Genomic DNA, 57,671 nt, shown 5'->3' with positions numbered 1-57,671 from the left:
GATATAAACCAATATAGTCAATCCACAATAAAACTGGAACAGCCCATATCATGAAACAGTTTAGGTAGATTATTCTCCATCCAACCTTGGCGTAGAAACTTAGCTTGAGCCCACTTCTTTTCGATAGGGTTCAGCTCAGGGCTATGAGGTGGTAGAAATAACAAACGGTGACCATGCCTATTAAGCAATCTTTGAACACGTTTGTGAAAGCTGGCGTTATCCATGACAATGACGCATTTGGTTTTAAGGCATGGAATCAGTGTATTTTTGCACCAGTCATAGAATATATTGCCGTTAATATTCTGCTCAAAGTAATCAAGTGCAAACAGCATCTTTTCATACAGAGCCCCAATAACGTTGGTACGCTTTTTAGCTTGCCAGTTGTAGCGATCGATGCAAGGTTTACCTATCGGCGCATAGCCGTAAGGGCGAATAGTCTCAGCCTCAAAGCCGCTTTCATCCATATAAACGATGGGATAGCCTTGAGTCATATAATTATTTAAATGATTGAGATACTTAGCTCTTTTTATCAAACAGGCTTTTGGATGTTCTAAGATCTTTTTTTTGACTGATGCTAAGACGTTTTAATGCAGCTTCAATACCTGACTTACTACAGCCTAAACGCTGTGCTCGCTCGTACATATAATCGTCTGGATGCTGCTCAACATCTTTCAATAAGGCTTCATTTGATATTTTAGTCGGTGCTTTATTTCTGGTGGTTTTAGGAGCTAAGCTCTGCTGCCAGCTGTGAATCGAGCTTGTGCTAAGCTGATAAAAGTTAGCTGCTTCTCGAATGGTCATGCCGTCTTTAATGCTACGCAGTACTTGTTTGCGAAAGTCGATTGAATAGGTCATCGTTTATTTCATTAAATGAATTGGTTATAAATATTGTATCGGTTTTATCTAAGATTGACTATATTTTAATAATTAGTTTTAGAAAAATTATTTAATTTAATTGATGTAGAATTAAACAAATGTACTTACCGTACTATAATTTCTATTTTCTGTACTGGCTCCTTATTAAAAAAGGAATTTTTATGAAAAAGCTTGCGGCTTGTCTTTGTTTTGCCTTGGCTTGTATCTCTACCTCTCATGCTGAAACCATCGCTGGTTACAGCTTTGAAAAATACCCTGCTAAAATTTATAACGGTAAACAAGCGCCCTTAAAATTAGGTGACTGGAGATCTTTTCGTACTCGTCTAAAAGCAGCTCATAAAGATGGTGAAATTAACTTCGCCGGTAACTATATCGTAACGACCTGGGGCTGTGGTACAAGCTGTGTGTCAGGGGCTATGATTGATAAACGTACTGGCAAAGTATACGATATCCCACTGGGTGAAACTGAGGATAGTGTCACCCCTTATGAAAGTGGCACAGAATGCTTCGCAGACGGAGCGGAACTCGATGACAACGAGCGTTTGGCTTTCTATCCTAATAGCCGCTTATTTATCAGCCGCAATTGTGAAGGCGAGAAAGTGAACGAAACCACCGGTAAACAACTTATCACCTATTATGTCAACATTTGGAATGAAAAGACCAAGACATTCAAGCTAAAAAAGGTTCAGCAATCTAAACTCGTTAAAGTGGACTACAGTCAATTTTAAACTAACTTTTCTCCTGTATTTACCTTTTAAAGCCAAGTTTTTAGCCTAAACCTCTGGCGAATCAGTAATCTTCTTTCACTAGTCCGGTTCCCTAGTGAGGACTTGAATACTAGGCTGTAGGGTAATGGTATCAACGTTTTAACTCGCTGAAATAGTCACAGTGTACTTCATGGTGTACAAAGCGTTAGATTATTAAGATCAGCTATCACCAATAATCCTGCTCAGCTTTAGCAAGCCATTCATTAAAATTTTTAAATATCATATGAAAAGGCAAATCAGTAATATCAACTACCATTACTTTTGGATCACCTGAACAATCATCACCATCAAAATAAGCCATCCATTCACTGTTTTGAGCGAATGGAACTAAGTTAAAATCCTTAATTTTATTGTTTCTAAGACTATATGATAGTTTGGATCCTTCAGTTGTAGAGTCTAAGAACCACCATTGAAAATATTCATCAGACTTGACTGCTTCTGTATTTTTTGTCAATTGGATGTAAGCAGCAGGATAAACGAATCCAACTGGTAATATTTTTGATGAATAAGGTTTAAAACTTTTTTGTTTGATCATTACTTTATTATCTCTGGATCATGTTAATCGATGCGCTATACAGGCATCGAACTACCAGCCGTGACCACTATCATTCAAGTTATAGAGCAGCTAAAAATGAAACTTAATACTCTCGAGAAAACATCATTGCTAAGTAATTTTGACATTGATTTTGAATATGATGAAGTTAGATGTCTTGATAATTTCGATTATATTTTGGTCTTTAGTAAAGAAAGGCTATCTATTAAAACAAATTTTGTGGCAAAAGCATACGATAGAGAAGGTAGCTTTAAGTTCGTCATACCGTTTCCTTATGTAGAAATTGATCATAAAAAAATAAATCTTATATATGGTTGGTCTTGGGAAATTGATGAAGATGTAAGAATAGTATTTAATACTAATGATAAAGCTATGCGTGACTTTTGGTATGCATTCGATTTGGTGCAACGCAAGTATACAAGTCATGGTAAGGCTTATTAAAGATAAGAAAATACGAGTTTCTTATGAAAGTGTTATATCATTCAAAAATCAGGTTATTGTAAAATATGAAAACATTAATTTGGCCGATCTATGGTGAAGTACCACCATATTGAATTATTGGAGATAGATTCTGACGCTTAAACAAAAATAGGTATACCTCAAGGGAACCACATATTTCACCCTTCAAACCTATTAATAGACCACTTAAAACAGACTGGCATAATGGAACCACTTATATTGAACCAATGACATTGATCATAGCTTATTTAATAAAGCCTGAAGATAGTTAGCGTTGATCCATAAATAAGAGCTGACTGATCCAGATCTCAATCTGCCTATCGTTTAGCACAAACTCCCATATCCATATTAAACACCCCATAAATCATAAAGTATTAACCAGCCCTATTAACAATAAACGCTCGGTGAAGCTAATTGAACAGCGCTATAATAAAAAATCAGTGCAACCAAGGAAGGTGAGCACAGTGTATGGATCTCGTTTAATCGATAAATAAGATGTGGACGTATAACCCCACAAAAGCATTATAGGGAGATAGGCGATGTTAAAGCTTCGATCGAAATACCAATATATCACTTTTAAAAGATATCTAAGCTGCTTAATATTGCCAGCACTACTAGCGAGTGCTGTGACTAGTACACAAGCAGCCACGTCTACAAAAACTCCTTCTACCAATAAATCTGCTATGAAAAAACCCGTCAAACCAATCAAGGACGTCATTACTTATGCCGAGCGTGATTGGCGCTCAGATGATGGAAAGTTCTTATTAACGATATATTCAGGGGTATGGAACCCTCATGGCACTTTATTTTATTTAAACAAAGATGACGGCGTATCAGTTGAAGGTTTTCAGAAAGGATTAAACATCACCTTAAAATCATATGATCCAGAGATTGGTTTAGAAGCGCCACCAGAATATGCCATCGATGGCACGCTAAATCTGCGTAACAATACATTAATAGGGACAGTGACTCATTATCCAGAGGGCGAAGCGACAATCAAAAAAACCACTTTTTCCCCAGCAATTCCTGTTAAAACCTATCCACAGTTTATTTTTAAATATTATGGCGTTGACGATGAACGTTGGTATCGCTCTGCCATCACCCAAGTGGATGTCATTAATAAAGATACGAATAAAGTTGTGCAGAAGTTAACAGGTTTTAAAGCAGCGGCGCACAGTACCAGGTATGTGGACATTAACTACGATGGCTATTTTGATCTGGTATTGAACGTCGCAGAAGGCGATCACAGTGAAAAATATATTTACTGGCTTTATGATCCACAAAGTAAAAAGTTTGTGCGTAATAAAACGTTGGAGGCAGTTTTAGGCTACGCGACACGTTATCCGCATAAGCAACTGGCACGCTTTAAAGACGACACTCTAAAACGAGTAGATGGTCAGTGGAAAAGAGTACCCTGCTGCTAGACAAGCTAGATATATACTGCTGCAGATGTCTGTTAGCTATTTTGGACGGGATGTATCTTGATTAAAAAACCTTAATGACGGCGCAGCTCTTTCGCATTTAGCCTATCATAGGCTTTGCAGCCTTTTGCATAATCGTTATTACAAGCGATTTGATACCACTCTTGTGCTTCGATTTTATCCTTAGGCACGCCTTTTCCCGCTTCATACATCATTCCAAGGCGATACTGAGAATCGGCATCATCTTGATCTGCAGCGTCTCGGTACCACTTCAGCGCTATATTATAATCTTGACTGACCCGTTCTCCTTCCTCAAACATAAGACCTAGATTATATTGTGCGTCTGACAGACCTTGATCCGCAGCTTTTTGATACCATTCGACAGCCTTTTAGTGGTTGCCAAGTCTGCAGCTAAGACTGGCACGCTTAGCCCAAGCAATAAAACTAAAATCATCATTGTATGGATAAAAATCGTTTTCATTATAGAGAGCTCCATGGCTTATCTTTAATAACGTCAAGACCTTTATAGTAATGAATTTTTATCTACTTAAGGCTGATTTATGAATACTTTATCAATGATAATCTATAAAACAACGGTTACTGATTGCAGCTCATTTCTACTCCATTCCCACAAGCTTTATTTAGCCATATATCGGCTTGAGATTTATCTTGCGCTACCCCTCTGCCATAGTTGTACATGGTGCCGATGACATATGCTGACATGGCATCACCCTGCTTAGCGGCTTTGAGATACCAGTTGAACGCTTGCTTATAGTCTTGCTTTACACCATAGCCATTCTCAAACATCCATGCTAGATTATACTGGGCTTCAGTTAATCCTTGATCTGCTGACTTCTGATACCACTTCACTGCTTTCACATAATCCTTAGCAATGCCGCTGCCATTCTCATACATGACCCCAAGATTATTTTGCGCATCAACTTGTCCTTGTTTGGCCGCTTTTTGATACCACTCAAACGCTTTGCTATCGCTTTGAGCAACGCCTTCGCCATGACTGTACATAACCCCAAGGTTGTACTGAGCTTCGTCATAACCTTGCTCAGCGGATTGCTGCCACCACTGCCTAGCTTTGCTATAATCTTGCTTAACCCCTCTGCCAAAGTAGTACATCGCTCCTAGAACGTACTGGGCTTTTACTTGTCCCTGATTAGCCGCTTTGGTGAGCCATTCAACCGCTTTGCTATAATCTTGTGTTACTCCATCGCCTTCGTGATACAGAACGCCAAGTTCAAACTGAGCATTGGCGTCACCTTCGTTGGCGGCTTTGTTGAGCCATTCAATTGTTTTAGCTGGGTTTTGAGGTCTGTTTTCTTTATTAAGGTTTAGGAGGTGTAAGTTATTCTTAGCACCATTATTTCCTTGAGAGGCAGATTTTAAGTACCACTCTCTGGCTTTGCTATCACTCTGCTCGATCCCTTCCCCTTTGTGATAAAGAGCTCCAACATTGAACTGTCCCTTAGCATCGCCTTGTTCTGCTGCTTTTAGATACCACTCAAACGCTTTAGCCGAATCCTGCTCGACACCTTTGCCTTTATCATATAATTCGCCAAGATTATTTTGAGCCTCAGCATTACCTTGAGTAGCAGCCTTTAAATACCATTCCAATGCCTTGGCATAATCTTGCTTAACGCCTCTGCCTATATAATGTTTAAAACCAAGCTCATATTGAGCATCCGCATCATCTTGCTCTGCCAACGCTTGAGTCGTTGCAAAGTCTGCACTAACAGCTGGTAACGTTAATCCAAACGATAAGCTCAGCATTAACACGTTATAAATAACAGACGTTTTAAATTTAGTCATGAATACCACTCTCCTTACGAAAAGCAAATATCTAAGCGATTAAAAGCAACAGCGACTTCTTAATTCTAGCTATATTTAGCTTGATTGGATATTGATATTATATATCTTGTAAAAGTACCATTCTGTAAGCTGCTATTAGCAACAGCTTAAAAGGCTAGCAGCAATTTAGGCAAGATTTCTGAACCACTCCGGTATTGTCGTAATCTCTCAGAATGGTCAGTCTCTGCCAATACTTGAGCGGTTCAGTTAGAGAGTACTTAATCCAATTTTAATTAGGTCTACCATATTTAAAATATCTAGTCCTAGAGACTGGATGTTTCATTAATCAAACATAAAAATCAATTTACGTGACTTTTGACAAATACCAAACAGCTTGTTATGATAAAAAACATCGTGGGTTTACGGCTACTTCCAGCGCGATGAAAAACAAAGACTGGTAAAACGCACAACTCCTTTTCGCTCTGTAAGGTGACTGTGTCGTTTCAATTTGGCACAGACAGAGCAACAGGAGATTTCTTTATGACTACTTCTAGTCAATTGATTCCAAACTTTATACTTCTTAATCATTTTCCTCATACTCAGCGACTGAGTCTTATGAGCGCTTTCTGCTATCCCGCTTTTTTAAGCAAGCCCTCCAAACAGCGTCATAAACCTTTATCAGTCTCAGTCACTGATAGGCCAAGCTATGTCAAAAATATGGCTTACCTTGGTTTTATTACTGTGCCAAGCGACTCTCAAGTTTGACGCACAGCAATAAGACCCACTAAGAATTTGAGTGCATTCACCTCATTTAACAATTATTAAAAGGTAACCTTATGACAGTATATAGCGATACAACCAACCAAGATGACCACACTACTCGCAATCAAGATATGGGCGTTGAAGACTGGATGGTAGAGATATGGGACTGGATGGATAACCATAATATAGAAGGCAGCTCTGACAGTATTGTTCCTCGTGATCCTGAAGCGTTACGCCAGTTAGAGCGACTTGATTTAGGATATGGAAAATTGACGAGTTATAGCTATATTGATAATAGATCAGTATTACAAAGCGAAAGTGAGTCCACTAAGCCATTACCTGGCGCTATCGGCAATTTAAAGAACCTAAAGTACCTTAGACTGATCGGTTTTAAGGAGCTGCCGGAAGAGATTGCTGAATTAGACAGCTTAGAGACGCTGGTTTATATGAAGTGCGCTTTCACTGTGTTCCCAAAAGTACTGTGTAAATTAAAGAATCTTAAATCTCTTAATATCTTTTCAAAAAGCTTGGAGAGGTTTCCTGATGAGCTCGGAAATCTATCATCACTTACCCATTTTGATATGAGAGGAACGCAGGTTCAGGAGTTACCAGACGCTATTGGCAAACTAAGTAAGCTCACAAGTATTGAGCTGTACGCTAACGAAAAATTGAAAGCCCTGCCTGAGAGTATCGGAAATTTAACAAACCTTGAAAAAATAGACATACGTGCTTCTAATCTCAAAACCCTGCCAAGCTCGATAGGCAATTTGAATAAACTGAAAAGTCTTGGACTCTATCACAATAGCCTACAAAATCTGCCTGATAGTATTACCAATCTCAAAACATTGGAACAAGTCGATGTTAAGGGAAACCCTCTCTCGACTGTATCCAGAGCTGTCAGTCAGTTTTTAGGTAATGTGGGGTAATAAGACGACTTAGTAAGAAATAATACCAAACATAAGAAAAGCCAAACAGCTTAAGTTGTTTGGCTTTTCTTATGTACATTACCTATTAAAAACAGTCCGAAGCTTCTATGCAATTACAGTCTCTAACTCCTAAGTTCTATACAGCACTTTAACCACATGCCAGCCAAACTTGGTTTTTACTAAATGTGGGGTAAAGAGTTCACCGTTGAAGCAGACCTTATCAAATGCTGGTACCATGTCGCCTTTTTTAAACTCACCTAAGCTGCCGCCTTTTTTAGCTGATGGACAGTTGGAGTGTTTCTTAGCCAGCACATCAAACTGCGCGCCTTTTTTAAGCTTGGCAATAAGATCATCAGCCAGCTCTTTATCTTTTACTAAAATGTGTAATGCGCTAGCGGTACGAGCCATAATGTAAAGCCTTTATAAAATATCGATTATCGTGGCATTATATCACTACTTAGTTTGGTTACTAACCTAACTTGACTGCCCTACTAGATCAAAATCATTCTCTACACAGGGACTACAATTTAGATGAGAATCGATACTTTTGAGTGTCGTTGCCACTACCTATCAGTCTATCGTTTTGATGACCGCGAAGAACCTCGACCTTTCGCAGGACGCTTGCCACGGGCAGCAGGTTTTCCATTGCCAGCAGACTTCTTACCATCACCAAAGGGACGCCTATCTTTACCTTTAGAACCCGCTGGTTTTCTAGCATCATCTTTAGGATGTTTAGCATTGCCCTTTGCTGCACCCGCTGGTTTTGAAGATACTTTTGCTTTTGACGAATCATCAGTACGAGGTTTTTTTCGTGGCGTATTACGCGATTTCTTAGCCGCAGTATTGTCTTCCGAAGAAGAACTTTCTATAGATTTAAGTAAAACCGATAACTCTTTTGGGGTTAAATCTCGCCAGTCTCCAACCGGAATACCCTTAAGGCTCACATTCATAATCCGTGTACGTTCAAGCTTCACGACTTCATAGCCAAAATGCTCACACATACGACGAATTTGGCGGTTTAAACCCTGTACTAGCGTGATATTAAACACGGTAGGCGCTACCTTAGTCACCGGGCATTTTTTCGTCATTCTCCCCAAAATAGGCACACCACCTGCTAAACCTTCAATAAAATTATCCGTTATCGTCTTATTTACCGTCACCACATAATCTTTTTCATGATTATTACCCGCACGTAAAACCTTATTAACCAAATCGCCATTGCTCGTTAAAAAGATTAAACCTTGGGAATCCTTATCCAAACGCCCAATCGGGAAAATACGTACGCTATGTCCAACAAAATCAACAATATTGTTTTTCTCGGAGCTTTCTGTGGTACTCACGATGCCCACTGGCTTATTCAACGCAATAAAAATAAAATCATCTGCTTCTCGTGGCTCAATAAGCTGGCCGTTGACTTTTACTACATCTCCAGCAACCACTTGCGCGCCTACTTGAGCACGCTTGCCATTGACGTACACGTTACCTTGTTCAATAAAACGGTCAGCGTCGCGCCGAGAGCAAATACCGCTTTCGCTAATGTATTTATTTAAACGAGTCGAGGAAGTGTTAAACATAAAGTGCCATTTTCACCTAATAAAAAGCTTTTTGCGCTAAGAAAAAGACTGAATTGAATGTGTTATCAACAACGAGATAGCCCACATTATATAGGAAATTTAATACATATTTTAGAAGGGATTTCCAAAAACCTATTTCTGATCACCGAAAGTAACTTAGCTACTCGTTGAGAAATTAATATTATGTAAAATATATCCTTAAACACATCTCAAATTTAGTATGACAGCGCCCTATCACTTGCAATAATAATCATCTAAAATGGATGCCATTTATATAGATAATACATTTATTACAGGGCCGCTTACTGCAAATAGTTACTGCGCAATGAGTATTAATTACATAACTATGCTACTTGATACATGCCACATCAGCAGTAAGTGACTGTCCGTTCCACCAACGTAAGGCTAATCATCATGAAACCAGTAATTAGAGTCGCAATCGCCGGTTACGGTAACCTCGGCCGCGGTGCCCAAGCTGCCATCAAGCAAAGCCCAGACATGCAATTAATCTGTGTATTCAGCCGCCGAGACCCCGTATCTGTCACTTTAATTGACCCTAGCGTGCCCGTGTACGCGATGGACGATGTCGCTCAATACAAAGATGATATAGACGTGCTGATCTTATGTGGTGGCTCCAAGTCTGATTTGCCTGAGCAAGGCCCAAAGTTGGCTGCTTTATTCAATATTGTCGACAGCTTCGATACGCACGCAAAAATTCCTGAGTACTTTACCGCGCTTGATACGCCTGCCAAAAAAGCTAACAAAGTTGCCATGTTGTCTGTCGGCTGGGATCCCGGTTTATTCTCTATCAACCGTTTATACGGTGAAGCCATTTTACCGGTTGGTGAAACCTACACCTTTTGGGGCAAGGGCTTAAGCCAAGGACATTCAGATGCCGTACGCCGCGTGGCTGGCGTGAAATCTGGCGTACAATATACCCTTCCTTCAGAATCTGCCATGGCACGGGTACGGAATGGTGAGCAGCCAACGCTGAGCACCCGTGAGAAGCACACCCGCGAATGCTATATTGTGTTAGCAGATGGCGCCGATGCCGATAAGGTACGCAACACCATCGTCACTATGCCGGACTACTTTGCCGACTACGATACCAAGGTACACTTTATCGACCAATCAACGTTTGAGCGTGAGCACCAAAAGATGCCTCATGGTGGTTTTGTCATTCGTAGTGGCGTGAGCGGCATGGATAATGAGCAGAATAATCAAGTGTTGGAGTTTTCATTAAAGCTCGGTAGTAACCCTGAGTTTACCGCAAGCGTGCTCGTGGCTTATGCCCGCGCCGCCTATAAAATGAACTTAGTAGGTGAAACTGGAGCGAAAACCGTACTCGACGTCGCACCTAGTTTATTGTCGCCTAAGACTCCAGCTCAACTGCGTAAAGAACTACTGTAAATGTCTGCTCTAAACTAGAGATAAAGATTGAACCACAAAAAAGCACCAAACCCATTAAGGTTCGGTGCTTTTTTTATACTCTGGTTTTTGGTGAGCTATGCTAAATAAACAGTTGAAACCTTTCTATATAATTTCTACGTGATTTAAAGCCCATTGATGATATATAAGAATTTTGCTTTATAAATCATTTAGACCCAACCCTCTTCCAAAAGCTGCTCGGTGTTACTCACTTTAAAATCATGATATAAGTTAAAAAACACCGTTGGATCTTCAATATTATCGAGCAACCCACGTTTATTAAGCGCGACAAACAGCGCCAGTGCATAAGCCGCACAATGGATAGATTTCTTAGGATTAAATTCACGATCGGTAAAAGCTTGATATTGCATAACTGCCTCATGCAGCTGAGGATTTTGCTTTAGGGCATTGACATATAGCCAGTCATAAAATGTAGTCAATGGCTCTACACTCCATTCCATGCCAAAATAATTATAGCCAACCAGTTCACCTGAGGTTATTAAACGCTCATCCTTTTTGGCTTGTCTTGGCGGCACTGTCAGCAAGTCAGTATAAGGGCCACCATCCTCAAAAATCATGCTGCTCTGAAAGGCGTTTTCGACACTATACGCTTGACCATCATGTTCATTGGTGAGCTTTAAGCTCAATGGACTGAGCGGAAAGCTCAATTTATTGCCAGATTTACTAGATAGCTCCAAGACATGACTAAAGCCATATTTTTTGCGAATGACTTGATGCATATCATTGATAGATTTTTTCTTTTGTCTACTTGCAAACCCCACGTGCCGCTCAAATCGCACCATGTCCGTTTTGACCAAATTTTCGCTATTGACCCTAGGCATAAATACCGGTCTGTGCTCTACCCCGCTTTGCGTTTGTTCCATAGGGTTCTGTGTTTGTTGCATTACGATTTGCCTTATCTCTCAATTATCAATGGTCTGGTATAAATGTGTTTTCATAACTAGTATTCTATAGCTAGTTTTTTTCAATATAGTCAGTTTAATATAAAAAAGGTCGTTCAAAATAGCATTCTAATATAAGTTTTCTGCGCTATTCTATTGGATAGAACTGTCTACAGTCTCTTAAAAGCTTTATGATTAGTTTTAGGATGATTATGATACCCCATTAGCGGCAGTATTTCATAAAGGGATATTATTTTTTGCTTAACACGCTTTATAATAATGGCTTGCAGTGGTGTTATTAAGAGATAAGTGCTTGAACGTTATTATGATTAAGCCATAAAAAAGGTAGTTAGCGCTATTTTTACTATAACGTCAACCACCTTTTTATTGACCAATTTACGGAATTGCTTAAGCAAAAATGACTGCTTAGAATTGTCTAACATTGTTTAACTGGGCTTACGTGCCAACATGGTCGCAAACTGTAATTGCGCGCCGTTGTGCATGGTACCGACATCTTCATTATATTTAATCAACTCCCAACCCTGATACATGTCGCGCAATTGACCTTCGTTTAAGGTAAATGGAAAATTAACGGGACATGGATACGCGGGCGTGCTCATGGCACAAACAATCAGATTATAACCACCAGCCAGCGTACGCGCTTGCATATCGGCAATAACCGCAGCAACACGAATGGCGTCAAGGAACATAAGAGTAACCGTGCAGCTGATAAAACCATAGTCTGCATCAAGGCTAGCGCGATTAATATCGTACACTTCAGCCTTGATGTTTGTCAGCGCTTCTTGTTTAATAATATCTTGCAGCATATTTACAGCGCTGGGATTGGCATCTATCGCCGTCACATTAAACCCAAGTTGGCTAAGATACAAAGCATTGCGCCCATTTGAGCAGCCCATGTCCAGCGCATCGCACGGTTCAACAGTTTGGCACGCTTCTACGACTTCACTGTGAGCAGCATTCAAGCCGTAGCGGCTATTGAGATCAATGGTCATGGCAACCTCTTATATTTAATTGAGAGATTTTATCATAGCACTAATGACGGTTGATGAAAGCGGCAGGAAAAACCACCACGTCATCTTTTTCTTGCCAAGGCTGAAACTTAGTCATCGCTTGTAAAAAAAGGGGATGAGAGAGCCAGTCTTGTAGCCAGTGCTGTAAATTTGGATAAGGCAAATCGTAAAAAACATCGCGATTCACATGAGCAAATTGACGGACAAAAGGCACAATTCCAATATCAGCGATGGTTATGCTTTCACCTAACAAATAAGAATTTTTAGTTAATAACTCCTCTAAAAGCTGTAAAAATACTTCACCTTGTTGTCGATACTCTGTCTGGCTCATATCGATATGACGGTCGGCGTATTTGTAGCGATCAAGCCAATATTTAAACTCATTGTCGTTTTTATCAATCAGCGCATGCGCCTGATGCAAAACCTCTGCATTAAGCAACCCTTGCGAATCTCGCTGCGCAAGCGCCCATGTCATTATCTCTCTACTCTCTTCAATCACTGTCCCGTCTAAAAGCTGCAACACAGGCACCGTACCTTTGGGACTAATCGCTAACATTTGCGGCGGCTTATTTTTTAATGTTATCTCGCGCAGCTCCACCTGCAGCTCTGCAAACATTATGCCAAGTCGGGCACGCATGGCATAAGGGCAACGACGAAAAGAGTAAAGACAAGGATAAGAGGAGATCATGAGTATGGTTCGCAGTTTGATTAAAGTTAATAGCATTATAGGTAAAAGCTATTATTTATTATGAAGGCACGTTTCGATTTTAAAAATGATTGTATCAGCCCCTTTGCTTGCTCATGATAGCAATGCCAGTAGTTGCCTTCAATGGTAGGTTTGATGCTTAAAAAGATAGTGCGTTAAGATCAGTGATGTTAATTAAGCTCACACCATACAAAAAGCCTCACTATCATAAAAAGTAGTAAGGCTTGTATTTAATCTAAAACATTGTAAAGGCGATTTTTTAGAATTATAAGATTATAGAATTAATATTGCTTAGGCTATTAAACACTTTTAGATTTTGGTAAGTCGTACTCGAATCTCTCGACTTCTTTATCTTGCAGTTCAATAATCAAGCGATAGCCTTTTATAGTGCCATCGTACGGTACATTAGCCCCACGCTCTTGATAATGCGTGCGGATACGCTCTTTAATAATGCTTTTACGCGCAGCTTCCTCTAGTTTGGCAAATCCGCTCGGCAAATCCACATGAGTCCAAAGTGAAGCGCCCCAACGAGACAACCAATTTGAGTTGCCATCAAACTTAAAATCAACATCGGCGTGTAAACGATATCGGGGTTGCGGCTTAGAACCCTGTGCTATCTCATCCTTAATCTGGGCGATATCTTCTGCAAATGGCTCATAAGGCAAATCGAGCACCAAAAATAGCTTGGCTAAAAACTCATCGGCGGTAAAGTATTTATCTCTATAGCTGCCATCAAGGCCAAGATGTTTATTAGACAACACATGGCGTAAGCGTTCACAAGCAGGCATGGTATGTTTTAAAGGGTAATCCATGGCTTTGACAATATCTTTCGCACGATATTCTAACGTATCTATTTGAGCGATGACGTATTGTGCGAGAGGATGACACGGCTGATAACGGCGAGTATATTTGGATGGATTGCTAGATTGGCTCATGATAGTGAAGACCTTAGATTCCTATAACTCCGACGAAAAATTATAAAATCAGGCACAAATGAGGATGTCGGAGTACAGGCTCATGCGCTTTACCAGGATTGTTTTATATCGTGCTGGAAGTTGCAAGGTTTGTACGCCACCACCCATTGCAATTATGATAATTTGCAATAGCGAATGGCAATGACAAAACTGTTAAACCCACGATGAAGGACTCAATGATGATAGCACATCAGCTGATAGAAAATAAATACTGATATGTTTACTTATTCTTTAACAGGGCTTTTTGTTTACCCTTAAATACCTGCTTTTTCAGCTTGTCTACTCTTTTAGGTTGAGCACGCGCTTCAGTCTTCACCATGATACGTCGCCTCATCCATCCAAACGATAGGGTCTTCACACAAATGTACCAAGTGATACCAAATATCACTGCTACGGGCGATACGGTGATGACCGCCGTCAAAATAATCGACTTCCCAGCTATCAGGCAGATTGACTAAGGTTCGTTTGGCGACCGCCACATCCAAACTTTCATCATCGACTTCCACCATGACTCGTACCATCTCAGAGTTTGACGTTGGAAAAGACAATTTCATATCTGCCACTGCTGGAATACGATCTGCTAAAACCTCACTTGGATAAATACAAGGCGCAATCAATAGCGCCCGCAAGTTATATTTGTGGGCAAAATGATTGGCAAACCAACCACCAAGCGAGTGCCCTGCCAATACTACGCGTGGATACTCATGCATCTTCTCTTGAATTAAAGCGTCATAAATCTCAAATATTTCTACAAAATCATCTCGATAATTGACCGTTTGACAATATTTCGGCTCACGCGTAATACAAGTATATTTACTAGTCTCGCAACTAGAATCGAGACCATGGAAAAACAGTAAAAACGTGCCGTTATTTTCGATAGGAAACATCATAACCTTCTCCTTTCATCATTATTCTTTAGAGTTATTCTTATCAATTTGGTCTATTATTTAAACCGCTTTTTGATTAGCAATCTGCGCTTGGTATAAACTCAAAATCTCTGCACAAGCTTGCATTGAGATATTTTTTGCAAAACCTTTATCAAACCAAAAATCATAAACGACTTGGACAATGGCTTTTACCGCCTCAGCATTTTTTGGCTTTTGCTCTTTTAATTTACGCGCAATATCTTTTGCCTGAATATCAGACTCATTATAGGGCGCACTCCAGCCCACACAATAGCGATAGAGCACATCATTAATGGCCAATATAAATATGGCGTCAGCCACGCCATACTGACCGATAAATTGCTCTAACACCCAACAGCGCTCCTCATAAAGTAAAGGCTCTATCGGCATCTCATCACGCTCAGTCACACAATCACTGCTCACTACGTGCGAGGGCTTACTAAAATCCTCCCAAAGTAGTGGATAAGACCCGCCAATACCGCCCTTCTCTACTATGTTAAAACGCCATATACCATAATGCGTATCAACGCCCTTATAAGGTACACTGATAAACCACTGCATCAGCGCATCGCTATCATAAATGATATGAATACTGCCAATACGCACCCCTTGCTTGGGTAAAACGTCCGTATATAAGCAATCCATGTCATCGCTATAAAGTTTTACTTTTTCCACGTTTTCAACACTGACATCACCAAGCTTAGCCCTCGCTTCATCTATGTTCCGGCACAGCCTAAACGGCGCGACAAAACTCAGTGTGTCATCAGTATTATTGACAAAATAGACATCATTTTCATAATTATTTATCGAAATCGTCTCAAGATAAAACAATGCGCTTTTACGTACGCGCCCTTTCTCATCACTCGCCAGTGCCGTTATTCCAGACAGTTTTGCGCCATGCGACCACTGCATATTGTCTATCCGTTTTTGCTCAAATTGATACGTTAACTTTGTCATCGTCATATCCTTATTATTTTGACTTTAGTTTGCTCGTTGCAGTATTTTTCATATCTTTTTCGTGTTTTGTTAAGCGCAATTTTAAGCCAGCCGAGTCTGTTCGCCATCTGGTTAAATGACGTCATTAGCTATGAAGTTAAGTAAATCAATCGGTTTAGCGGCTTGGTAATTTATTAATTTGGTTGCGTATGATTTTTATGCTTAGCTGGTTTTTTAGCCGCAGTTTTGCATTATCGTAAAGCTACTTTTTATCGTTATTACTCTTAAAAAACTGAAATTAACGAGCGTTTTTCCTGTTCAGTCTTTCTGATTATCAATATGGTTTTTAGAGCTTAGGTTTGGATTTGTGCAGGCGAAGTTGTTTAGAAGTAAACGAAAATAACATTGCTAAAAAAGACACTGTTAAAAGTGTTTGTTAAAGACAACTCAGTTAAAAAGTGAAGCATTGCGCCCCGAGGGTTAACTGTGTTTGTCATGTTATTTTTGCCTGACTCAATAACTATAATATAAAACCTGATAAAAATAAAGAGGCTAAAATAAGCCGCGCGACAACTGCTGTCGCTTAGTCATTTATCATTAGATTTCTCATTAAATTCACTATTCATTGAACCAGTTTATATAAAAAACCCCATAAGCTGTATGCAACTTATGGGGTTATCTTTTGCCGAATTGTTAATCAAATATCTAAAATCTAGCAAGCCATATACTAGCGCTTAATGAATGATTTGATAAATGAATTAACGTTCTAAATGAAGATACTGCATATGACACTCGTACTGATGCAAGATATCAACCAGCACTTGCTCTTTGGTGTAACCAACCAAGTCATACTCTTGCGAGCCATCACTTAAAAATACCTCAGCACGGTAATAAAACTCGGCCTGCTTGCTTGAAGTATTGAGTGTAAAGTTCGGTCGCTCAGCTTTGATTAGATTGACTTCATAAATAAAGTCATCTTCATCACCATGACCGACGCGCAGTTTTACCCCATCTATCTGACCGTCATCTTCATCCATCCCAGCATTTATATCTTTACCGATACTCGCCAGATTTCGGATATCCAATGCCGTCTGAAGACCACCCGCTTTTAGCTCGCTTTCAACCTCAATCATCGCAGGCTTAACCACCGTCTGTAAAAAGCGTTCGACCTGTTTATGGCTTGGGAAACTGACAATACGTTGCAAGCGCGCTTTCCAACCTTTACCACTATCGAGCACGTTTGCCGTGCCAACGGTACTAGCTTTGCGCTTATTGCCCTCTTCTTTTAATGACTTCCACATAGCCATCATGTAAAGCACTAAAATAAGAGAGAACGGCAAACCGGCAATCACAGAGACGGATTGTAGCGAGGCAAAACCACCCGCAAATAATAGACCCAGAGTAATCAAACCTGTAGCTGCCGCCCAAAATAAACGTAACCAAACAGGTGCGTCGGTATCATTGGTCATACCTCTTGAGCTCAGATTAGCAAGGACTAAGGCGCCTGAGTCAGCAGACGTCACAAAAAATATCAGTCCAATAATCACGCCTGCTAATGAGAAAATATCACTGTAAGGAAAATATTCAAACAAGGCAAACATGCCCATAGCGGCGTCATTGACGGCAATTTCACCAAGTTCAGTTGCACCATTAGCGACCAAATCTATCGCTGAATTACCAAAGATAGAGAACCATGCAAAGATAAAACCAAGTGGGATAAACATCACACCAAAGACAAACTCCCGCAGGGTGCGACCACGGCTAATACGCGCGATAAACAAACCTACAAAGGGTGCCCAAGCGACCCACCATGCCCAGAAAAATATCGTCCAACCTGACTTCCAATCGGCACCAGCCGTACCATCATAAGCATAGACATCAAAGGTCTTAAAAATAATGGTTTGAAAGTACTGACCAATATTTTGGGTAAAAGTATTGAGCAAGTAAACGGTATTACCCAGCACCAATATCGCCAATAGTAGCAATATTGATGACAGCATATTAAATTCGGATAAACGGCGTACGCCTTTTTCAACACCCGTCATCGCAGAGATAGCCGCAGCAACAACAACCCCTAAGATAATCAGGCTCTGTACCATTTTGCTAGACTCGATACCGAAAACATGAGTCAAGCCCGCATTAGCCTGCAATACCCCAATACCTAAGCTGGTCGCAATTCCCATTAAGGTACAGACAACGCCAAAGGTATCAATGCCATCACCAAGCCAGCCCTTTATTAAGCGCTCGCCAAAGATAGGTGTCAGCGGAGAACGTAGCGCCAATGGCATGTTTTTACGATAAGCAAAGTACGCCAATGCCATACCGATTAGTGCGTAAATACCCCAACCATGCAGGCCCCAATGTAAAAATGTCTGCGACAGTGCTTCACGCATCGCTTCTGCACTGGCAGGCTCTAAACCAGTATGCGGCGTTAAATAGTGCATCAAAGGCTCAGATGCACCAAAGAATAATAAATCAATCCCGATACCCGCGGAGAATAGCATCGCCGCCCATGCTAAAAATGGAAACTGGGCTTTTTCGTGATCTTGCCCAAGCTTGATATCGCCGTATTTAGAAAAACCAACAAACAAGGCGAAAATACTATAAGCAGCTACTACCAGCATGTAATACCAGCCAAAGCTTTCTGATACCCATGCCATACTAGCGCTTAATAATGTCTGACTATAATCTGGAAATACAATCGTCCAGATGATCAATAAAATAGAAATAATAGCTGAACCTAAAAAAACCGTTTTATTTAGAGTCAGGGGTTTCGTCGCATCTTCTGATGGCGAGCTGTACATAAAAGACCTCAATAGGTAAATTAAATAGGGTCTGATATTGCTTTGTCCGCCATAGTTATATGACTGATAGCCAGATGAGATATGTATCACCGCATGACGCACAAAGCAGTACCAATAAATGAAATTTGCTAGATATAAACTGTTATCAACATAGCAAAGCAAACGCTAAACAGAGGCCGCCTTAAAGGCTCGACCTGCTTAACATAAGCGCTGATAAAAAAGACCTTTACTGTGAAAGGTCGTCTTCTTGAAATGGTCTTATATTATTTATTGTCCAATAGCTTATACCGTTGTTTAGACAGTCTTTTAAACAACAGATTTATAAACGCGCAAAGGCTCGGCTCTGAGCGGTGCGCCATTTGCAACGTAATAATCTACCGTCGAGCGTGGTAGCTGTATGCCACACATCTTATCGACGATTTTTTCGGCGAGCATAATGGTGGTCGCGTTCAGGTTACCACTGATGATATTTGGCATAATCGATGCATCGACGACGCGCAAGCCATCGATACCGTGTACCAGCCCTTCTCCATCAACTACCGAATCATTGCCTTTTCCCATCGCACAGGTACATGACGGATGGTAAGCTGTTTCGCTATGGTTACGGACATACTCGTCTAACTGCGCATCGGTCACCAAGTCATCGGTTGGCGCAATGGCGCGCCCACGATAAGGGTCAAGCGCTGGCTGATGCATAATCTCACGCGTGATACGCATGGCAGCGCGGAACTCTTGCCAGTCCTGCTCATGCGACATATAGTTAAATAAGATACTCGGATGCACACTTGGGTCTTTCGAGGTCAGTTTGACGCGACCGCGACTTGGAGAGCGCAATGAGCCCACATGTGCTTGGAAGCTATGAGATTTCACCGCACTGCGACCATCGTAACGCACTGCTAACGGTAGAAAATGATACTGAATATTAGGATGGGTAAACTTTTCATCGGTACGAATAAAGCCGCCGCCTTCGAACTGATTTGACGCGCCAAGCCCTGTGCCATTAAATAGCCATTCAGCACCAATCGCCGGCTTATTCCACCATTTATTGGCGGGCGCAATCGAGACCGGCAGCTTACATTCATACTGCATATACAGCTCTAAATGGTCTTGTAGATTATTACCGACCCCTGGTAAATCTAGAATCTCATTGACTCCCAAATCTTTAAGCCATTGACCAGGACCAATGCCTGAGCGTTGCAATAATTGCGGCGAGGCAATCGCGCCCGATGAAACAATCACTTCACGCCCTGCATAGAACTTTTTGGTTTGACCTTGGTGCGCGACTTTGACACCGACCGCACGTTTGCCGTCGAATAAGATGACATCGGTCAATGCAGCCGTTAAAATGGTGATATTGCTACGCGGTTTGGCACGGTCAAGATAACCGCGCGCGGTGGAGGCACGGCGACCATTAGGCGTGACAAAACGATCCATTGGCCCAAAGCCTTCTTGCTGATAGCCGTTTAGGTCATCTGTACGTGGATAGCCAGCTTGCACGCCCGCTTCAATCATCGCTTCAAATAGCGGATTAACCCCTGGTTTTGAAGTGGTAATTTCAACCGGACCGCCGACGCCATGATAGTCGTTTTCACCAGCATCGAAGTTTTCTGACTTTTTAAAATACGGTAGGCAGTCGAGATACGTCCAGTCTTCTAAACCTTTGATTTTGGACCAATCATCAAAATCCAACGCATTGCCACGGATATAGCACATACCATTAATCAGAGACGAGCCACCTAACCCTTTACCGCGACCACAATCCATGACTCGGTTATTCATATACGGCTCAGGATCGGTTTTGTAGCCCCAGTTATAAGTGGTGCCTTGTAGTGGCATTGCGAGCGCCGCTGGCATCTGGGTGCGAAAGTCTAAGCGATGGTCTGGACGACCTGCCTCTAACAGCAACACCTTAATGTTGGCATCTTCGGTCAAGCGCGTGGCCAGCACGTTTCCGGCTGAGCCTGCGCCGACGATGATGTAGTCATATTCAGGTGTGGTTGATGTCATAAAACGCTCCATAATATTAAAAAATCCATCATTTCATATCAGTAATGCGGTGTAAAAGGACAAATTCTTCCTAATACGCCAACCTTACTGTTTTAAAACTCTTACCATGCAACTGATTAAAATACCGATTCAAACTTACCCAGCTCTACTTGGATAGATTTAGTCTGCGTATAATGCTCAAGGGCTTCAATGCCATTTTCGCGGCCAATACCTGAATGTTTATAACCGCCAACTGGCATTTGCGCGGGTGACTCACCCCAAGTATTTAACCAGCAAATACCGGCTTCAATCTGCGCAATCACGCGATGCGCGCGGGTTAGGTCTGTAGTCACGACCCCTGCCGCCAAGCCGTATTCGGTATCATTGGCACGGCGAATGACCTCTTCTTCGGTCTCATAAGTCAATATTGACATCACTGGACCAAAGATTTCCTCACGTACGATAGTCATATCATCGCTGCAATCTGTAAACACGGTCGGCGCGACAAATGCACCGTTGGCAAGCTCGCCTATCGTGATACGTTCACCACCCGTTAATAAACGCGCGCCGCCCTCCTTTCCTTGCTGCATATAGCCAAGCACTCTGTCCATATGCGGGAAGCTAACCAATGGACCCATATTAATATTTTCATCCATCGGATCGCCAAGCTTGATACGCTCGACACGCGCTAAGATAGCTTCTTCAAACTTGGCTTGTAGCGCTTTCGGGATAAAGACGCGCGTGCCATTGGTACAGACCTGACCTGTACTATAAAAGTTCGCCATCATCGCAATATCAGCGGCGGTATCGATGTCCGCATCATCGAATATAATCAGTGGCGACTTACCACCAAGCTCTAAGGTCACGTCTTTAAGCGATGATGATGCCGCACTCGCCATGACTTTTTTACCCGTTGGTACACCACCGGTAAACGAGACTTTGGCGATATCAGAATGCTGGGTTAATGCTTCGCCGACTTTATAATCCCCTTGCACAACGTTAAAAACGCCGTCTGGTAAGCCTGCTTCTGTCAAAATTTCTGCCAATTTTAGTGCCGTTAACGGTGTGACTTCTGATGGTTTAAAAATCATTGCATTCCCAGCGGCTAATGCTGGTGCTGCCTTCCACATCGCAATCTGAATCGGATAATTCCATGCACCAATACCTGCGACTACGCCGAGCGGCTCGCGGCGGGTATAAACAAAACTGCTATCACGTAGCGGAATCTGACGACCTTCAATCATTGGTGCGAGACCCGCATAATACTCAACGACATCAGCACCGGTGACGATATCGACATACTTGGTTTCAGAAAGCGCCTTACCAGTGTCTTTGGTTTCGAGCAGCGCAAGTACGTCATTACGCTCGCGCAATATGGCAACTGCGTTTAATAAAATGCGACTGCGCTCAACCGCTGTCATTGCCGCCCAAACCTTTTGGCCTTTTTGCGCCGCTTTTACCGCCTCATTAATCTGCTCATTAGTTGTTTGCTGAATGGTTGCTAGCACTTCACCCGTCGCTGGATTAATATCTTCAAAAATCGCTAAGGATTCATCGATAGCCAAATAACGACCGTTGATATAAGCGGTTTGTATTTGCTCTAAATCGATGATGTCTTTTAAGTTGTTCAGCTCTGTTTTTGAATCAATATTTGTAGCTGTCATAGGTTCTCCTATCGACGACTGGTAAAGGCTTTATCAAAAGCCAATACCAAATAATGTCGTCATGGGTTAAGTATTTAAAAAAATTTATATCGTCTATTTCTAAAATATTTTCTTTCAGTGTTTCTTTAAGTATTTCTTTGATAAACGCTTGAAGCGACGCATTTAAAGCATTGTTTTTGAATCAAAGGAAAACTAGCGTTTTACTCATGCTCAGGTTGGGTCATTTTTAGCAAGCGCTCACGTAATGATTTTTTATCGGATATATTAATGCCGGAAAAATCAGAGAGCCAAATACCATCAGCGACCAGACGCACCATACATAGCGTTTCAGTATTATCAGTTGGTTTATGCTTATCTAATTGCGCATTTGACCACTCAGCCCACAGCTTGCGCAGCTCGCTGTCCGCCAGCATCAATACATATAAGGTTGCTTGATTATCAAACTCTTCCTGCCCTTTTTCGCCTAAGCTAATCGTGGCATTGATATAGGCGCGGGTAAACGAACCATAAGGCACTGGGTCTTTGGCCATCGCCGTATCGACCTCTGTCTCAAAATTTTTCATCGCGTCATGGAATACTTCCAAAATCAACGCATTCTTGGTGGTGAAATGATGCATCACCCCACCTTTGGTCACCCCAACCGCATCAGCCACTGCTTGAAAAGTGACTTTAGACAACCCTTGCTCTAGCGTGATGCGTGCTGCCTGATCAAGCAGCGCACGACGTACGATTTCTGGCTGTTTTTTACGTTTATAAGCATTTTCTGTTTTCATTTTTATCTCGATGTTCATGCACCAAAGAGTTTGAGAGTAAGTTTGTCGCCACCATGCCGTTATCTATGCCACCAATCATTCTGACAATTTTGACAATGCTAGTGATAGCAACTACCGCCGTATAACCAGTCTTTAATAAATATCTCGCGCCAAGCATTTAAAAAATGATGACTCTTGCAAGCTCGTCATAAGCTCTCATTAGTGATACTAAGACCCAGCTGTGGATTTTCCGCCTTAAAGAGAATATGGATTATTTATTTATCCTAAGCTTAGAGAGCAGTTTTATAAGGATGAAATTATATATCGCACAAAAGAAACCACACGGTCGGTATTTTATAGAAATAATACAGCAATGTGAAGGGCTAGTATGTATCTGGGTTTTACAGAACACTATTTTAGATAAAATTGTTTGAGAAAATACTATTTTAGAAGATGCTGGTTTAGACCACACTGGCTTAGATAAAGCTGCATTATCTAAATATAAAGAGAAGTGAATTTTGAATTTTTAAATCAAGTAGCCTGACAGAGATTATTAAGTATCAGGACTGGCATTATCAATCAGCTATAGTGCAATTACTTTAAAATTGATACAGTGCGACTGGGATGAATTTTTCGTAGCCTCTGTGATAACAGCAAGCAAGGAAAATTTATACCAGTCGCACATAGCTATAACGTAGCGCTTTTATTTTGAACTGACTATACTATCAACTCAGGTAAATTTTTAACGCCGATACTTGCTGCATCGATAGCACCCGCAATATAACCGGGGAACTGTTCTGACCACTCGCTACCAATACCGGTCAGACTGTTTTCCCATACGCCAGATAGCGCTTTAGACATAGGTGCAGCGGCATGCTGACCATCACTATTAGCGTCGGTAGCGGTTGCCGTAAATGGCTCTTGCGCCCAATCTTTAAGATACTCAGCCTTAGGCGAGTCTGCTTGCTCCCCAAATAAACGCACCAGTTGCGCACGACAATGCGCCTTCAATACTTCTGCGGAGACACTTTGGCGTGCGGCTGCAGGTACACCTATAAAGCCAAATAATGCCCCGCTGCCATCTGCCACCGATGCATCATGAATCTCAACCATTGGTCCTTGTCCGCTGCGTGCTGAGCCTGACAATCCTTGTTCTTGCCAAAACGGACTGTCATAAACAGCAAGGTACTTAGCGTGCGGCGCCATCCAAGTAGCCGTTCCTCGCCACTGTGTCGTGATATTAGCGGGTAAAGCTGGCTCAAAGGTTATGCTTTCTTCTGCCAATCGAGGCGGTAGCGCCAGTAACACATGCTGCGCTTGCCACTGCTGTTTCTGACAAAGAGCCACTTGCCCAGACTCATCTTCGCTAGTGATTTCAATATACTGCCCAGTATGATGCAACTGATGCACTTTTTGATTGGTCAAAATTCGCGTGGCATCTAAACGCTGATAAAGTGCTTCAATCAATGTCGCCATACCACCCTTAAGCCGCATAGACGGCGGCGCACTTTTATAGCCATGTGTACGCATAGCAGGCTCATTAGGCGAACGCTCAACCAACATATCGCCCTCTTCGAATTGGGCAAAACTCTCTAATTGCAATTCATCAGTCAAACGCGCCAACTGCTGCTGATACTCTGGCCAAAACCATGATGGTCCCAAATCAAAGCCGTTCATGTTATCTGTTATTTGTGCAGTATTTAAATCCGTTGGCCGCGCTGTCACAATACGACCACCCAAGGTTGGACGCGCCTCTAATAGCACATAATCAACACCTTTTTTCTCTAATAAATAAGCCGCATACAAGCCACTTAAGCCACCACCTATAATCGCCACAGATACTGTTTGCATATTACACTCCTTCCACGTCAGCGCCGATGATATGAGAAAGATGACCGGTTTTGAGATAAACCGTAACACCTTGCGCGCCTGCTTTTATTTTGGGCAGCGCACCTACTGGTAAGCGTATCCAGCTACCGCGAGTATAGGTTTGAGCATTATCAATTATGTCATCATCTATTAACTCGCCGTCTAGCACTAGTATCTCTGCGCCGCCTTTGACTGCGTCAGTAGATAGTACTTCATTAGCATTTAAGCGCTTTAAGCTGACCTGTTCGCTGGCGTCTGAAAATAAATGACAAACATCACGATTACCTTGTTTCTGCCAATTTGCCGCATCATTGGTATCGATGGCGACATAACGTGCCTCTTCTGCTGGCATTTGCCAAAGTTTGACAAAAATAACCGCGCCCTCTTTACTATAGGGCTGATGGCCAGAGTTTGGTGGATTGCGTAAGTACCAACCCGCTGGATAATCGATATTATCTGCCGAAAAAGTACCCGACAACACCAAAATCTCTTCGCCGCCCGGGTGCAAATGATGGGGGAAATAAGAATCAGGAGCATAGCGCACAATGCTGGTGGCACGGGCTTTTTCTGCGCCGACACGGTCAAGCATGACCCGTTCAACACCATTTTGCGGTGATGACACCCATTGATATTGTTCGGGCGCTAATGAAGCACGGCAGGTAAAATCTGCATTGATAAGCATAGAGTATTTTCCAAAGATAAGGTTTAATGCCGTCAATTATCAACTGATTTACATCGGTTAACAAACGAGATAATATTCACTTATCTAAAAGAAAATATTTGTCGCTATGAAGAAAGTTGTGTATTTAAATTCCCTACGTGCCTTGGAAGCGAGCGCCCGTCATCAAAGTTTTTCTGCGGCAGCAGAGGAACTAAACGTGACTCCTGCTGCCGTTGGACAACTGGTTCGTAGTTTGGAGGATTCGGTAGGACTACCGCTGTTTTATCGCAAAACCAGTGGTAAATCGCGCTTAATCCCCACAAAAACAGTCGAGCTGGCATTGCCTCATATTCGGGCGGGCTTAGATAACTTGGCACAAGGATTGGCGCAGTTACAAGCAGGATCAAATAGCGGCGTGCTCACGGTGACCGTCAGTCCTGCCTTTGCCGCTAAATGGCTGTTGCCGCGTATCGATCGATTCCAAAGCCTACAACCAGATATCGATGTACGGCTTGATACCAGTGCCAAATCGATAGACTTTGCCGTTCAAGAAGTGGATATCGGTGTGCGCTACGGAGCTGGCACTTGGGCAGGATTGCTGAGCGAAAAGCTGATGGAAGAAGAGATTTATCCGGTTTGCTCGCCGCAATTATTACAAGGAAAAAGCGCGCTTGATTTGACCCAAGAAACGCTCATTCATGACCGCTCAATGGATGGTTATATTGGTTTTCCTTCGTGGGATGATTGGCTTGCACAAGCAAGTTTAACCAATGCAGCGCTCACCAAAGTAGATACCTCGCGAGGGATGCAAATCAATAACTCAGCAGCGGTGCTACAAGCGGTCATTAATGGTCATGGTGTTGCGTTGGCGCGTAGTGTGATGGCACGTGATGATGTCGCTGCCGGACGTTTGGTGCGATTATTTCCTGAGATTACCTTTAGCTCGCCACTGGCTTATTACGTCGTTTATCAAGCGGAATCTGCCAATATGACAAAGCTTAAAGCCTTTCGCGATTGGCTATTTGCAGAAGTGTTGTCCACTCATGAGAACAAATTTATTTATGTATAGTCAGCTCAATATAAAAAGGTATAGGAGATTCAATTTAGAGAAAAATACTGCCTAAACCTATTCAGCGGTTTAGGCAAAGTTCAGCATTCTTCTCAGAATAGGGCGTGTTCTTATTCCCCATCCAACTTTCCTACCCAATGATTCTCAAGCATTGACCCGCATGATATAAAGTCAATCCCAGCTCAGTAAAGCCTGACTTAATGCTTCCAAAAGAGACTTTTGCCTCTTCTAAAGTCTTAAATGGTAAGGGAATATTGTCTCTATTACCCGTCATTATATAATCTGCAAAGCACTTACCCATTAGCGTGCCTGTCGTAATGCCGCGACCGTTATAAGCCGTTGCTGTCAGCAAACCCTCAGCGGGCTCCATGACTCGAAAAATATGATCTTGCGTAAAGCCAAAGCTACCAGTCCATTCATACTGCCACTTAAATGCTGGCAAATCTGGATAATAGCTTTTTTGCACCGCATTGGCCCATGATTGATAAAAGGATTTTGGTTTAAGCTGTGTACCACCTACCGTTCCCAATAATAGGCGATCATCGTCATCACGGCGAAAGCTAGACAAGGCCAAGCGTGTATCCCATGCCCCTGTTTTATATGGCAAAATACGATCTGCCGCCTCTCCGCTGAGCGGCTCAGATGCAATCTGATAATAATAAACCAGATAAAACGTCTTTTTAATTTCTGTCCATTCGCCTTCGGTATAAGCGTTGGTCGCAATAATGACGCGCTCAGATTTCACGCGCGCTTTAGAAGTCCTTGCATACCAATAGCCATCCACCTTTTCTAATGCTTCAACAGCGGAATGCTCATAGATAGTGACGCCAAGATCTTTTGCCACTTTTGCCAGTCCTCTAACATAAGCCAAAGGATTGATGGTACCAGCACGGTGATCGAGTAGTGCCTTATTGATATTCTTGGTACCACAATACTCATGGCATTTACTGCCGGTTAATACCTCAACATTCGCACCGCGACGGCTAAGCTGCTCGTATCTAATATCGACATCGACTTCACCTTTAGCGTTATGTGCCATGTGGATATTACCGGCTTGAGTGGCTTGGGCGTCGATATTATAACGTTTGATTAAATCAAACACTAAGCTTGGCGCTTGTCCGAGGGCTTCTGTCAGACGCTCACCTGCCGCTTCGCCTAGCGCAATATTCAAATCATCAGGGCGCGCCCAAGTACCTGCATTGACGAGCCCTACGCTTTTTCCTGAGCCGCCACTGCCTATCGTATGGCTCTCTAAGAGGATAACTTTGACGCCTTTTTCTGCCAAATGAATCGCAGCCGATAACCCTGTATAACCGCCGCCTATGATACAGATAGTTGCTTCAGTATCGCTATTCATCTGGCTGTAGGTATCGATAAGGGGTGCGGTCATATTCCACAAACATTGCTCTTGCAACATCTCATATTCCTTCTAAATTAACACATTGTCTACAGTGGGAAGCTCGCTTGTGTCTTTATTAACAGTAGGTTCTTCGCGGGGGATAAATTTGTTCAAGACCACCCATAACAAACCAAATAGAGGCGATAACCAGCAAGCAAAAGCGAATGGCGCGTAAGTGAGTGTCGCAATACCTAGGGTTGCGGCGACGAAACTACCGCCCATGTTCCAAGGAATAAGGGGAGATAACAGAGTGCCAGTATCTTCGATAGAACGGGTAAGCGTCGTGCGCTTGTAGCCCATCTCTTGATATTTATCTTTCAATAGACGACCTGGCAACACCAGTGTGGTATAGACGTCACCGATGAGGGTACCCACACCGAGCGTGCTAGCATAAGTGGTAATCACTAAACCGAATCTCGATTTCACCATTTTATTGATTTTTGCCATGATGGCTTTGAGCGTACCGTAATGCTCAATGGCGCCGACGAATGCTAAGGCAAATATGGTTAAGGTCACAACCCATGTCATCGACATGACACCGCCTTTAGACAGCAGTTGGTCAACGACAGCAAATCCAGTCTTACTGACAAAGCCATTTTGTAGGACGTTAAAGATATCGTGAACACCCACGCCTTGCATAAAGAACGCGACTAAGCCTGCAACCACCACACCTGATAATACTGTTGGAATGGCTGGCATTTTCATCACCGCCGCAATGACAACGACAACAGCAGGCAATAAAGTAATAATACTAAGGTTATAGTTAGCTGCTAGTGAGGCTTGAATGTCTCTGATTGATGTTAAATCAACATTTTCCGCGCCGTAGCCCATCCCAATCCAAGCATAGATAATTAGGGCAGTCACCATGGCAGGTACCGTGGTGGGCAACATACCGCGAATGTGTTCCCAAAGGTCAACACCGGCAGCGGCTGGTGTTAAGTTGGTGGTGTCAGATAATGGAGACATTTTGTCACCAAAAAAAGCGCCAGAAACAATAGCACCGCCTGTTAGTGACGGCGGAATGCCCAAGCCTAGCCCAATACCCATCATCGCAAGGCCAACCGTGCCGACCGTGCCCCACGAGGTACCCGTTGCGACAGATATAATGGAACAGATAAGACAAACAGAGACTAGGAATGACGAGGGAGAAAAAATGCTAAAGCCATAATATAAAATCGTGGGAACGGTACCAGCGATAATCCAAGCACCGATGAGCATACCAACGCCCATCAAGATGATCATGGCAGGTAGACCGATTTTAACGACCTTCAAGAAACTCTCTTCCATGCCATGCCAGTCACGGCGCCGCAGCTTCATAAACAAGCCAGTAATTAAAATACCGCAAGCCAAAGGAATGTGAGGGGTAAAATCTTTGAATACAAAAAACTGAACCATCAGAATAATGGCAGTCAACACCAGAGGTGCAATATCTAATAAAAAACTAGAAGACGGACCATAGCCATCTTTAGCTTCGTCATAAGGTTTATTATCAATCATAAGACACCTACCTTCCTTAGTAGTGGAAACTACTACCATAAAAATAACAGTAGTAGAAACAACCAATCCATGGCTGCCGATAATTCTGAAAAGGGGATAAAAAGCCTGTTTTTGAAATCATGAATATTTATTCATCACTTCCGCAGGCTTTATTAATAAAATAAAAATACTTGATAATTGGTTTGTTAAATAGGCTCTGAGCCTACTTAACAAACATCACAACACGTGATTGATAAAGACTATTAAATGACACTATTTATTAGTGACATACCGTTGTTATTAGCCAAAGTTGATGCCTTGCGCGAGTGGTAGCTCGGTTGAGTAGTTGACCGTATTGGTCTGACGACGCATATAGGCTTTCCATGCGTCTGAACCTGACTCACGACCACCGCCGGTTTCTTTTTCGCCGCCAAATGCACCGCCAATCTCAGCACCACTGGTGCCGATGTTGACGTTAGCGATACCACAATCACTGCCACGATCACTGAGGAAAGTTTCAGCTTCACGTAAGTCATTGGTAAAAATACAAGATGACAGCCCTTGTGGCACATCGTTTTGCATCGCTAGCGCATCGTCAAACTCTTTATAGGGCATGACATATAAAATCGGTGCAAACGTCTCACTACGTGCTACGTCATTTTGCTCATCAAGCTCAACAATCGCAGGGGTCACATAATAAGCATCTGGGAACTTATCCATCAGAACTCGGTCGCCGCCTGTGACTTTACCGCCAGTCTTACGAGCCTTTTCTAATGCCGCTTGCATGTTATTAAAGCTGTCTTCATCAATCAGTGGACCGACCAAATTGCCTTCAAGCGGATGGCCGATGCTCACCGTCTCGTAAGCAGACTTAACGCGCGGTAAGATATCGTCTTTGACCGACTCATGAACAAACAGACGGCGTAAGGTGGTGCAACGCTGACCTGCCGTTCCTACTGCTGAGAATAGAATGCCACGTAGCGCCAAATCTAAATCGGCAGTGGGTGCCAAAATCATGGCGTTATTACCACCAAGCTCAAGCAAACATTTACCAAAACGCTCAGCCACTTTCGGTCCTACTTCTCGGCCCATGCGTGTACTGCCGGTGGCACTGACTAAAGCGATGTCTTTATTTTCAACCAAGGCATTACCGATATCGGTCTTGCCCAATATGATTTGCGATAAATGTGCTGGTGCCTCACCAAATTTTGCCAACGCTTTTTCAAATAATGCTTGGCACGCTAAGGCGACGAGCGGGGTTTTTTCTGAAGGTTTCCAGATGACAGGGTTGCCACAGACGATGGCCAACGCAGTGTTCCAAGACCAAACGGCGACGGGGAAGTTAAAGGCAGAGATGACGCCGATGACACCAAGTGGATGCCATGTCTCACGCATGTGGTGACCCGGGCGTTCTGAGGCGATGGTTAGACCATAAAGCTGGCGCGATACGCCCACGGCGAAGTCACAGATATCAATCATTTCTTGAACTTCGCCAAGGCCTTCTTCTTTAATTTTTCCAGCTTCTAATGATACTAAGATACCTAGATCTTCTTTGTGCTCACGCAGGACTTCACCCAATAGACGAATCAATTCACCACGTTTAGGGGCAGGAACGACACGCCATTCTTGAAAAGCTTGTTTGGCATTTTGGATTTTAGTATCGACGTCAGCGACTGTATCTAATGTAACTTTACCGATGACTGAGCCATCAATTGGGGTGGTGACTTCAAAGTCGCCATTTTGATAGTGTGCTTCTTCTACGCCCATTGCAGACATATATTGCTTAATCATAATCAATCCCTTGCATATTGGTATAATGGTTTACTACGTCCTTGACTGACTTATAAAATTACCCTGCTACCTACTAAGTTGCAAAATAATAAATTTCTTGCAGTCATTCCTTTTTGGAATGACGTGCTAATAAGTCGGCTATACGCTAGATATTTCTAGCATAATTTGTACTAAATACTGACACTAGACAGGCACTGCTCAAGGCTTTGAGCTTGCATCGTTTCATACAATGCCATCTCATCATAAATGGCGGAACCTAAATCACGCTCAAACTCTTGTTGGCTTGAGTAACCGTCATAGTGGTTTGGCTGCGTCTGTTGTAGGTTTGATTGAAAAATGCCGGCGGCACTGACGGGCAAAAAGTCCTCATAAACGATAGGTTCAATGCGAAGCACCTCGTCATTAATCAGAGCGCTCAGCTTAGCATTAGGCACTTTATTCAAATCATCATTGGTTAAGGTAGCGGCCAATAATGCTTGACCATCTTCAGAATCTAGGGTGCTATCCGTCAACTGGTAATAAAAATACGCCATCCCCTCATCATGTAGAGTTTGATAATTATCAGGAAAAGCGGTAAATACTTCGGCTAAAATTTGATTGTACTGAGCCGCATTATCCTCACTTGGGGTAGCGCCAAGCTGGCAGCGAGCTGCAGCCAATAATTCATCATAAAGCGCGCGACCCTTTTGCGTTAATGCCACACCGCGTTGCTCAATCTCGCCAAAGCGCGCGGTATGATGCCCTTGCTCATAATCCCCATTGCTAGGGTCTGAGGTATCAGCAACTTTAAAGCCAACCGCTTCTTGTAGCGCCTTAAAACTGGTTTGCCTTAATAAGATAGGACACGCTCTACGTGGCGGCCCTTCGATGATGGCTTTTGAGGGTATGCCTCTGGCTTGCATACCGTGTTGTACGGCATCAATATCCAAGGTTCGAGGCGTTAAATGATTGATATGCGGACCCTTAAAGCCGACCACATCAGCAACAAGTGGATGCTGATCTAGTAAACGCTGATAGAGCGCTTTTGCCACCGGCGTTTTATCATGCCAGCGAAATGTCTCTAGCGCTTCTTGCACAAACTGCTCTGCTTGCTCAGTAGTCAAGCCACCTTGCGCCTCAAAAATTTCAATAAGCTCAATGACGCCAGTAGTGAAGATCTGACGCTGCGCCAGTGTGGCTGCGGCTTCTTGTTTCAAAGTTGCATCGGTAATCAAATCTAAACGCAATAACGAGGTAAATACGCGAAAAGGACTTTTATGCAATGAATGCGAGTCAAGTGCACGAAAGGCTGTTGAGTGCACTGGCACACCAGCAGGCGCTAAATCGTAGTAACCAACAGGGTACATACCCATCACCGCAAAGAGACGGCGCATCATGCTTAGCTCTGCTGCGGTACCCAGTCGAATCGCCCCGTGGCGCTCCATGCTCAGACGCTCAATCTCGCCCGTATGTAGCAGCTGTGATTTGACATCGGGGTGTGATGTCAATACCTCGGCATTGACATCACTGACCAAATCAACCAAGTCACCGTATAGCGGCACCTCATTTTGGTACATGGCTGACATGGCCATAGAAAAATGATGACGTATATCATCGCTGCAGATAAAATCCTCATCTAGACTGACGCTATTATTTTTCACAAATAAACATCCTTGTAATAGGGTTAAGAAATTTTTAAGTAATCGATATTTGGTTTTGAGCATTTGGTTATGGCGATGCGCTATCTATCCTAAGCACTCCTAAACATTCCTAAACATTAAGCGGCAGGCAATCCATCAGGAAGTGCGATGAGCACCTCTTTTAGAATAGCTAACCCTTCTTTTAGGGTGTCAGGTTCTATGGTGAGTGGTGGCAATAAGCGAATGATATGCCGATGTTGCCCACTTGGCATCAGCAGTAGACCACGCTCACGCGCTTTGGTTAATACTTGCGCCATCACACTCGGATGCACATCATGCTCAGGATGACGCAGCTCGATACCACGCATCGCACCGATACCCGTAAGACCAAACAACCAAGGCGAGATACCTTCTTGTTGCCATTGGCTGATAGTCGTCTGAATTGTCTCTGAATAATGTTTGGCTGACCGCCAAACGTCATCGGCTTGCATGATATCAAGCGTGGCATTGGCCGCGGCGCAAGCGACTGGATTGCCGGAATAGGTACCACCCAAGCTGCCTTTGGGTAGACCGTTGACCACACTAGCCTTGCCTATGACTGCGCCTAAAGGCAAGCCGCCCGCGATACTCTTGCCAAGTAAGATAAGATCAGGCTCAATCCCTAAATGGGTAAAAGCAAACGGCGTGCCAGTACGCCCGTAGCCAGATTGGATTTCGTCCATGATAAGTAACATGCCATGCTCATCACAAAACTTACGTAGATATTGCGCAAAGGTGGGCGACATCATTTGAAAACCACCCTCGCCTTGTACTGGCTCTACGATGATGGCGCCGATATTGTCGATATCGGTTTCTACCACAAATAAACGCTGGAGCGCTTCAATCGCTTGCTCGTCGCTGATATTATTATCGGGACTGGGAAAAGGAATATGATAAACGCCGCTGGCCAACGCACCAAGTCCGCGCTTATAAGGGGCGACCTTACCATTGAGATTAACGGCAGCCAGTGTGCGTCCATGAAACCCACCATCAAATGCAATGACGCCTGTGCGACCCGTTTTCATACGGGCTATCTTTATGGCATTTTCGGTCGCTTCTGCACCGCAGTTGGTGAGCATGCCTGCCAGCTCACCGCTGATGGGAACAAGCTCGCATAATCGCGACATAAAGGTTTGATACGGCTGATGCGCTGCCGCATTGTAGGCATAGTGAATCAGCGACTGGGCTTGATGAATGATGGCGTCAACGATGTGGGGGTGGCAATGACCAAAGTTTAAAACACCAATACCACCGACAAAATCTATATAGCTGCGGTCATTGTCGTCCCAAACTCTGGCATTTTTGCCTTTGATGAGCGTGAGCGGATGCACCATCGTAAAGGCATCGGTCACGTTATAAAGCTTGTCCATGATGAATCTCTATCTCTTCCTTGAGTTAGACTCATTTCAACAAAACATCACTTAGGCAGCAAACGAATAATAGTTGTGGTAGCATTCCTTTTCGTCATTGCCAGTATATTTATTCACCAAACCACTTCTTTAAAAACAAAAAAACTGCGTATTAAGGCAGTTTTTTTGTTTAGCGTTTTAGATTCTCACAGCAAATAATTTTGCAGGATAAAAGTCACCAAAAGAGCACTATAAAAATACGACTGAAGGGCGTTATAAAACCAACCCTAACGCCTTTTCGCGCTCATCTGAGATTGCCAAATAAGCAGTAATCCATTCTAAAACGGCTTTGACCTTATGTGATTGTCCCGAAGAGAGAGGATAAGTCACATAATAGCTGCCGCGACCCTTTGCCGCATAATCCCACGCCATCACCAAAGCGCCTGATTGTAGCTCGGGTTCGACCAAACGTAACGGCACCAAAGCAATGCCATAACCAAGTAAGGCGGCAGAAATGCAAGCATGAAAGGTCTCAAAACGCGGACCTACAAAGGTGCCATCAACGCTGATATCTTGCTGCTTAAAATACTCATACCACGCACTTAAGCGCGAGCTTATTTGCAATAGCACATAGTCATTTAAACACTCGGTACTCAGCGTCTTATCTTGCAAATACTGCGGCTGACAAACAGCAACGCAATATTCATCGAATAATTTTATGGCCTCCATATTGCTCCACATTCCATCACCATATAAAAAAGCAATATCGACATTTTGGTCTTCAGAAAAAAATGGACCTACTAATTCTTTGATATCTAGGTTGATAAGCGGGTATTCTTGACTAAAGCCACTGAGTGCTGGAATCAACCAACGAGCACAAAATGTCGGATGCGAGACGATTTTTAGCAGCTCAGTATTACTGCTATGCGACATCAAATTGGTGGTCGCCACCTCGATATGTTTTAAAATCTCCAAAACTTCAAGATAATATGCCTTGCCAGCAGGGGTCAATGAAATCCGGTGCGGTGTCCGATAAAATAAAGACAGGTTTAACATCTCCTCTAACTGCGCCACTTGCTTACTAATGGCGCTTTGGGTCATGTGCATCTCTTGCGCGGCATTGGTAAAACTCAAATGACGGGCAGCGGTCTCAAAACATTGCAGCGCCGTCGTTGAAGGGTATCGTCTAAAGGCTAATGGTTTATTGGTGTCGGTTTTCATAGATTGTTTTTCTTTTATCCCATCTTAGTAAAATATTAATAACTATTTAAAATCACGTTATCAGGCATTCCTAGCCTATGGCGTCATCATACCTATATTCAAGCTTAAATAGCGATACCTCACTATAAGCACTATGTAACTGGCACGGACACCCTCATCGGATTTACTTAAGCATGAATTTGACGATCCACTTAATTATTCAGTCGCCAATTTTAAAGACTCTCCTACAAAAAACACCATCAATTCCTGATAAAATAGTAGGGCCTGATGATAGGCTCTGACATACCGCAACTGATTTGCTATCTTGCCCTCCTCTTTTTCATCATTACGACCTATGCCGCCGTTATTCTTAAACTCATGAATTATTTTTCAGCTAACGTTATCTATTAACGCCTTCTTTATTTGTATTGGATCATATGAAACATAACCTTGAGGTGAGCGCAAATGCTCGCCGAACTCAGTATTTTCAAGTATTTTTGATGGGCGTCAGCGCCTTTATTATGAATACCACCGAATTTGTCCCCGTTGCTCTATTAAGTGACATCGCCCAAGATTTTTCCATTACCACGGCTGAGACTGGCTGGATGTTGACGCTGTATGCGTGGATTGTCGCGGCCATGTCATTGCCATTGATGCTGCTCACCAGTCGATTTGAGCGTAAAAGCTTACTCTTGGGCTTATTTGTAGTTTTTATTGCTAGCCATGTGTTGTCAGTATTCGCATGGAGCTTTGATGTATTGCTGATTAGCCGCGTGGGTATTGCACTATCGCATGCGATATTTTGGTCAATCACCGCCGCGATTGCGATACGCGTAGCGCCAGAAGGCAAAAAAGCACTGGCGCTTAGCGTACTTGCGACCGGTACTTCATTGGCAATGGTACTTGGCGTGCCATTAGGGCGCTTGGTCGGTCAATGGTTTGGCTGGCGGGCGACTTTTGGTGGTATTGGCGTGATTGCTTTCATCGTATTTATTCTACAAGCAAGGCTGTTGCCAACACTACCAAGTATGTTTGAAGGCTCTTTTAGAAAGATTCCAGAATTGCTTAAAAACCCCTTGTTGGTCTGTTTATATTTGCTCATTTTATTGGTCTTTACCGCCCACTATACGGCTTACTCATATATTGAGCCTTTTATGCGGCAGGTTGGCGCTATTAGTGAAAACGCCGCGACTGTTGTCTTGCTATTATTTGGAGTAGCAGGGATTGCAGGCAGTGTAATATTCAGCCGCTGGGGTGATCGTTTTAATACCAGATTGATGCTGATATCGATCATATTAATGCTAATCTCTATGCTGGTTCTATTGTTTGCCGTGACTTCTATCTGGGCGCTGAGCTTGATTGCGTTACTGTGGGGCGCGGCGCTTATGCTGCTAATTATCTCCATGCAAGCCAAAGTCATCATGGTTGATGTCACGGCGCAAGATATGCTGATGTCGATGTTCTCAGGTATTATTAACTTAGGAATTGGCGCAGGTGCCCTGTTTGGTGGTTATGCAGTGACGCATATCTCAATATCAAGCGTCGGCTATGTTGGTGCAGCTATCGCTAGTGTGTCGCTGCTACTGATGTTATTTATGATAAAGCGCTTTCCTGAATTAAGTAGAAGACTTGGTTAGCTAAAAATTTGATAGTAAATAAGCCTATACAAAATGCCAGCTATTTAAATATGCTGGCATTTTGCTGTTTGGTTTATCTAAAAGTAGCAAAAACAAAAAAGAGCAGAGGATTTAAAAATCTACCTTACCTCGTAAGGCTTTGGTTTTACCGCGCTGGGTTTTTGCATCAACGCGTTTACGTTTGGCATTTCTGCTAGGTTTGGTCGCTTTACGTATTTTATTGACATGAGTTGATTTTATAATAAAGCTTTGCAGCCGCTCCAAGGCATCAATTCGATTACGTTCTTGGGTGCGAAACTGCTGCGCTTTAATAATAAGCACGCCTTCTTTGGTGATTCGACTGTCTTTACTGTCCAATAAACGCTGTTTAATGACATCGTTCAAGCTTGACGCATGAATATCAAAACGCAAATGAATCGCAGAGGACACTTTATTAACGTTTTGCCCACCTGCCCCTTGTGCGCGTATGGCGCTAATTTCAACTTCACTGTCATTAAGACTGATATTACTGCTGATAAAAATCATAAAATACTTTTATAAATCATGGATAGATAAGGTTAATGATAAAGCATTCTCAATTAACTCGCTACTTGACTGCTTAACGGTTCTCAAAAATCCATATTTCTTAACATCTATAATCTGCAATTTATAAGGTAAACCTCATAAATGTTATCGTTTGACGTCACTATGTCTATCCTCTGTCTGTAAAGCGTAAGCCCGTCCAAAAATTCTTTTTTGCCATGCTAGGATGATTTTAAGTTGGCAAGATATGGTTTGATTAGCTGGCTATTTAACAAGCAAACTCTTTAATAAACAAATTCTTAGCACATACTTTTAAAACTAAAACAAAAGCTAAAACAAAAGCTAAAACCACGATCTGATAGGAATAAGCGCTTTATGAGCAACAATAATAAAAAAACTCAATCTTCTTTTACAACCAACCAAGTCTCAGCTGATAACAGCATTCAGGTCAGAGGCGCGCGGGTGCATAATCTCAAAAATGTTAATGTTGATTTACCGCGTAATGGGTTGGTTGTTTTTACGGGCATATCAGGCTCAGGCAAGTCGTCATTGGCGTTTGGCACCTTGTTTGCTGAGTCGCAACGCCGCTATCTTGATTCGGTATCGCCTTATGCGCGGCGCTTGATTGACCAAGTTGGTGAGCCTGATGTCGATTCGATAGAAGGCTTGCCACCTGCGGTCGCCCTGCAACAACAACGCGGTACGCCGTCGGTACGCTCATCGGTTGGTAGCGTGACCACCATCTCAAATGGTCTGCGTATGCTGTACTCGCGAGCGGGCGAATATCCTGCTGGGCAAGACATGCTGTATGCCGATGCCTTTTCGCCAAATACGCCAGAAGGTGCTTGCCCTACTTGCTCAGGTATTGGTCGCGTGTTTGAGGTCACAGAAGATTTGCTCGTGCCCGACAAGACTAAAACCATTCGAGAACGCGCCATTGCTGCATGGCCACCGGCATGGCAAGGGCAAAACCTAAGTCGGATATTGACGACACTTGGCTACGATATCGATAAACCTTGGAACACGTTATCCAAGCAAACCCGCGATTGGATTTTATTTACCAATGAAACCCCAGAAGTGCCAGTTTACCCAGAATACAATCTCGAGCAAGTACGCGAGGCGATTAAAAAAGGTGAAAAGCCCAATTATAAAGGCACCTTTACCAGTGCAAAAAATTTCGTCTTACATTCTTTTGCCACGACCCAAAGTCCGCGTACCAAAAAACGCGTGGCGCAGTTTATGCAAATTTCAGAATGCCCAAGTTGTTATGGTAAAAAACTCAAAAAAGAATCGCTGTCGGTTAAATTTGCGGGGCTTGATATTGGTGAACTGTCACAATTAACCTTAACTGAACTGGCTCTTAAACTTCACGACGCTGCTAATAAAAAACTCAGCGATGATATGCTCGACCGTGAAAAAGCCATCGTTGCCAAGCGTATTTCCAGTGACATTTTATCGCGTGTGCAAGCGTTAACCAGACTTGGGCTAGGTTACTTATCCCTTGAACGCACCACACCTACCTTATCGCCCGGCGAGCTACAGCGCCTAAGACTTGGCACCCAAATTCGCTCTAAACTATTTGGCGTGGTTTACGTGCTCGATGAACCGTCCGCCGGCCTCCATCCTGCCGATACTCAGGCGCTATTAGGCGCTCTAGACGAGCTGGTAGAGGCGGGTAATTCATTATTCATTGTCGAGCATGATGTCAGCGTCATTCGCCATGCCGATTGGATAGTCGATGTCGGACCAAAAGCGGGCAGTCATGGCGGTGAAATCATGTATAGCGGCCCTGTCAAAGGCTTGCGATATATCTCTGATTCCTATACTGGACAATATCTTTTTAATCATGATTGCACAGATCATCAATCGAAAAGCCAGCAATTAACAAGCCAGCAGCCAAGACAACCTAATCATTGGCTAAAGCTTGCTAATATCGAGCGCAATAATCTACAAGGGTTAGATATCGCATTTCCTTTAGGGATATTAACAACAGTAACAGGCGTTTCAGGTTCGGGAAAATCGAGTTTGGTCAGTCAGGCGTTGGTTGAACTGGTCTACAATGCGCTAGGGCAAAAAACCGTGATTGAAACGCCCACTGATGAAGCGGCTTTACTTGAGCAAGAGCAACAAACGCCAATAGGCGGTGAGATAGTCAATGGTATGGAGCATATAAAACGCTTAGTCACCGTTGACCAAAAAGCCATCGGGCGCACGCCGCGCTCGAATTTGGCGACTTATACTGGACTGTTCGACCATGTGCGCAAATTATTTGCCGCTACCAAAGAAGCAAAAGCGAGACACTATGATGCAGGACGTTTTTCATTTAACGTTAAAAAAGGACGTTGCCCAAATTGCGAAGGCGTCGGTTTTGTCAGTGTTGAGCTGCTATTTCTGCCGAGTGTTTACTCGCCTTGCCAAGTTTGCCATGGTCAGCGCTACAATGACGAAACCCTAGAAATTACTTATCAAGGTAAAAACATCGCTGAAGTGCTCGATTTAACAGTCGAAGCCGCTTCTGGATTTTTCGTTAATGATGCCCCAATAATGCGCGCCTTAGATGCCTTGCTAAAAGTTGGGCTTGGCTATCTAAGACTTGGGCAACCAGCGACCGAGTTGTCTGGTGGCGAAGCACAGCGCATCAAACTTGCTACCGAACTGCAGCGTACCCAGCGCGGCGATACGCTGTATGTGCTCGATGAACCGACCACTGGTTTACATCCTTCTGATGTCGCGATGCTGATGGCACAATTAAATGGGCTGGTCGCAACCGGTAATACGGTAATTATGGTTGAGCACGATATGCAAGTTGCTAGCAACAGCGATTGGATTATCGATATGGGTCCGGGTGCTGGCGATGAAGGTGGGCTTATTGTCACAGAAGGTACGCCTAAAAAGGTGGCTAAGTCCAAAGAGAGTCGCACTGCGCCTTTTTTATTCACTTAGTATTGATATAAAAGACAGTACACTAACTAAAAAACGGAAATATGCAATAAGAAAAACCGCACGATTTTAATATCATGCGGTTTTTCTATGTTAAGTGCTGTCTTTATTTTTCAAACTACTCATTGATAACTAGGCAAGCATACCGCCATCAACGACTATCGTTGCGCCAGTGGTATAACTTGATGCATCAGACACCAAATACAATACCGTGCCTGCCATTTCATCACGATGGGCAACACGCCCTAACGGGATTGCATGCAGCGCCATTTTTAAGACTTTATCATTGGTGGTTAACGCCGAGGCAAACTTAGTATCGGTTAAACCTGGCAATAAGGCGTTGACGCGAATGTTTAATGGACCACATTCTTTGGCAAAAGCTTTGGTCATGCTAATCACTGCAGCTTTGGTAATTGAATAAATGCCTTGCTTATCACCCGCGACCAAACCATTAACCGATGCGGTATTTAAAATCACTCCGCCACCCTGCTCGCGCATCATCTTGCCCGCAGCCGTCGACATAAAGAAATAACCGCGAATATTGACTTCAACGGTTTTATCAAAAGCAGCTAAGTCAGTATCTAAAATATGACCGTAGTAAGGATTTGCGGCGGCATTATTGACTAAGATATCGATTTGACCAAACTCACTTTTTATATGCTCAAAAATCGCCTCAATCTGCGCCATCTCGCCCACATGACAAGCAAAGGCGCTGGCTTTATGACCATCAGCTTTGATGCTATCCGCCACCGCTTGGCAAGCATCAATCTTACGGCTAGACACAATCACATGCGCGCCTCTTGAAGCCAATAGACGGGCGATAGATTCGCCAATACCGCGGCTAGCACCCGTCACCAAAGCAATTTTACCGGTTAAATCAAATAAATCTTTCATAGGTGTTCCTTTTATTTTTAAATATTTTAATAAATACTTTTGATGTTAAGCCAGCATACCGCCATCAAGGGTAAAGGCATGACCATTCATAAAGCTGCTTTCATCACTCGCCAGCCAAGCAATGGCACCAGATACTTCATCAACTGTCCCTAAACGGCGCATTGGACTGGCTTTTATCGTCGCTTGTTGCGCGCGCTCGTCCATATTTGCCATGGTATTACGCACCATTGGCGTATCAATAAAGCTTGGGCATACCGCATTAAAGCGGATATTGACGCGAGCATATTCATGAGCAGCAGATTTAGTCAGCCCCATCACGCCATGTTTAGCAGCGCTGTAAGCTGACAGTAATGGCGCAGAACGCAAACCAGCAATCGAGGCAACATTGATCACATGTCCACCGCCATTAGGTGCCATACATGCAACAGCCGCACGCATGCAGTGCCAGACGCCTTTTAGGTTGACGGCGATATTACGATCAAAATCCTCATCGCTAAGCTCATGCATCGGCGCAGGTTGATGGTCGATACCCGCATTATTTATCACGACATCAAGACCACCCAATGTTTCCATGGCAAAGGCAAACAACGCGCGTACTTCATCGCCGCTAGTGACATCAACTTTTTTAAACACGATACTAGTACCAGCATCTTGCGCTTGCTTTGCAACGCCTGCACCCATCTCTTCTGCCAAATCGCCAATCACCACTTTAGCCCCGCGACTGGCTAACAATAGCGCACTTGCAGCGCCAATTCCAGACGCGCCGCCGGTGATTAAAATGCGTTTACCCGTTACGTCTGATGCAATTCCATTTGTATTCAGTGTCATGACTTATCCCTCTACCTTAAGTACCAGTTTGCCGAAGTTTTCACCTTTAAATAACATCATCAAAGTATCAGGGAAAGTCTCGATACCTTCAACGATATGATCTTTTACTTTTAACTCACCAGACTGAATCCAGCCAGCAATGTCTTTCATTGCCGTTGGATACTCTTTGATATTATCGAAGACGACAATACCTTCCATTCGTGCGCGATTGACTAATAAAGACAAATAGTTTGATGGACCTTTTAATTCTGTGGTGGTGTTGTATTGGCTAATCGCACCGCAAATCACAATACGCGCATGCAGGTTAATTTGTGTCAGCACGTCATTTAAAATATCGCCGCCGACGTTGTCAAAATAGACATCTACGCCGTTTGGACAGGTTTCTTTTAACGCTTTTTTTACATTCTCATTCTTATAGTCGATTGCCGCATCAAAACCTAGCTCATCGACTAAGAATTTACATTTCTCAGCACCACTGGCGATACCGACGACGCGGCAGCCTTTAATTTTGGCAATTTGTCCAACCAAACCACCAACAGCACCGGCAGCACCAGAAACAACGACCGTCTCGCCAGCTTTTGGCTGACCAGTTTTTAACAAGCCAAAGTAACCCGTCATACCCGGCATGCCAAGCACACCTAAGTAATAAGACAATGGCGCAAGGCTTGGATCGATTTTATGTAGTCCAGTACCATCGCTAACTGCATACGACTGTACGCCATTGTGACCAACGACATAATCACCGACGGCAAACTTTTCATGTTTACTTTCGATGACTTTGCCTACAGTACCTGCGCGCATCACCTCATCAATCTGTACCGGCGGTATATAAGATTTGGCATCATTTAACCAGCCACGCATCGCTGGATCTATCGAGATATATTCGATTTTAATCAGTAACTCACCGTCTGAAATAGTTGGTAGCTCTGACTCGGTATACGCCCAAGTCTCAGCGCTTGGCTCGCCAACAGGTCTTTGTTTTAAACGCCATTGCTTATTCATTGTTGTCATTATTTATTCCTTTAAAATTTTATTTATCATTAATATTAAACCTAGCTCAAAATCTATTAAAACCATTCTGCCTGCATATCGGTACATACGGCATTGTCGTTATTTAACAAAGCAATATCGCGATTGATTAATGGCAGTTCCCAATCGATAAAGTATTTTGCCGCTTGTATTTTACCGTGATAGAAGTTTTGTTTCTCAACGTCGGTTGTATCATTTAATAATTGTTCGGCCTTACTGGCTTGGCGAATCCAAATCCAACTCACCACGATGGAGGCAAAGATATTCATCAATGCTTGCGCGTTGCCAGTCAGCGTTAGTGCTTTTTCCGTTTGCAAGATTTTGCTTAAATGCACCAACACTTCATGCAGATGACCCATATAAGGCATCAATTTACCAGCAAGTTTGGCAGTCTCGGGCGTACTAATGCTTTCTAAATCTCGCGTGATTTCACGTTTCAGAATTTGAATACCAAGACCCTTGTTTTGCCATAACTTACGAAATGACAAATCTAACGCTTGCACGCCATTTGTGCCTTCATGGATAGGATTCAGCCGATTGTCACGCCAAAATTGCTCGGCCTGATATTCACGTGTATAGCCTGCGCCGCCCAATACTTGAATACCCAAATCATTGGCTTTAGGCCCAAATTCAGACGGCCATGCTTTTAACACTGGGGTTAATAAATCCAGCAATTCTGAAAGCTCATTTTTCAATGTAGCCTCTTCACAAGTATTAATACGGTCAATAAGGTTTGAGCCATATAAGCACAGCGAAATACCACCTTCGGTATAGGCTTTTTGCGCCAGTAGCATACGCTTCACATCACCATGATTAATAATTGCCGTTGCCGCATCTTCAGGCTTATTATTAGACGCGATTCTGCCTTGCATTCTGTCTTTGGCATAATCTAACGAATACTGATAACCTCGATAACCGATCATCGCTGCGCCAAAGCCAACGGCAATGCGCGCTTCGTTCATCATTTTAAACATGTAGCGCAAACCAAAATGCTCTTCGCCGATAAGATAGCCGTGACATTCACCTGCATCACCAAAGCTTAATGCTGTAGAAGTCGCGCCTCTATAGCCAAGCTTATGAATGAGCCCAGTCAAATGCACATCATTGCGCTCACCTACCGATAAATCATCGTTTAAGCGATATTTCGGTACGGCAAATAGCGAGATACCTTTGACGCCACCAGGACCGCCGGGCACTTTAGCTAGTACCAAATGGACGATATTGTCAGACAGTTCGTGATCGCCTGCTGAGATATAAATCTTGCTGCCTTTTACGCAGTAGCTGCCGTCGTCTTGTTTGACAGCAGTGGTTTTGATATCAGCAAGCGATGAGCCGGCATGTGGCTCCGTTAGTGCCATGGTGCCCGTAAATTCACCCGTCAGCATGCGCGGCATAAAGGCATTTTTAATCTCGTCATTGGCAAAATGCGAGATGACATTAATCGCCGCAGTGGTTAAAAATGGATATGCGGTCGTTGATGGATTGGCTGCCATAAAATAACCTGCCACCGCTGTCATCACGGTTTCGGGTAATTGCATGCCACCATCGTCAAAGCTGTAACGACCCGCGATAAAGCCCGACTCGCGGAACGCATCAAAGGCGACTTTGACATCGTCTATCATGCTGACCTTTTTACCATCAAACTGGGGCTCGTTCTTATCCGCCACATGGTTGTGGGGTAAGAATAGCTGGGTTGCAATTTTATTGGCGGTGTCTAATACCGCATCAAAGGTTTCTCGGCTGTGTTCTGCAAACTTCGGATGCTTGGTTAAGTTCTCAGTACCCAATACGTCATATAATTGGAACGGTAATTCAAAATCATTGATAAGCGTATCTGCTGCCATAGTATTCTCGCTAACTAATTAAATTTGGTTATCAATTAATATTAATCTAATTTGACCGACTGCCGTATTGTCATTTATGACATAATCATGGTCAAATAAGACAAAATCGACATACAAATTTAGGAAAAACTGGAAAAAATTGATATTTTGAATAAGTCTTTTAATAGGAAACTAAGAACTTATGCCCTACCTTAAACCCTTTAAAGTCATCATTGTCGGTTTCGATGGCGTACTTGGCAGCGCTTTGACAGGAGCGCTAGATTTATTTTCATTTACTGGCGTCAGTTGGCAACGATTTTTAAATGAGGAAGTGGAGCCGAGGTTTAATGTACAGATCGCCAGCCTAGGTGGCGTCGATATTAGATGTAGCAACCGCTTAATTATGCAAGCGCATTGCGATATTCAGGAAGTGACAGAGTGCGACTTATTATTAATCCCAACGATTGGGGATTCGATCGATAAAGTATTGAGCCAAAATAGCGATTTAATTGCTCATATAAAGCGGCTAGCTAACACCAAGGCGGATATTGCCAGCAACTGTAGCGGCGCTTTCTTTTTGGCAAAGGCAGGTTTGTTAGATCATAAGATAGCGACGACCCATTGGGGCTATGCGAGTAAATTTAAGGCAGACTTTCCACTGGTTGATTTGCAAGAGAACCAATTTGTCACTCACTCAAAAAGCCAGTCAAAAGACCAGTCTGGCAACATATTTTGTGCGGCAGGTGGTAGCGCCTTTTATGACTTGGGATTATTATTGATAGAGCGCTATTGCGGGCGCGAGATTTCTACTCAAGTGGCAAAAACTCAGATTATTGATAGTAAACGAGGCAATCAGAACAGCTATACCAATGTGACCTTACATAAGCCGCATTCAGACCCGCAGGTCAAGCAAGTGCAAGAGTTTATCGAGGAAAAATTTAAAAATCCTATTCAAGTGAGCACTTTGGCTGCGATGATTAATATCACCCCGCGCACTTTAAACAGACGCTTTCAGTCGTCTGTCGCTATGCGTCCGATCGAATATATTCAAGCGGTCAGAATTGAACAGGCAAAACGTTTATTAGAGTCAGGAAATGTCACGATAAAATCGCTGGCGGAGCAAGTTGGCTACGATGATATCTCATCATTCACTCGGCTTTTTAAGCGTGCCACTGAGCTGACCCCGAAAGAGTATCAAGATAAGTTTTCGCGATTGGCTATTTAGTTTTTAGTTGTTGCTGATTTCGCTGATAGCTACAGGTTTTGCCATAATCCTTCTACATGAATGGTATCGGCTTTAATTGTTGGATAATCCGTAAATGCTAATTGGTAGCCGCCGATTGCATTGGGGCTAATTTGACACGTTGCCCCCAGTGGAAAGCTGTGTTTTTGTCCAATATGACCAAAGCTCATGCCGCTATAAATAGGCAATCCTGTTAGCTTATGCAATTGACGAACCACCGTGGCGACATCATAACGCTTGTCATAACTGTCCTCACCTGTACTCGATAATGCACCAAATACGATTCCTTGCTGACCTTTAAACGCGCCTCCTAGATACAAATCATACAGCATGCGCTCAATACGATAGGCTTGCTCACCCACATCTTCTAAGAACACAATACCGCCGTCAATACGTGGTAAATACTCACTACCTGCCAGCGCCGATACCACACTCAGATTGCCACCCCAAATAGTGCCAGTTATCATTTTTGGCTCGCCATTTGTCAAAATACTCGGTAAATTCTGACTGGTTAAAGATGCATCTGCTATATTGATAATCAGACCGGGATTGGTTAATGCTTGCACAAACTGTCGGCAACTGACTTGGTCGGGTTTGATTTTGCCAAACTCACTATAAAGCATCGGAGCAGCCAGCGAGCTCATGCCTCCTTTTGCGAGTAGCGCGCACTGGATGGCCGTCACATCACTAAAGCCTGCCAGTATCGTGGCCCGCTCCTTCATAATACGTCCCAGCGTTGACCAATCAACCATCGGTAATAAACGCATGGCGCCATAACCACCTCGTACGCCCAGCAGCAGCTTTGGCGCTTTGATCGCACCCGTAGCGATATTTTGCAAGTCACTGGCTCGCTGCGAATCCGTACCAGCAAAACGTAAATACTGCCGAGTGGTAATCGCAGGATTGTCGACTTTAAAACCTGCACAAGCCAAACGATCTAATGCCAATTGATTGCGCTCGTCACTACCACCGACATTGGAGCTGGCAAAAAGCCTCGTCTCAATATTTGGTATGATACAACTAGCGTTCGATTGCAGCATTTCGGGCGATACATTTTGTATGGCTTTTTTTGATGCCAATCTCTCATCAATCAGCGCAGTTGGCAGGTCATCTTTGGTAAGCTGGGTATGATTATCTTGCCCAGTACTACTAGCAGCCAGTGCCTGAGTAATACTTTGGGTCGCTAATAATCCTGCCCCTGTGCTAATACCCACTTGACGTAGAAACTGGCGACGATTAAGCCCAAATATGGCTTCACTCGCTGTATGACCATTTCTACTTTTATCATCTTTTAATAACTCACTCTTGGCACCCATATCTCGCTGCTACCTTATAACTTTTATTTTAATCTACTTTTGAACCATCTTTATGTTTTCGATCTACTTGCTTAGCATCACAGCAGCATATTGTAGACGGTTTGCAAGTGAGCATAGTTGCCTAACTCTTGCCCATATTTACTTTTTCGCTACCGTACGCACCAGAAACTTAATGCTACCCAATCCAAGCTATTAATAATATGCAATATTGGCGCACGCCACGACTTTGTTGTAGTATGAGAATACCGATTGCGCTTAAATAAGGATAATAATAATGGCTGACAAAGCGACTGATAAGCAAAAAAAAGATGAAATATTGGATGCCGATTTAGAATATCTCATTAATGAGGAAGAAAAACTGCAAGAAAAGCTAAAAGATAGTAGCCATCTTGAGCGCTTCACCAAAGATTTGATGCTTTTTATGAGTTTGCTTAAAGATTATTACAAAGGCAATTATCGCGACATTCCTTACAAGACCATTTCAGCGGGCGTCGTCGGACTGCTTTATACCCTCAACCCGATTGATATCATCCCAGATTTCATCCCTTTTATCGGTCATATAGACGATGCGCTGGTGCTAACCTTTTGCCTAAAACTCATTGAAAAAGATTTACAAAAATATCAAACCTGGAAGAAAAGCCAATCAGCTGTCAACACTGAAACCAATTTAAAGAAAAACGCTTAACCATTTGCAAATTATATTACCCAAACGAGCATTCTAAAAAGCCACGGCCGATAAGTAATTCATCAGCCGTGGCTTTTGTATCAATCACGAGCCACTTATCTATACAGGTTAATCTGGAACCTCATAGTTGGCTTTTTCTGGATTCAAACCAAACGAATACACGAACGTAGCGACGAGGCTATTCACAATGATAAAAGGCAAGTCAACGGCAACGTGTCCAAGCAAGTAGCGACCGATGAGCCATGAAACAATCAGCATAATAATAAAAAATCCGCCTAGATACGCCAATATAGCAGGATGTTTAAGATTATAAGGCTGCTCAGGTTTAGGCTGTTTATCCAAGACATAGGTTCTGACCGCCCAACCAGCCGCATAAGAAAACCCGCCTAACACCACATAACTAAAAAAATTCATATTGCCTGACTCTAATAATAGGATTGCTTGTCACAAAGGACGTGTATTTAATACCCACTTATAAGTCTTAGCTAAATACTGTCATTCACATTATCAATGACAATGTTTGAATGAGGATTGGCTAAAATATCCGTATTAACCTCGTCACATTCGACACGGTAAATAGTATTGGCACCGCGATAAATATAGGACAAGTATTCACTATCAAGTAGCGGATCGATATTAGCGTAAACAGGATTTACATGCGCCAGTACCAGCACTCTGTCTGGACGACCGATGACCGCATCGACATTATTAGGGTCGATAGAGAAATATGTCGGTATGTCGCTATTTTCGATCACCTCTAACGGCTCAGCATCATCCCAAACACGCTTGGCACTTGCCGGCTCTTTCATCTGCATGACCCACGCGCCGCCCTGTTGGCTAACTTTTATCTGTGCAGGCTCGTCATGGCTGACGGTGTAGCAGCCTTCAAATATGGATAAATCCGCTGCCGTTTCTATCTGTTTAGTATCAGCTTGCGTATTACTATCGTTGCAAGCACTTAAAAACATCGCGCTACTTGCCATGATAGCGACCATCAAGGGTGACCATCTTTTATAAAACACGTTTGGGCGTACGGACATCATAGGGTTATCCTGCATTTGGACATAAGAAGCTTATATTGAGCGTACGACTATTAAAGACAATTAAAAAAACAATAAAATCGCACCATCGCACTATCATTAAAGCCATTTTAACAGAAAACCACCGCGTTATTATTATCATCACTATTATCATCTGTGCTTTTACGATTTTATGCAGGGCAGCTGCCCATAGCTGGGATAGATTTGCTATACTCAACCCTAAAATATACCGTGCTAGTTGGTGTAAAAACGGCACTACCAAAACCTCCCTGCTCTACGTTTACCATTTATTAGGTCAATACGCTTTTATGTCAGACACTTCTACTTCAGCGCAGTCATTTAATACCAACAACGCCATAAATCCGTTGGCCGCGAAACCCAACACGACGGTTGCTTATACAGACGGTGCTTGTAAAGGTAATCCGGGTGCTGGCGGCTGGGGCGCGCACCTGATATTCAGTGATGGACGCACGCAGGATTTGTATGGTGGTGATAAAGAAACCACCAATAATCGCATGGAGCTGATGGGCGCGATACAAGCACTGACTCATAGTCCGCATGAGCACAACCTTGAGATTTGGACAGATTCAAGCTATGTCAAAAAAGGCATTACCGAATGGATTGAAGGGTGGAAAAAAAGGGGCTGGAAAACGGCGAGTAAAAAACCTGTCGCCAACCAAGATCTTTGGCAGCAACTCGATGAGCTGTGCCAACAGCGCGCTGTCGACTGGCATTGGGTCAAAGGTCATGCGGGACACGCGGGCAATGAAAAAGCGGACGAGCTGGCAAATTTAGGCGTGACCTCTAGCAGTGAAGATTTATCAAAAATAGACTCACAAGAGTCTGCTAAAAAAAAAGAGCAAATAGTGACCGATAACACCCAAAATACTAGCGATGATTGGCTAAAATTTGATCCATTAGGCTTCGATATGATGGATGATGAGCTTGATGCCGAGTTAGAAAGCCATACAGCAGAAAACAACGTATTAGAAGACGATGATAATAAGTATGACAATACTATAAATAATAACATGTTAGTCGAAGAAAACCGTCATCAATATGAAAACCAACATCAGTATAATGCTAGCGAAACAATGAGAAATACCGATATGTCAGATATAGATACCAATATGGATACTGAAGTAGAAGCTAAAACGGAAGCTCGCATAAAAACTGATACACCAACATTCGATGGTGACACCAGCCGTGCCAATCCGTATTTTATACCGCTGCTACCCAAACCTATTCATCGTCATGAATCTGACCGTCAGCTTATTATGGATACCGAGACCACAGGTCTTGATCCAATGAAGGGCGACCGTATTATCGAAGTTGGTATCGTAGAGATGATCGGGCGTAAATTTACCGGCGAAAAGCTCCACGTCTATATCAATCCGCAGCGCGGTATGGATGAAGAAGTTATTCGTATTCATGGTATCTCTGAGGCATTTTTAACTGATAAACCAACCTTCGATCAAGTTGCTCAGGCGCTGTATGATTTTATGGATGGTGCCGAAATCATCGCTCATAACGCCACCTTTGATATGAACTTCTTAAATATGGAGTTCGCTAAAGTTGGCATGCATGACTTTGCTGAGCGCGTCCAAGTGACTGACTCACTGGTTATGGCCAAGCAGCAATATCCGGGGCAGAAAAACACCCTAGATGCCCTTGTTCGCCGCCTAGATGTCGGTAAACAAGACCGTACTTTCCACGGCGCTTTACTTGACTCAGAGATCTTGGCTGAAGTTTATTTGGCAATGACCGGTGGACAAGTCACCCTTGCTATTGAGGACGACGCCCAAGCTGATGGCGGACATACAGCGCATGCAAGCTTTGCTGATTTGGCCAATTTATTAATGACGTCAAGCAGCAGTGAGAGCGCCAATCAAAGCTGGTATGCCGCCCTTGCAGAGGATTATCCTGCGCTTAAAGATAAAATATAGCCGTTATAAACACGACTATTAAAATCATTTTTTATTAAAATAACCCCTTATGCTGGTAGTTAAGTCAGTTAGTCTTTATTATGACAATAAAGGTCGAAATCTTACTCATATAATTTTTTAATCTATCCCCCAAATCATTGCTATTTTCATCAGTACGTCATGGGAAAAAACAACTATGAACCATTCTACACAAATGAAATTAACTGCCCCAACCTTGAGTGTGACTGATTTTAACTTGCCATCACTGCATTTATTGCACGATGAAATTAACGTCATCTTAAAAGATACTGAGATTCATTTGGGCGAATTCAATGATGATAATAGCCAAGCGCCTTTGTTATTAGACTCTATTATCGTGTTAAAACAGCTGTCTTGTATTTTTGAGCTGATTGCTTTGGCCGGTGCTGAGGCGCTCAATAACGCAATCGTGCATGGCTTACAACAGCTGTATGATAGTGGTGATAATAGCGATACTGCTCTAATTATGGACTTATCAGAAGCCATCATGACGCTTGATCGCTATATTGAATTTGTCCTACTGACTGAATCGGTAGAGCCAACATTACTACTGCCTATCATTAATAAGCTCAATGTTCACGGGCAAGGCGCACCTATCGCTGCCGATTATTTTGCCGCTTTTGGTGATAGCAGCGTTATTATTGCCAACCCTGAAAACAACTTTCAACCCCTTAACGAGCTCAATCTTGATAGCGAATTATTGACTTACGCTTATCGTAGTGGACTTGGGGTTGCTTTATTAAATCAAGACGGCAATGTAAGCCAAGAAGAACAGCAAAAACTCGATGCGATGTCAGCAGCTTGCGCCTTGATAGCGGCAAACTCTAACCGTTTATTTTGGCAAGCAGCAACCGCCGCCGTTGCCGATATCGCCAGTATCTTACCGCTAAATTTAAGCCAAAAGCATACGCTTATTTACTTAGAGCAGCAATTCCAAAGCTATCTGCCCGTAATGGACACACGTTTTGCGGACTTGGTTAGCTTTGCTTGCCAGCGTGATACGGCAGAGGCCAAAATCCTGCGTGAGAAATATGCTGCCAATCAGTTAGAGACACCGCAACTTGAGCAAATGGCGCGTTTCTTATTTGGCCCTAACCGTGCTTTAACTGACACTTTAAACACTATTATTCAAGCACAAATCAATAATATTAAAGAAAATGTCGATAGCTACGCACGCGGTGACTCCATCAATCCTGTCGATATGCAAACCTCGCAAATTACCGAGCAGCTGACTGAGCTGAGTTCAGCTTTTCAGTTATTGGGTTTAGCAAATGCAGCAAAAAGCCTGAACGCTGCCGCAGAGGCAGTGAGCAAATGGCGCGCACCTACGCCAGAAGATTTTGACCATTTATTATTGGCATTGATGCACGCTGAAAATGCCACAATCGCTATGGCAGAGATGCATACGCCAGGGGCAATTTATTTGCCTTTGAATAATCCGCATATCTCATTACATCAGCTAAACACAGCGTATGATACGCTGATACAAGAAAGCCGTACCGCCATTGCCAGTGCCGAACAAGCCATCAATGATTATTTGGCGGAGCCTGAGCGTGATATCCTCAATATTCAAAATATCCCTGAGATGCTGCGCCAAGTGTCAGGTGCGGTGCGCTTTTTACAATTGCCAACCCCTGCCAGTATGCTCAGCCAATTAGCGAGTTATTTGCAGCAGCGCATTGATAGTGGTACACGAATAGATGACGGCACTTTGGCTTATATCGCCGATGTCATTATGGCCGTTGACCATCATTTAGATGGTTTTGAGAATAATCGTCCTGTGAACAAACAGGCACTAGATGTCGGCCAACAAAGCTTAAGCCAACTGCTTGCAGCCTAAGTGCTTAGCTTCTTATTTTCAACAGACTCTTACCCAAACGGATATGAGTCTGTCTTTGATTGCTTGGAAACTTAGCCTATGACCCATGCCTTTATACTTCGTGACGAGACGGTTTTATGTCGTCAAACCCCTAATGGCTGGTGGCCTGTGCAGATTCAGTTACCAAAGTCGGTCAATGATACAGCGTTAAACACTCATGGCGTTCATAACATGCAGCCAGCCTATCAAGTTGGGCGAGTCACACTATTTGAAAGCTTAGCTCCTAATCATTGGTTAGTTAGCGATGATAGTGGTCAAGTTGAAGATAGTTTGAACGATTTTAAAACCGAGACTGCCAATACTTTTACGGCACAAGCCACCATAGCGATTACTTATGACTATGCCATAGCTCATCATATTGATTTGCCTATTGTTTTAGAAAGCCATAATTCAGAAAATAGTAATTTAGAAAGCAATATTCTAGATAATAGAGGTTTAACAACTAATAGCGAAGAAAGAAACACTCTAGATAATGACGAGTGTGCTTTCATTGCCTATCGCCTGCTTATCACGCAACTGCCATTCGCCTTATCTGACCAAATTAGCCAAGCTATACAGCTGTTACGTTGGCAAGCAGATACACAGTTTTGTAGTCGCTGCGCGGCTCCCGTGGTAGACGCCGCGAGCGCTGATCGTGCGATGGTCTGCCAAGTTTGCCGCTTACGCCAGTATCCGCGCGTGCAGCCATGTATCATTACCGCCATTACTCGACCAAATCCGCAAACGGGTGAAATACAAATTTTACTGGCGCACCATCACCGTTATGGGCAGCAAAAAACCCCTCAACAAGCACTACAATATGGTTTGATTGCTGGTTTTGTAGAAGTCGGTGAAAGTTTGGAGCATGCTGTAGTACGCGAAGTGGCAGAAGAAGTGAATATTAGTCTCAAAGATATTCGCTATATCAGCAGTCAACCTTGGCCGTTTCCGTCTAATTTAATGCTTGGCTTTCGGGCAGCGCATGCTGGTGGTGACATCGTCATACAACAAGATGAGCTGTCACATGCCGATTTCTTTGACCTGTCAGATTTGCCAAAGATACCGTCAAAAGGCAGCATTGCTTATGCGCTGATTGCACAAATTGCTACTGAGCACGGCATATCACTTTAATTGATAATGGCAAGACAGCATTTATAAATGCAGTTATTGTTTATGGATGTTTACGGACTTAATCTAGCAGCGCTTATCTCATTTGCGGATTCAGCGCTCCTTACTATTACCATATTTATTCTAATGTCAGTACCTAGCACTGATATCAAGGTTTTAAATTAAATGCAAAGTACCATGAGTAAAAACAGCCGTCATATCCGTCTAATCAATCTGCCTATTTTGTTCGATGACTTGAACATAGAGAGCTTGCCTGCCGCAATCCAAGCAAAGATTGCACGTATTGATGCCTGCTTACCTCAAACCCAATGCGGGCTTTGCGACCATGCTGATGGCTGCTTACCCTATGCGGTGGCGATTGTTATCGACAAAGAGCCTTATAATAAATGTGTGCCCGGTGGTCAGCCGGTGACTGATGCTATCGCGCAAATTATTAATCAAGATGATATCGATGACCAGACAGCGGATTCAACGAGTATTAATAGTAGCCTAGACAATAATCATTTAAATGATCACGCCAACGTTCATATAGATAAGAATATACAACTACTTAGCGCTGAGCCGTCAAAATGGCCAATAGATACCAGCTCGCAGCGTCCGGTAGAAGTGCGTGCGGTTATTCGGGAAGATGATTGTATCGGCTGTACCAAATGTATCCCTGCATGCCCTGTTGATGCCATCGTCGGTACTGGCAAGCACATGCACACCATCTTTACCGACTTATGTACAGGCTGTGAGCTATGTATCGCGCCCTGCCCAGTTGACTGCATCGACTTAGTCACCGTTGAGCGTACCCTTTCGACAGCTGAGCGCACACTTGAACAAGATGACTTGCGCCAGCGTTATCATACGCATCTGAGACGTGTCAGTGAACAGCTGGCTGATAGCAGCAATAGCAAACCTGTGGTCAGCATGGTAGAGGCAAAACTGAATAATGCCGCCAGTCAATCGTTAAACATCAGCGAAGCACAAGCAAAAAACACCATTGCAGCGGCAAAGCTCCGTAGTAAAGTCAAAAGGCTAGAAAAACAGCTTAGCGTACGTTCAAATGACAGTAAACAAGCAGAGCTTGAAGCATTACAAACAGAACTCGCGCAACTTTAATAGCAAATATCTGCTTCTGAATAACCAATGAATAAAGTAATGGTAAAAATACCATGAGTAAAACCGTTAAACATAAAACTGCCGATACGCCACCATCGAGGCGGATGCCCAATCGTGATGTGCGCCCATTCTTTGAGAAGTTGGCTGCGACTATCGAAGAGCCAGTTACTGAACTGAATTACGGCAGTAACTTTGAGCTGCTTATCGCCGTCATATTATCGGCGCAAGCGACCGATGTTAGTGTCAATATTGCGACCAATCAGCTCTATTCGGTAGCGAATACGCCTGAGTCCATTTTGGCATTAGGTGAAGAAGGCCTTAAAGCGTATATTAAGAATATCGGTTTATATAATGCCAAAGCCAAAAACGTCATCAAAACCTGTCGTGACTTGATTGAGAAGTTTGATAGCACCGTCCCTGATAACCGTAAAGATTTAGAATCTCTAGCGGGTGTCGGGCGCAAGACGGCGAATGTGGTGTTAAATACCGCCTTTGGGCAGCCGACAATGGCAGTCGATACCCATATCTTTCGCGTCGGCAACCGTACTGGACTTGCAACAGGTAAAAACGTCTTAATCGTTGAGAAAAAACTGCTCGAACGTATCCCCGATGATTTTATCGTTGATGCTCATCATTATTTGATTTTGCATGGGCGCTATACCTGTCAGGCTCGCACCCCAAAATGCGGCGCTTGTCCTGTTTATGAAGAATGCATGTTTAAAGATAAAGCGGCGTTTTTAGAGCTTTAAAGACTGTTAGATATTTTCTTTCTAAATACTTCAGCTTAATGCTTTACCTTGAAGAAGCAGAATGCAGACCCTCACCGCACTCGTATTTGATGACTTTGAGACCTTAGATTTATTTGGGCCTATTGAGCTATTCGGTAGCCTGCCTGAATATTTTCATATTCAGTTTGCGTCAATGAAAGGTGGTATCATCCATAACCATCATGGTGTTGCCTTACAAACTGTCGCAGTAGCAGAGTTAGCCCAGCAAATGAATATATTATTGGTCGTCGGCGGCAAAGGTACACGTCCTCTCATCAATGATAGTCATTTTTTGCAGACCCTGACTATGCTCGCTGATAATACCGACTGGGTACTTAGCGTCTGTACGGGTAGTGCTTTATTGGCAAAGGCAGGTATTTTAGACCATAAACGAGCGACCTCAAACAAGCGTGCTTGGCAATGGGTAACCGAGCAATCGACTGCCGTGCATTGGGTAAAGCAGGCACACTGGGTCGTAGACGGCAAGTTTTATACCTCTTCAGGCGTCACCGCTGGCATGGATATGGCGCTCGGTTTTATTGCTGATAGACACGGGCTTGATAGCGCAAAAGAAGTCGCTGACTATACAGAATACCGTTGGCAAGAAGACAGCCGCCTTGATGATTTCTACAATTGTTAGCCGTCATGGCTGACACTAGAGTTTTAACTCGATTCACGGTAAAATACCATAATTTTTTGATTCACTTTTACCTTCTATTTTCCGTTAACATTTAATAATGACTGAGTTTATATATTACAGTCCCTGCAATTAAGCGATCCCACTATGCGCGAATACAACTTATTTACCTCAGAGTCTGTGAGCGAAGGCCATCCTGATAAAATGGCTGACCAAATTTCAGATGCTATCCTTGATGCTATTTTACGTCAAGACTTACATGCTCGTGTGGCGTGTGAAACGCTGGTTAAGACTGGCGCGGTGATACTGGCAGGCGAAGTCACCACGACTGCCAATATCGACGTTGAACGTATCGTGCGTGATACGGTAAACGGCATTGGTTATCATCACTCAGACTTAGGCTTTGATGGCGAGACCTGTGCCGTTATTAATATGCTGGGTAAGCAGTCTCCTGAAATTGCTCAAGGTGTCGATCGTAGCGACCCTGAAGAACAAGGTGCCGGCGACCAAGGCTTAATGTTTGGTTATGCCAGCAATGAGACCGAAGTATTGATGCCA

General features: G+C 43.2%; 51 protein-coding genes (2 of these 51 cut by a window edge). 17 read left to right on the top strand and 34 right to left on the bottom strand.

The features are described 5' to 3' along the window. The 3 genes in view from AC2FA3_RS07770 to AC2FA3_RS07760 are tightly spaced (each overlapping or abutting the next) and all read right to left on the bottom strand, a layout consistent with a single transcriptional unit that may run on beyond the window. Window positions 1-52: the 5' portion of a tetratricopeptide repeat protein gene (locus AC2FA3_RS07770; RefSeq protein ID WP_490509101.1), read on the bottom strand. The gene continues 296 nt to the left of window position 1, outside the view; 52 of the gene's 348 nt are visible here — the first part of the coding sequence; the start codon lies at window positions 50-52; its stop codon lies beyond the left edge, outside the window. Next, entirely contained in the window at window positions 18-533 is a 516-nt protein-coding gene (locus AC2FA3_RS07765; protein ID WP_490509100.1) for an IS630 family transposase, read from the bottom strand. The genes AC2FA3_RS07770 and AC2FA3_RS07765 overlap by 35 nt, the downstream gene beginning before the upstream one ends. Then, entirely contained in the window at window positions 517-855 is a 339-nt protein-coding gene (locus tag AC2FA3_RS07760; protein WP_490509099.1) for an IS630 transposase-related protein, read from the bottom strand. Before AC2FA3_RS07760 ends, AC2FA3_RS07765 begins: the two co-directional genes overlap by 17 nt. Before the next feature lie 182 nt (window positions 856-1,037). On the opposite strand from AC2FA3_RS07760, the gene AC2FA3_RS07755 reads away from it, so the two are divergent. Further along, window positions 1,038-1,604, top strand: coding sequence for a hypothetical protein (locus tag AC2FA3_RS07755; protein ID WP_490509098.1), 567 nt, complete (start codon window positions 1,038-1,040; stop codon window positions 1,602-1,604). Window positions 1,605-1,809: 205 nt separating this feature from the next. Here the strand turns inward: AC2FA3_RS07755 and AC2FA3_RS07750 are convergent, their stop codons facing one another. After that, on the bottom strand, window positions 1,810-2,178 hold the full coding sequence (locus AC2FA3_RS07750) for a hypothetical protein (RefSeq protein WP_490509097.1): 369 nt from the start codon (window positions 2,176-2,178) through the stop codon (window positions 1,810-1,812). 96 nt (window positions 2,179-2,274) lie between these two features. On the opposite strand from AC2FA3_RS07750, the gene AC2FA3_RS07745 reads away from it, so the two are divergent. Together AC2FA3_RS07745 and AC2FA3_RS07740 are read left to right on the top strand one after the other, a co-directional pair. Further along, window positions 2,275-2,637 (top strand): hypothetical protein, encoded by a 363-nt coding sequence (locus tag AC2FA3_RS07745; protein WP_490509096.1) that lies wholly within the window; start codon window positions 2,275-2,277, stop codon window positions 2,635-2,637. A 644-nt stretch (window positions 2,638-3,281) separates the two neighbouring features. Beyond that, complete coding sequence (locus tag AC2FA3_RS07740) at window positions 3,282-4,079, top strand: XAC2610-related protein (RefSeq protein ID WP_490509095.1); 798 nt, start codon at window positions 3,282-3,284, stop codon at window positions 4,077-4,079. A gap of 71 nt (window positions 4,080-4,150) precedes the next feature. Here the strand turns inward: AC2FA3_RS07740 and AC2FA3_RS07735 are convergent, their stop codons facing one another. Both AC2FA3_RS07735 and AC2FA3_RS07730 read right to left on the bottom strand, forming a co-directional pair. After that, on the bottom strand, window positions 4,151-4,426 hold the full coding sequence (locus AC2FA3_RS07735; RefSeq protein ID WP_490509117.1) for a tetratricopeptide repeat protein: 276 nt from the start codon (window positions 4,424-4,426) through the stop codon (window positions 4,151-4,153). Between the two features lie 247 nt (window positions 4,427-4,673). Continuing rightward, on the bottom strand, window positions 4,674-5,897 hold the full coding sequence (locus tag AC2FA3_RS07730) for an SEL1-like repeat protein (RefSeq protein ID WP_490509094.1): 1,224 nt from the start codon (window positions 5,895-5,897) through the stop codon (window positions 4,674-4,676). An 815-nt stretch (window positions 5,898-6,712) separates the two neighbouring features. On the opposite strand from AC2FA3_RS07730, the gene AC2FA3_RS07725 reads away from it, so the two are divergent. Continuing rightward, window positions 6,713-7,564, top strand: coding sequence for a leucine-rich repeat domain-containing protein (locus AC2FA3_RS07725; RefSeq protein WP_490509093.1), 852 nt, complete (start codon window positions 6,713-6,715; stop codon window positions 7,562-7,564). 129 nt (window positions 7,565-7,693) lie between these two features. Here AC2FA3_RS07725 and AC2FA3_RS07720 read toward each other — a convergent pair whose 3' ends face one another. Then, window positions 7,694-7,972, bottom strand: a complete 279-nt coding sequence (locus AC2FA3_RS07720; RefSeq protein WP_490509092.1) for a peptidylprolyl isomerase — start codon at window positions 7,970-7,972, stop codon at window positions 7,694-7,696. 167 nt (window positions 7,973-8,139) lie between these two features. Next, the gene (gene rluF / locus AC2FA3_RS07715; RefSeq protein WP_490509091.1) at window positions 8,140-9,138 is read right to left on the bottom strand and encodes a 23S rRNA pseudouridine(2604) synthase RluF; all 999 of its coding nucleotides are present in this window, start codon (window positions 9,136-9,138) and stop codon (window positions 8,140-8,142) included. Window positions 9,139-9,552: 414 nt separating this feature from the next. Between rluF and AC2FA3_RS07710 the strand changes: the two genes are divergently transcribed. Next, complete coding sequence (locus AC2FA3_RS07710) at window positions 9,553-10,548, top strand: diaminopimelate dehydrogenase (protein WP_490509090.1); 996 nt, start codon at window positions 9,553-9,555, stop codon at window positions 10,546-10,548. 188 nt (window positions 10,549-10,736) lie between these two features. Here the strand turns inward: AC2FA3_RS07710 and AC2FA3_RS07705 are convergent, their stop codons facing one another. From AC2FA3_RS07705 to AC2FA3_RS07650, 12 genes are all read right to left on the bottom strand, one after another. After that, the gene (locus AC2FA3_RS07705) at window positions 10,737-11,471 is read right to left on the bottom strand and encodes a DarT1-associated NADAR antitoxin family protein (RefSeq protein WP_490509089.1); all 735 of its coding nucleotides are present in this window, start codon (window positions 11,469-11,471) and stop codon (window positions 10,737-10,739) included. Window positions 11,472-11,914: 443 nt separating this feature from the next. Next, window positions 11,915-12,481 carry a tellurite resistance methyltransferase TehB gene (gene tehB, locus AC2FA3_RS07700; RefSeq protein WP_490509088.1) on the bottom strand — a complete coding sequence of 189 codons (567 nt, stop codon included), beginning with the start codon at window positions 12,479-12,481 and terminating at the stop codon, window positions 11,915-11,917. Window positions 12,482-12,521: 40 nt separating this feature from the next. Continuing rightward, window positions 12,522-13,187, bottom strand: a complete 666-nt coding sequence (locus AC2FA3_RS07695) for a glutathione S-transferase (RefSeq protein WP_490509087.1) — start codon at window positions 13,185-13,187, stop codon at window positions 12,522-12,524. 317 nt (window positions 13,188-13,504) lie between these two features. Further along, window positions 13,505-14,140, bottom strand: coding sequence for a hypothetical protein (locus AC2FA3_RS07690; protein ID WP_490509086.1), 636 nt, complete (start codon window positions 14,138-14,140; stop codon window positions 13,505-13,507). 344 nt (window positions 14,141-14,484) lie between these two features. Continuing rightward, window positions 14,485-15,069, bottom strand: a complete 585-nt coding sequence (locus tag AC2FA3_RS07685; protein ID WP_201543925.1) for an alpha/beta hydrolase family protein — start codon at window positions 15,067-15,069, stop codon at window positions 14,485-14,487. Window positions 15,070-15,126: 57 nt separating this feature from the next. Then, window positions 15,127-16,041, bottom strand: a complete 915-nt coding sequence (locus AC2FA3_RS07680; protein WP_490509085.1) for a hypothetical protein — start codon at window positions 16,039-16,041, stop codon at window positions 15,127-15,129. Between the two features lie 737 nt (window positions 16,042-16,778). Next, on the bottom strand, window positions 16,779-18,824 hold the full coding sequence (betT, locus tag AC2FA3_RS07675; RefSeq protein ID WP_490509084.1) for a choline BCCT transporter BetT: 2,046 nt from the start codon (window positions 18,822-18,824) through the stop codon (window positions 16,779-16,781). A gap of 306 nt (window positions 18,825-19,130) precedes the next feature. Next, entirely contained in the window at window positions 19,131-20,831 is a 1,701-nt protein-coding gene (betA, locus tag AC2FA3_RS07670) for a choline dehydrogenase (protein ID WP_490509083.1), read from the bottom strand. 116 nt (window positions 20,832-20,947) lie between these two features. Beyond that, entirely contained in the window at window positions 20,948-22,474 is a 1,527-nt protein-coding gene (betB, locus tag AC2FA3_RS07665; protein ID WP_490509082.1) for a betaine-aldehyde dehydrogenase, read from the bottom strand. Window positions 22,475-22,674: 200 nt separating this feature from the next. Further along, entirely contained in the window at window positions 22,675-23,247 is a 573-nt protein-coding gene (locus AC2FA3_RS07660; protein ID WP_490509081.1) for a TetR/AcrR family transcriptional regulator, read from the bottom strand. 696 nt (window positions 23,248-23,943) lie between these two features. Further along, complete coding sequence (locus AC2FA3_RS07655; protein ID WP_490509080.1) at window positions 23,944-25,077, bottom strand: flavin monoamine oxidase family protein; 1,134 nt, start codon at window positions 25,075-25,077, stop codon at window positions 23,944-23,946. A gap of 1 nt (window position 25,078) precedes the next feature. Next, window positions 25,079-25,777, bottom strand: coding sequence for a cupin domain-containing protein (locus AC2FA3_RS07650; protein WP_490509079.1), 699 nt, complete (start codon window positions 25,775-25,777; stop codon window positions 25,079-25,081). Window positions 25,778-25,883: 106 nt separating this feature from the next. Here AC2FA3_RS07650 and gcvA point away from each other — a divergent pair, with 106 nt between their 5' ends. After that, window positions 25,884-26,825, top strand: a complete 942-nt coding sequence (gcvA, locus tag AC2FA3_RS07645; protein ID WP_490509078.1) for a transcriptional regulator GcvA — start codon at window positions 25,884-25,886, stop codon at window positions 26,823-26,825. A gap of 130 nt (window positions 26,826-26,955) precedes the next feature. Here gcvA and amaA read toward each other — a convergent pair whose 3' ends face one another. From amaA to AC2FA3_RS07615, 6 genes are all read right to left on the bottom strand, one after another. Next, entirely contained in the window at window positions 26,956-28,242 is a 1,287-nt protein-coding gene (gene amaA, locus AC2FA3_RS07640) for an L-pipecolate oxidase (protein WP_490509077.1), read from the bottom strand. 12 nt (window positions 28,243-28,254) lie between these two features. Then, entirely contained in the window at window positions 28,255-29,721 is a 1,467-nt protein-coding gene (nhaC, locus tag AC2FA3_RS07635; RefSeq protein ID WP_490509076.1) for a Na+/H+ antiporter NhaC, read from the bottom strand. A gap of 279 nt (window positions 29,722-30,000) precedes the next feature. Further along, complete coding sequence (amaB, locus tag AC2FA3_RS07630; protein ID WP_490509075.1) at window positions 30,001-31,491, bottom strand: L-piperidine-6-carboxylate dehydrogenase; 1,491 nt, start codon at window positions 31,489-31,491, stop codon at window positions 30,001-30,003. 170 nt (window positions 31,492-31,661) lie between these two features. Then, window positions 31,662-33,131: a 2-oxoadipate dioxygenase/decarboxylase HglS gene (gene hglS, locus AC2FA3_RS07625; protein ID WP_490509074.1), complete on the bottom strand. Its 1,470-nt coding sequence runs from the start codon at window positions 33,129-33,131 to the stop codon at window positions 31,662-31,664. 116 nt (window positions 33,132-33,247) lie between these two features. Beyond that, complete coding sequence (locus tag AC2FA3_RS07620) at window positions 33,248-34,519, bottom strand: 2-aminoadipate transaminase (protein ID WP_490509073.1); 1,272 nt, start codon at window positions 34,517-34,519, stop codon at window positions 33,248-33,250. Between the two features lie 252 nt (window positions 34,520-34,771). Then, window positions 34,772-35,719: a LysR substrate-binding domain-containing protein gene (locus AC2FA3_RS07615; RefSeq protein WP_490509072.1), complete on the bottom strand. Its 948-nt coding sequence runs from the start codon at window positions 35,717-35,719 to the stop codon at window positions 34,772-34,774. Window positions 35,720-36,135: 416 nt separating this feature from the next. Between AC2FA3_RS07615 and AC2FA3_RS07610 the strand changes: the two genes are divergently transcribed. Beyond that, window positions 36,136-37,335 carry a sugar transporter gene (locus AC2FA3_RS07610; protein WP_201604429.1) on the top strand — a complete coding sequence of 400 codons (1,200 nt, stop codon included), beginning with the start codon at window positions 36,136-36,138 and terminating at the stop codon, window positions 37,333-37,335. 111 nt (window positions 37,336-37,446) lie between these two features. On the opposite strand, the gene arfB is transcribed toward AC2FA3_RS07610, so the two are convergent. After that, window positions 37,447-37,860 carry an alternative ribosome rescue aminoacyl-tRNA hydrolase ArfB gene (gene arfB, locus AC2FA3_RS07605; RefSeq protein ID WP_490509071.1) on the bottom strand — a complete coding sequence of 138 codons (414 nt, stop codon included), beginning with the start codon at window positions 37,858-37,860 and terminating at the stop codon, window positions 37,447-37,449. Between the two features lie 372 nt (window positions 37,861-38,232). Here arfB and uvrA point away from each other — a divergent pair, with 372 nt between their 5' ends. Further along, window positions 38,233-40,800 carry an excinuclease ABC subunit UvrA gene (uvrA, locus tag AC2FA3_RS07600; RefSeq protein ID WP_490509070.1) on the top strand — a complete coding sequence of 856 codons (2,568 nt, stop codon included), beginning with the start codon at window positions 38,233-38,235 and terminating at the stop codon, window positions 40,798-40,800. A gap of 129 nt (window positions 40,801-40,929) precedes the next feature. Here the strand turns inward: uvrA and AC2FA3_RS07595 are convergent, their stop codons facing one another. From AC2FA3_RS07595 to AC2FA3_RS07580, 4 genes are read right to left on the bottom strand one after another with little or no spacing between them, the layout of a single operon-like run. Further along, window positions 40,930-41,691, bottom strand: a complete 762-nt coding sequence (locus tag AC2FA3_RS07595; protein WP_490509069.1) for an SDR family oxidoreductase — start codon at window positions 41,689-41,691, stop codon at window positions 40,930-40,932. A gap of 45 nt (window positions 41,692-41,736) precedes the next feature. Then, complete coding sequence (locus tag AC2FA3_RS07590; protein WP_490509068.1) at window positions 41,737-42,519, bottom strand: SDR family NAD(P)-dependent oxidoreductase; 783 nt, start codon at window positions 42,517-42,519, stop codon at window positions 41,737-41,739. Window positions 42,520-42,522: 3 nt separating this feature from the next. Next, window positions 42,523-43,530 carry an NADP-dependent oxidoreductase gene (locus AC2FA3_RS07585; protein ID WP_490509067.1) on the bottom strand — a complete coding sequence of 336 codons (1,008 nt, stop codon included), beginning with the start codon at window positions 43,528-43,530 and terminating at the stop codon, window positions 42,523-42,525. A 56-nt stretch (window positions 43,531-43,586) separates the two neighbouring features. Then, window positions 43,587-45,392 (bottom strand): acyl-CoA dehydrogenase, encoded by a 1,806-nt coding sequence (locus AC2FA3_RS07580; protein WP_490509066.1) that lies wholly within the window; start codon window positions 45,390-45,392, stop codon window positions 43,587-43,589. A gap of 181 nt (window positions 45,393-45,573) precedes the next feature. Here AC2FA3_RS07580 and AC2FA3_RS07575 point away from each other — a divergent pair, with 181 nt between their 5' ends. After that, on the top strand, window positions 45,574-46,596 hold the full coding sequence (locus tag AC2FA3_RS07575; RefSeq protein ID WP_490509065.1) for a GlxA family transcriptional regulator: 1,023 nt from the start codon (window positions 45,574-45,576) through the stop codon (window positions 46,594-46,596). A gap of 29 nt (window positions 46,597-46,625) precedes the next feature. On the opposite strand, the gene AC2FA3_RS07570 is transcribed toward AC2FA3_RS07575, so the two are convergent. Beyond that, a complete protein-coding gene (locus tag AC2FA3_RS07570; protein ID WP_490509064.1) occupies window positions 46,626-47,930 on the bottom strand; it encodes an LD-carboxypeptidase in 1,305 nt (434 codons plus the stop codon). Between the two features lie 274 nt (window positions 47,931-48,204). Between AC2FA3_RS07570 and AC2FA3_RS07565 the strand changes: the two genes are divergently transcribed. Next, a complete protein-coding gene (locus AC2FA3_RS07565; RefSeq protein WP_490509063.1) occupies window positions 48,205-48,615 on the top strand; it encodes a YkvA family protein in 411 nt (136 codons plus the stop codon). 108 nt (window positions 48,616-48,723) lie between these two features. On the opposite strand, the gene AC2FA3_RS07560 is transcribed toward AC2FA3_RS07565, so the two are convergent. Then, entirely contained in the window at window positions 48,724-49,029 is a 306-nt protein-coding gene (locus AC2FA3_RS07560) for a hypothetical protein (protein ID WP_490509062.1), read from the bottom strand. Window positions 49,030-49,100: 71 nt separating this feature from the next. Beyond that, on the bottom strand, window positions 49,101-49,658 hold the full coding sequence (locus tag AC2FA3_RS07555; protein ID WP_490509061.1) for a hypothetical protein: 558 nt from the start codon (window positions 49,656-49,658) through the stop codon (window positions 49,101-49,103). Window positions 49,659-49,963: 305 nt separating this feature from the next. Here AC2FA3_RS07555 and dnaQ point away from each other — a divergent pair, with 305 nt between their 5' ends. From dnaQ to metK, 7 genes are all read left to right on the top strand, one after another. Next, complete coding sequence (dnaQ, locus tag AC2FA3_RS07550; protein WP_490509060.1) at window positions 49,964-51,601, top strand: DNA polymerase III subunit epsilon; 1,638 nt, start codon at window positions 49,964-49,966, stop codon at window positions 51,599-51,601. Window positions 51,602-51,776: 175 nt separating this feature from the next. After that, complete coding sequence (locus tag AC2FA3_RS07545) at window positions 51,777-53,459, top strand: hypothetical protein (RefSeq protein WP_490509059.1); 1,683 nt, start codon at window positions 51,777-51,779, stop codon at window positions 53,457-53,459. A gap of 78 nt (window positions 53,460-53,537) precedes the next feature. Next, on the top strand, window positions 53,538-54,608 hold the full coding sequence (gene nudC, locus AC2FA3_RS07540) for an NAD(+) diphosphatase (protein WP_490509058.1): 1,071 nt from the start codon (window positions 53,538-53,540) through the stop codon (window positions 54,606-54,608). A gap of 162 nt (window positions 54,609-54,770) precedes the next feature. Continuing rightward, window positions 54,771-55,709, top strand: a complete 939-nt coding sequence (locus AC2FA3_RS07535; protein WP_490509057.1) for an RnfABCDGE type electron transport complex subunit B — start codon at window positions 54,771-54,773, stop codon at window positions 55,707-55,709. Window positions 55,710-55,762: 53 nt separating this feature from the next. Continuing rightward, on the top strand, window positions 55,763-56,458 hold the full coding sequence (gene nth / locus AC2FA3_RS07530; protein WP_490509056.1) for an endonuclease III: 696 nt from the start codon (window positions 55,763-55,765) through the stop codon (window positions 56,456-56,458). 61 nt (window positions 56,459-56,519) lie between these two features. After that, the gene (locus tag AC2FA3_RS07525; protein ID WP_490509055.1) at window positions 56,520-57,116 is read left to right on the top strand and encodes a DJ-1/PfpI family protein; all 597 of its coding nucleotides are present in this window, start codon (window positions 56,520-56,522) and stop codon (window positions 57,114-57,116) included. 144 nt (window positions 57,117-57,260) lie between these two features. Next, window positions 57,261-57,671, top strand: the 5' end (the start) of a protein-coding gene (gene metK, locus AC2FA3_RS07520) for a methionine adenosyltransferase (RefSeq protein WP_490509054.1). The gene runs 756 nt beyond the window's last position; 411 of the gene's 1,167 nt are visible here — the first part of the coding sequence; the start codon lies at window positions 57,261-57,263; its stop codon lies beyond the right edge, outside the window.

This window comes from Janibacter sp. CoH_79_TC_3 (assembly GCF_058197955.1).
Note: the sequence above shows the minus strand (reverse complement) of the source record. Positions and strands in the feature narration are given on the sequence as shown.

Coding starts and splice junctions, on each gene's coding strand:
- AC2FA3_RS07760 (WP_490509099.1), bottom strand. CDS start 855: ATGACCTATTCAATCGACTTTCGCAAACAAGTACTGCGTAGCATTAAA.
- AC2FA3_RS07755 (WP_490509098.1), top strand. CDS start 1,038: ATGAAAAAGCTTGCGGCTTGTCTTTGTTTTGCCTTGGCTTGTATCTCT.
- AC2FA3_RS07750 (WP_490509097.1), bottom strand. CDS start 2,178: ATGATCAAACAAAAAAGTTTTAAACCTTATTCATCAAAAATATTACCA.
- AC2FA3_RS07745 (WP_490509096.1), top strand. CDS start 2,275: ATGAAACTTAATACTCTCGAGAAAACATCATTGCTAAGTAATTTTGAC.
- AC2FA3_RS07730 (WP_490509094.1), bottom strand. CDS start 5,897: ATGACTAAATTTAAAACGTCTGTTATTTATAACGTGTTAATGCTGAGC.
- AC2FA3_RS07725 (WP_490509093.1), top strand. CDS start 6,713: ATGACAGTATATAGCGATACAACCAACCAAGATGACCACACTACTCGC.
- AC2FA3_RS07720 (WP_490509092.1), bottom strand. CDS start 7,972: ATGGCTCGTACCGCTAGCGCATTACACATTTTAGTAAAAGATAAAGAG.
- rluF (WP_490509091.1), bottom strand. CDS start 9,138: ATGTTTAACACTTCCTCGACTCGTTTAAATAAATACATTAGCGAAAGC.
- AC2FA3_RS07710 (WP_490509090.1), top strand. CDS start 9,553: ATGAAACCAGTAATTAGAGTCGCAATCGCCGGTTACGGTAACCTCGGC.
- AC2FA3_RS07705 (WP_490509089.1), bottom strand. CDS start 11,471: ATGCAACAAACACAGAACCCTATGGAACAAACGCAAAGCGGGGTAGAG.
- tehB (WP_490509088.1), bottom strand. CDS start 12,481: ATGACCATTGATCTCAATAGCCGCTACGGCTTGAATGCTGCTCACAGT.
- AC2FA3_RS07695 (WP_490509087.1), bottom strand. CDS start 13,187: ATGATCTCCTCTTATCCTTGTCTTTACTCTTTTCGTCGTTGCCCTTAT.
- AC2FA3_RS07690 (WP_490509086.1), bottom strand. CDS start 14,140: ATGAGCCAATCTAGCAATCCATCCAAATATACTCGCCGTTATCAGCCG.
- AC2FA3_RS07685 (WP_201543925.1), bottom strand. CDS start 15,069: ATGATGTTTCCTATCGAAAATAACGGCACGTTTTTACTGTTTTTCCAT.
- AC2FA3_RS07680 (WP_490509085.1), bottom strand. CDS start 16,041: ATGACAAAGTTAACGTATCAATTTGAGCAAAAACGGATAGACAATATG.
- betT (WP_490509084.1), bottom strand. CDS start 18,824: ATGTACAGCTCGCCATCAGAAGATGCGACGAAACCCCTGACTCTAAAT.
- betA (WP_490509083.1), bottom strand. CDS start 20,831: ATGACATCAACCACACCTGAATATGACTACATCATCGTCGGCGCAGGC.
- betB (WP_490509082.1), bottom strand. CDS start 22,474: ATGACAGCTACAAATATTGATTCAAAAACAGAGCTGAACAACTTAAAA.
- AC2FA3_RS07660 (WP_490509081.1), bottom strand. CDS start 23,247: ATGAAAACAGAAAATGCTTATAAACGTAAAAAACAGCCAGAAATCGTA.
- AC2FA3_RS07655 (WP_490509080.1), bottom strand. CDS start 25,077: ATGCAAACAGTATCTGTGGCGATTATAGGTGGTGGCTTAAGTGGCTTG.
- AC2FA3_RS07650 (WP_490509079.1), bottom strand. CDS start 25,777: ATGCTTATCAATGCAGATTTTACCTGCCGTGCTTCATTAGCGCCCGAA.
- gcvA (WP_490509078.1), top strand. CDS start 25,884: ATGAAGAAAGTTGTGTATTTAAATTCCCTACGTGCCTTGGAAGCGAGC.
- amaA (WP_490509077.1), bottom strand. CDS start 28,242: ATGTTGCAAGAGCAATGTTTGTGGAATATGACCGCACCCCTTATCGAT.
- nhaC (WP_490509076.1), bottom strand. CDS start 29,721: ATGATTGATAATAAACCTTATGACGAAGCTAAAGATGGCTATGGTCCG.
- amaB (WP_490509075.1), bottom strand. CDS start 31,491: ATGATTAAGCAATATATGTCTGCAATGGGCGTAGAAGAAGCACACTAT.
- AC2FA3_RS07620 (WP_490509073.1), bottom strand. CDS start 34,519: ATGGACAAGCTTTATAACGTGACCGATGCCTTTACGATGGTGCATCCG.
- AC2FA3_RS07615 (WP_490509072.1), bottom strand. CDS start 35,719: ATGAAAACCGACACCAATAAACCATTAGCCTTTAGACGATACCCTTCA.
- AC2FA3_RS07610 (WP_201604429.1), top strand. CDS start 36,136: ATGAAACATAACCTTGAGGTGAGCGCAAATGCTCGCCGAACTCAGTAT.
- arfB (WP_490509071.1), bottom strand. CDS start 37,860: ATGATTTTTATCAGCAGTAATATCAGTCTTAATGACAGTGAAGTTGAA.
- uvrA (WP_490509070.1), top strand. CDS start 38,233: ATGAGCAACAATAATAAAAAAACTCAATCTTCTTTTACAACCAACCAA.
- AC2FA3_RS07595 (WP_490509069.1), bottom strand. CDS start 41,691: ATGAAAGATTTATTTGATTTAACCGGTAAAATTGCTTTGGTGACGGGT.
- AC2FA3_RS07590 (WP_490509068.1), bottom strand. CDS start 42,519: ATGACACTGAATACAAATGGAATTGCATCAGACGTAACGGGTAAACGC.
- AC2FA3_RS07585 (WP_490509067.1), bottom strand. CDS start 43,530: ATGACAACAATGAATAAGCAATGGCGTTTAAAACAAAGACCTGTTGGC.
- AC2FA3_RS07580 (WP_490509066.1), bottom strand. CDS start 45,392: ATGGCAGCAGATACGCTTATCAATGATTTTGAATTACCGTTCCAATTA.
- AC2FA3_RS07575 (WP_490509065.1), top strand. CDS start 45,574: ATGCCCTACCTTAAACCCTTTAAAGTCATCATTGTCGGTTTCGATGGC.
- AC2FA3_RS07570 (WP_490509064.1), bottom strand. CDS start 47,930: ATGGGTGCCAAGAGTGAGTTATTAAAAGATGATAAAAGTAGAAATGGT.
- AC2FA3_RS07565 (WP_490509063.1), top strand. CDS start 48,205: ATGGCTGACAAAGCGACTGATAAGCAAAAAAAAGATGAAATATTGGAT.
- AC2FA3_RS07560 (WP_490509062.1), bottom strand. CDS start 49,029: ATGAATTTTTTTAGTTATGTGGTGTTAGGCGGGTTTTCTTATGCGGCT.
- AC2FA3_RS07555 (WP_490509061.1), bottom strand. CDS start 49,658: ATGATGTCCGTACGCCCAAACGTGTTTTATAAAAGATGGTCACCCTTG.
- dnaQ (WP_490509060.1), top strand. CDS start 49,964: ATGTCAGACACTTCTACTTCAGCGCAGTCATTTAATACCAACAACGCC.
- AC2FA3_RS07545 (WP_490509059.1), top strand. CDS start 51,777: ATGAACCATTCTACACAAATGAAATTAACTGCCCCAACCTTGAGTGTG.
- nudC (WP_490509058.1), top strand. CDS start 53,538: ATGACCCATGCCTTTATACTTCGTGACGAGACGGTTTTATGTCGTCAA.
- AC2FA3_RS07535 (WP_490509057.1), top strand. CDS start 54,771: ATGCAAAGTACCATGAGTAAAAACAGCCGTCATATCCGTCTAATCAAT.
- nth (WP_490509056.1), top strand. CDS start 55,763: ATGAGTAAAACCGTTAAACATAAAACTGCCGATACGCCACCATCGAGG.
- AC2FA3_RS07525 (WP_490509055.1), top strand. CDS start 56,520: ATGCAGACCCTCACCGCACTCGTATTTGATGACTTTGAGACCTTAGAT.